Consider the following 57,671-nt stretch of genomic DNA (forward strand, 5'->3'; position numbering starts at 1 on the left):
TTATCGAACACCTTTGGAAGTATTTTTGAGTTACGTAAGTATTGATGATTTGTCTAACTTAATTTGACAATTAAGATGTATAAAAAAATTTGCGCATTTAAGTAAAAATTTTCGTTAATAAAGTAGAACGAATTTTGCAAGGAGGCAAGCATATGCAGAAACATCCCTTTACAATCTATCAGTTGTTTCATTTGAAACAAAAAACATTAGAAAAACGTATCGCTGCCTATTATCAGACGAGTAATGACGCAAAGACAGTCATCAAACTGATCCGCCTATTGCAGATTCGTGGCGAATTAGGCACGGAAGCAATCGATACACCGTGTTTCGAGCTGATTCGGACACTGTATATCCAGCAAACAAGCCGCCATCTGAAACGCTATTTTTTCTATTTTCGAACATATTTTTCACAGGCAGAATGGGAGACACTATTGCTGCGCTTTTTTCCAGAGATACCAGCCATTAAAGTATGGCGTGAATCATTGACCTTGACTTTATGCACTGTTGTATTCCATCAATTTACAGTGCCATGAGAGGAGTGAAAGCTTCTATTTTTTCTAATAATTTTTTGCATAAAAAAGGAAGCTAGACAGTGCTAACTTCCGTAAGTAAAAATAAGTACCTCGCTTTTAATTGTTAAAAAGTAGAGCAGTTTATTCCGCTATCTCATATTTAAACACACCGTTATTTTCGTAGTTCTCTAATTTGACTTCGGATAGACGGCGTTCAAAAAAGGAGCGTTTATGGCCTGTTTCGTCGTACTTATCTGGCAAAATCAGTGTTGGTCGACTATCTGGAATTTCTTGGGATAGTTGTTCTTTTAAGGAAACAATATGGCGATCGTAGACGTGGGCGTCATCGATGCACCAATGCATCGTGCCTAGTTCAAAGTCTAAGTGATCTGCGATCAAACGGTGCAAGATGGCGTATTGATAGACGTTGAATGGATTGCCTAGTGCCATGTCGGCAGAGCGTTGTTTGACATGGAGATCTAGAACATTGTTGTTGACTTTCCAATTAGTTGCCCAAACACAAGGTTCCAAGGTCATCTCATCCAGATCGTCGACATCCCACAAACTAGTCATGATACGGCGCGAGCCGGGATTATTTTGTAATTGGTGTAAGACGTATTCGACTTGGTTGAGTTTTTCTTTGCGATCAGGCAGTTTGCGGCATTTTTTGGCGAGTTGATAGCCGTATGCTTTGCCGATCGTGTTGTTCTCATCAGCCCATTCGTTCCAAACTTTGCATTTATGATCTTGCAGCCAAGTTACGTCGTTGGATAGTTCTTGCCAGATCCATTCTAATTCGATTAAGGGAGTCTTTTGGAAGACGCGTTTTGATTTTAGAATCGGGATACCGTCAGCTGGGGTGAGTTTAAAATGGACCCCTTGGATAAAGCGCGTGGGAGCGGGAGTGCCGTCTGCGTATTTAGCTCGTACCAATGTCGGGTCTTGATCGGTACCGTGTTCGATGATTTCCATGACGATATTGCGATAAATGTTGTCAAAGCCAGTATATTCAGTCACAAGAATTCTCCTCTTTTTTTCTTTTGTCTGAGTTTAACATATTCAACTAGAGTATTGAATTATATTTTCTTGTCAATTTGATGGTATTTTTTTAAAGGTAATCGAATCTGAAAAACCACACCCTTTGGCAGCCAATCATGTACAGTGAGCTTGCCTTTGTGCTGTGTAATAATCTGTTTAGCAATGGAAAGACCGAGTCCATACCCGCCAGTTTCTTTGGAGCGGGAATGATCTTCACGATAAAAGCGTTCAAAGATATATTTTTTGTCTTCATCACTGATGGAAGGACCGTTGTTTTTAACTTCGATTAGCCAATTGTCACTGGAAAGTTCTGATTGCAAAACAATCATTTCTCCGGCATTTGTATATTTTAAGGCATTATCTAATAAAATTACTAGGACTTGATGGATCCGTTTTTCATCAATCAGCATAGGTCGATCTGTAAAATTTTCCAAGACAAAGTGTTTAGCCTCCATTTCAGCGATTTCTTGAAAAGGTTGTGCTAATTGTTGGATGAAAATACTTGGATCGATCTGTTCTTTTTATAAGACAAGTTGATTGGAATCACTGCGTGCCAGAGTTAAAAGATCTTCGGTCAAACTTTTCATTCGGCGGGTTTCATTCAAGGCTTGGGCAATCGGTTCGGATTCTTCTAGAATCGTATGCTCAGGTTTGGTAAATAATCGTTGCAAGCTGTTTTGAATAATTGTTAAAGGCGTACGTAATTCATGAGAAGCGTTTTCCACGAATTCTTGTTGTTTATGCCAGGCATTCATGATTGGTTTCATATTCATCTTTGAGATATAAAAACTTATCCCAATCGAAATCAGCCAGAAGATTACCATACAGACAATCAATATCGTCTTAAATGTCTTCATAGAGTCTGCGATTTGGTTGGTATTGGCTAAAAATTGAATGTAAGCGACCTGACCATCTTGGTCATCTTCTTTGATTGTATAGGAATGAAATGACAATTTTTGTGTTACATACGAGGTATTTTTTAATGTTAAGGTTTGGATAGCATCTAAATGCTCGTTGTCCAATGACAAGCTGGCCAATTCAGTAAAACGACCACCTAAAACATTTTTATTCAAGATCTTACCGTCTTTTGACCACAGAATAATCTGACTATTGAAGCGATTATTGCCATCAGGTCCATGTTCAATCCGTTGATTATTGGGTTGTGCTAAGAAAGGATCATCTTGTTGGTAACGGTTAATTTCCATTTGGATTAGATGAGTATTTTTAGCCATTTGCGTCAAGGAAAGATCAGTTTGCCGATACGCCGAGCTTTGTAAAAGCTGCAAAGTGATGAAGCCAAGTAATAAAAAAATACTAGCAAAAGCGGCGACATTGATGAAGAAGAATTTTAATCGTTGATTTCTTGAAAGTTCTGTGTTCATAATATCAATCCTTTTGTAAGATGTAACCGACATTTCGCAGTGTTTTAAAACAGCGATCGACACCGGTCGGTTTGAGGTGTTTCCGTAAATGACTCATATAGACTTCAACGACTGTGATTGTAGTATCCGAGTCAAATCCCCAGATTCGATCAAAAATCTGTTCCTTCGTCAAAATCACGCCTTTATTTTGGATGAAATAAACTAATAGATCGAATTCCTTTCCTTGGATTGGCAGAGTCTCTTTCTTTACGGTAACTTCTTTTGTAGCAAGGTTACAGTTAATCGCTTGATAGGTTAATTGATTTTCGGAAAATAATCCTAATGAACGTTTTAATAAAGCTTTGACGCGTAAAATCAATTCTTCACGATAAAAGGGTTTGGTTAAATAATCATCGGCCCCTTTTTGAAAGCCGGTGATTTTATCTTCTAAGCCATCTTTGGCGGTTAGGATTAACACCGGTGTTTGGATATTCTTTTCCCGCAATTCTGCCAAAACTTCATACCCATTTTTCTCTGGCAACATCAAGTCTAGCAAAATCAGATCATATACTCCGCTTTCTGCCTCGAATAATCCTTCAGCACCATCATAGACTTGCTTGATTGTCCCTAGGTCCGCCAAAATTTCTTTTATATTATTTGACAGTGTTGCCTCGTCTTCTACTATCAATAAATTTATCACGGATTTTTCCTCCCATATATATAACAGTCCTAGTGTACCATGCTTTCCTAAATCAACCTTAAACTTTTTTTCACTTGCTTAAGCTTGAGTTAAGGCAACGTGACTATGCTACAAACAGTCACAGATGACGAAATTGAAGGAGGCATTACTATGAACTATATCAAACGAGCGCTTCAAAACCTTTGGGCGAAAAAGGGACGCAGTATTCTCATGATCGCCGTTTTTTCTGCCATATTGATTTTTGTTTTAGCAGGTTTAACAATCCGCAGCGGAGCTGAATTAGCGACGACTAACGCGAAAAAAAATGTTGGAGCGACCGTTACCTTGTCGCAAAATCGTGAGGCGATGTTTAAACAATCATCTGATTCAGAAAACAGCCGACCAGAGCCGGGGAGTTTTGAACAGACGCCGATCAATCTAAGTGATGCAGAAAAGATCGCTAAATTAGCAAATATCAAAACGTATTCATTTGAAGCTAGTACATCGGCGGATAAAAGCTCAGGAATTACCCCAATCTCAAGTGATAGTGAAGAAACCGCAGCTAGCGAAGCAGAAGGCAAAGGTGTACCAGCAGGAATGAGCCAAGGGGATTTCCAAATTAAAGGAGTGTCACAAAGCAGTGCCTACAGTGATTTTTCTGCAGGAACGGCTAGTATCGCAGAAGGTGAAGCAATTACAGCAGACGATGAAGGCACGAACAATGTGTTGATTGAACAGAGTTTAGCGGAATCCAACGATCTAAGTGTCGGTGACACGTTCAAAATTAAAGACACAGACGATAAAGACGTTGAAGTTACGATCAAAGGAATCTATAAAACAAGCAGTTCCGGCGATAGTATGAGCGCACGCTTCAATTTTATGAATCCAGCCAATACAATCTTTTCTTCTTATACACTAGTTAGTACATTGACGGGCTCAGAGGGTGAGACGATCGATTCGGCAGTCTATACATTAGATGATCCAAAAGAAATGGATAGTTTTGTTAAACAGGCCAATAAGTTGATTGATACAGACACGTTTAGTCTGGAAACCAACGATCAAATGTACCAGCAAATGCTGCAGCCTTTGAACAATGTCTCAAGTTTTGCGAAAAACATCGTAATCTTAGTGGCTACTGCTGGAGTAATCATTTTAACGTTGATCATCATGTTGTCGATTCGTGAACGTAAATATGAAGTGGGTGTACTGCTTTCATTAGGCGAATCACGACTCAAAGTCATTTCTCAATTTTTTGTTGAGATTTTTGTTTGTATGATTTTTGCTTTAGGAATCGCAGCAGCAAGTGGTAATGTGGTCGGTAATGCGGTCGGCAATCAATTGTTGAACCAACAAACAACTTCACAAAGCATTGATGGTAATACGAGAAATGCTGGACCTGGTCAAGCACCTAGCGGAAATGGTGGTTCGCGCAGCAGACAAATCGGCGGCAATCCATTTACTCAAATTGAAGAAGTAAAAGAGATGAATATTGCAGTAAAACCGACAGAAATACTCAATCTTGCAGGAATCGGACTTGGTATCAGTTTATTCTCAATCGTTTTATCATCTGCTGGTATTTTACGACTCAATCCGAAAAAAATCTTGATATCTTAATTAGGAGGAAAACAATATGACACTAGCAACGAAAGATTTAAGTTATTGGTATGAAAACAATGGACCATTATTTGAAAACGTGAATCTGATTTTTGAAAAAGGCAAAATGTACGCTATTTTAGGGACGAGCGGCTCAGGAAAGACCACTTTTTTATCTTTGATCGCCGGACTAGACACACCTAAAAGTGGGGAAATCCTTTATGAAGATAGTTCGCTGAAGAAAATTGGTTTACGAGAATATCGGCGCAAAGATGTCTCAATTGTTTTTCAAGCCTATAACTTATTACCATATTTATCAGCAGTCGATAATGTAGTGACGGCTATGGAAATCGCTCAAAGTCAGCAGACAGATAAACGAGCTTATGCGTTGGCTAATTTGGAAAAAGTCGGGATTACCAGCGACTTAGCTGAAAAAAAAGTGACTCATTTATCAGGCGGACAGCAACAACGAGTCGCGATAACACGTGCTTTGTGCTGTGAGCATGAGTTAATCGTTGCTGATGAACCGACTGGCAATTTAGACGAAGAAACTTCTGGAGAAATCGTGAAACTATTTCAGGAAATTGCACACGATAAACAAAAATGCATTATTTTAGTTACCCATGAGCAAGAAGTCGCTAAAGCTTGTGATGTGGTGTATGAGTTAAAAAATCAAAAATTCAGTCAAGTCTTTTGACGGAAAATAATCGGTTTTTAAAGATCTTCCATGCGAGAGAATTAAGGTAAGTATAAGGAGGAGCAAGTACGATCAGATTAAGGATACTGCCGTTTTTAATTGGTATGGTCGTTTGTTTAACTGGATGTGCAAGCAGTTCAAGTTCAAACGAAGTAAAAAGTGAAAAACTTTCGGTCACATTGATGGAAGTCACTCCAGAAGGTGAAACTGTCTTTGATGTAGATTTAACAGATTTTCCAACCAGTGCTTGGGCGTATCGTGCGGAACGTTTTTCATTATATAATGCCAACTGGCAGTATCAAGTACAAGAATAGATAAAAACGGGTGCGACTGTGTCGTACCCGTTTTAGTCGTTTTTGACTGAAGGCTGTGGGATAAAATCAGAGATTTTTCGGCTGACGAGACAGGTCAATAAAATGATTGGGAAAAATTGTAGTGGAAATAAAAACAATAACAATGTCGCTGCTACGATTGCTTGGTTTAAAATAACTGTTACGCTTGCTGCGGTCACGATTCCCACCACTAATCCAGGGGTGTAGGGAAACAGATTTGCTAAGGAAAATCCTAATGTCGTACTGGAAAAAATCGCTGGGAAAATTTTTCCGCCCCGCCAACCAAAGGCAAAACATAGATTTGTCAAAAAAGCTTTTCCTAAGGCTAACCAGAGTAAAAAACCGATTGTCAGATGCCGGTATTCGTTAGATAGAGGAAAAAGCTCATGCTCTCCGGAAAATAAAAAGTAAGGAGAAGCCATACCTAAGCCGCCAATACACAGCCCAGCTAAAAGAGCAAGGATGATGGGCTGCTTGATTTTTCCGGCGATTGTTTGACTGAATCGTTCGAATAACAAAAACAAATAGCCAAAAATAAGGCCTAAGATCAATGCAGGGATGATCAAAAAAAGGACTTGCTGGTTCCATTCGACCGTGGTGATTCGAATGTCAAAGACAGTTTCTTTAGGAAAAAGTCGTTGGACGAAAGTAAAGCCCACTATGCCAAAGAACGTCGATAGACCATAGAGAAATATTTTTTTCCACCGGAGTTTGATCGCACCTTTGGCAAGCTCTTCTTCTAGGGGTTCAGAAATCCCAACCAAGGGTGCGCGAAAGATCGACGCAAGCATCGCACCAATCCCTAGTTTTACAAATTGTTCCTTGTTTGCTAAGGTGAATTTTAAATGATCACCGACCCAACTGATAAGTCCGCCAAGAATGCTAGCTAATGCCGCTTCGGGGCCGAGACTTGCGCCGAAGGTCAGAACAAGCAGAGCCGATAAAAGATTTTTTCCCACTTGCTTTTTGTATCTCACCGTGTGAGTGGTCTTGAATTCATGCAATGTCTCGTGCATTGTTTGGGGATAGTCCCCGAAGCGAAACTGGAACAAACCTACAAGCAATCCGCCAACTAGTCCAAAAATGATGGGATAATAATTGGGCAAAGCCAATGTTGCGGAAGAATATCCCAAACAACATGAATCAAAAAATTAACGATGACTAGAAATAACGCTGCCAACACCCCAACAAAGAAGCCTAAAATGGATGAATAAACAACAAAGACCCGATTAAAATGCATTCTTTTCCCCCTTAGAATAGGATTTATAAATAGTTATTTAGTTAAAAGATCATACAGTACACTGGCATTGTTGTGTGTCTCGTTTTTTGCTCCATAAACGAGCGTAACGTTTTCTTCTTTTGCCAGAACTTCTTGTAACGTTTCCAGGGCTTTTTTAGCAGCGCCTGTTTGGAGTTCTTCCTGATACCTTCTTTGAAATTCAGGGTATTTAGTATCTTCATGATTAAACCATTTACGTAATTCAGGACTTGGGGCGATCTCTTTTAACCACAGATCAATTTTTTCCGTTTCTTTCGATTTTCCACGGGGCCACAAACGATCGACTAAGATCCGATAGCCATCGGAATCACTAGCTGGTAAGTACGCTCTTTTTAGTTGCAGCATGTTCGACACTTCCTTTATTCTTTCATTCTAACAAAGCTGCCCCAAAAAAGTTAATAAAAGCTATTCTGTCTGACTTTCTTTTCTAAAAAGCCCGTAATTTGGTACACTTACATAAAGTGATAGAACTGGCTGATGAAATGTTGAGTAGAATCAGTTGAACAAGAAAGGCGGTTGACGATGGTCGCATTTTTCGTGGTGTTTAGAAGTTTATGGCGTGTTTTACGGATTCTTTTTCGCCAACCAGAACAAAAGGCTGTGATGTTGGCGGTTTTGGTTGTTCTGATGATTGGGACATTTTTTTATCATAATATTGAAGGGATGACGTATTTAGACGGACTTTATTTTTCAGTAATGACATTAGCCACAGTGGGGTATGGAGACCTAGCACCTCAGACTGCAGTGGGCAAACTTTTTACTATCGGCTACGTGTTGATCGGGGTCGGTATCCTTACAGCAATGATCGCAAATTTCAATCGAGCCCTCGTTGAATACCATCAAAAAAAAAGAAATGAAAAAGAAAGTTAGCGATAGTCTGCATAAGTTTCTTAATCTTTGGCTAACGTGATTATAGGTGATAATAAGAGCAAGCTGATGATAGTGCCTTCACGCACCACCAACGTTAAATGGAAAGAAAAGGTCAGGACTAAAGCAATCAAAATACAGAACAAATCGATACTGTAGCGATAAAATTTAAAACTATGATGGGATTGATTGGCTAAAAAAAGACAGAATGTCTCGATTGGAAATTTCAGTAATTGATATTTTAAAACTTTGCCGGTGCCAAATCCTGCAATGATAGTCCCAAGGACAAAGAGCAGCCAGTTTAAAAGATAGGCATGCAAGGTGAACAGCGGAAAAATGAAATAAATGAACAGATTGATCGTTGAGCCAAAAAACAACAATGCGATCCCCATTGTGAAATAATTTCTCAATTTACGCTGAGGGTCTAATATTAAACAGCTTATTAAAAATAACAAATTCACGATAACTGTAATCGTGCCGATCTTAATTTGACTAAATTCAGACAAAGTCGCGTTCAATGAGTTGAAACTGCTGACACCGATACTTGCTTTGAGAGTCAAGCTGATACCAAAAGCACTGAGTAAATAGTATAAAAACGATAAGGTTAATTTTTTTTGTTTTGTCATAAAAGTTCCTCCGATAATTAATTGATAGGACCAGTATGTCGAAAACAAAGAAATTCAACTAGGAGATATCGCCTAATTAGGAGAAAAAATGGATAAAGAAAATTACAACAAGACACATGAATCGTTATTAAAGCAAGTACCGTACCCTTTTTTAACAGAACAACTGATGCGACAAAGTTTTTTGACCACGTATAGCCGAAATGAAAAAATCGTCAGCCAAGCAGGACAACTGACGTATTTATTCATCATTTTAGAAGGAAAAGCGCGGATTATCCAACAAGAGCCGAATGGGAAAAGTCTAATTTTACAATTTCTTGAAGTCGGTGATTTCATCGGTGAATTGACAGTGGTCCATGCAGAAAATACCCCAAAAGATGTGATCGCTATCGGTCCAGTCCGCTGTCTGGCAATTCCATTATCCATCGTAGAAAACTTGTTACAAGATGCTGATTTTTCTCTGTTTTTAGCACAATACATTGGAAAAAAACTATTGATGCGTATGGAACATTTTTCCCATGCTCAAACGTTTGAACTGAAATATCGCTTAGCAGCATTACTATTGGAAGTTTCTGTAAATGACCAATACACTGAAAATAATACGCAAATTGCAGATTATTTAGGAATCAGTTACCGTCATTTGACCTATACATTCAAATACTTGCGGGAAAATGGGTACATCAAAAAAAATCATGCCGGATATCTGATCAATCCGCAGAAACTTCGTCAACTAATCCAGCAAGGGTACCAATTATGATCGATAATTTAGTAAAATAGTTGGAAGGACTACTCAGGTATCAGCAATACGCGGTATTTTTTAAAAAAGTTAGTTGGAGGAAGACAGATGAAAGAGACCGAATTAAAAGAGCTCTTATGGCAGGAAAATGAAATTGAAAAAATTCAACGGACAAAAGGATATAATGTCAACGACCAAAACTTGCCTTTTGATGAAGTCGACGTTCCTAAAATGCCCAGCAGTAATTTTTTTAAAGAAGGCAATATCTTTATCAATAAACATCACCGATATTCTGCCATGCCGAATCACACCCATGAATTTGTCGAATTCAATTATATGCTGTCGGGAAGCTGCACCCAATATGTCAACGATAAAAAAGTCGTTCTGCAAGAGGGCGAAATCATTTTATTAGACAAAGACATCGTCCAGCGAATCGATCCGCTAGGTCAAAATGATCTGTTGATCAATATTTTATTGAAAGATGAATCGATTACAACAGAGATTATTATTAATATGGTGAAATCTAATGGCCTGGTCAATGAATTTTTAATGAATGCATCCAATAAGACTGGAAAACACGATGCATTTATCCACTTTCATTGCGGGGAAAATGAAGAGATTCAAGAAATAATCCAGAAATTAATCGCTGAGTATCTGCAAAAACAACGGTATTATATGCGAGCGGCGAATTTACTGTTGTCGCTTTTATTGATCGAGCTCACACGCGTGATTGAAGAGGAGAGTTTAGACAACTACCAGAAAAAAGATGAAGAGATTATTCATATCTTAAAGTATATCGATGTTCATTTTCGTCACCTCAGCTTGAAGGATCTGGCTAAGCGTTTTGGCTACAACGCAAATTACATCGGGAACAAGTTGAAAAAAGAGACCGGCAGAACATTTCAAGATCTGATCAACTCTGTGAAGTATCAAACGGCATTGGAACTGATGAAAGAAACGGATAAAAGTATTGAAGAAATCGCCTATGAAATCGGCTTTCATTCCTTGCCGTCACTGTACAAATTGTTTGCTAGATTTACCGATAAGACACCTAAACAATTGCGTAATCAAATAACTAAAAATTAATTAGAAAAAGACTTCCCTTTTTTGTAGGAAAGTCTTTTTTCTGTAGTTTGGATAAAAAACATATGGATTTAGGCCATGGTTGAAAATCAGTAATGCGCTTACACTTATCGCATAGTTGATCAGCTGGTAAAAAATGAAACGGAGTGTTTAATAGTGACTAAAAAAAATGATTCAAATAATTCGGTAGTCAAACGGTATTCACCGTTAGCAACTGCTGCTGGGATAGGTTCAATGTTAGGTTCAGGTTGTATCGTCGGCCTATCTGCTACTATTCCAGTTTGGCAAAAAGGATTGGAGATGACAACAGGTCAAGTCGGGATCCTTTCAGGTAGTTTGACATTTGCGATTGCGTTTGGTTCGATCTTTGCTGGAAATATCAGTAAAGGCTTTGGGCTGATTCGCTCATTCAACTGGCTAAATCTGTTTTATGCCATTGGTGCAGCAATCTGTCTTTTCTCGACAAATTTTTTGATGTTGTTGGCTGGTGTGGTCATCATGGGCTTTTCTTCTGGAGCAGATCTGCCGATTAGTTTAACCGTTGTCTCACATGATGCACCTGATGAAACGACTTCAGCAAGATTAGTTTCTTCGACTCAAATCTTTTGGCAAATCGGGGTATTTATTTCATATATTTGTTCGTTCTTACTTTCAGGTATTGAAGGCGTGTTAGGAGCACGTATCGTTTTTGCTATTTTATTTGGTTTTGCTGTAATTACTTGGTTATGGCGGACTCTTTCAAAGAAATTCAAAACATTTCATGAAGAAGGCAATGCCCGTCAAGCAGCCAAACGAATGATCACTGAACAAGGACAAGAAGTCTCTTTTAAAACAGTACTTTTTGGCGAGAATAAGAAAAAATTCCTTGGGTTCTTTTTAGCTATTATTACTTTTTATGTATGTTGGAACCTACTAGCCAATACTTGGGGACAATTCCAAACGTATGCTTTGACAAATGCTGGAGCAAGTCAGACACAAGCTACCGGTTTAGGAATCGTACTAAACGTAGTCTCATTAGTGACAACAATCATTTTTGCTTCCGTTTCAGGTGGTAAATATCGCAACAAAGCATTTTTCGTAGGTGCTTTAGTACAATTTGCTGCGATGTTAGGTATGGCCTTGATCGGCGGCGGCGCAGGATTTATCGCATTAGCGATCACGATTGCTTTTTATAATTTTGGAAATCCTTTAGCTGGCGAAGCAATTTACAAAGTTTGGACGCAAGAATCTTTCCCAGCTGAAACACGTGCCTCTCTTCAAGGATTCATCAATGGTTTCTCACGGTTGTGTTGTGGGCTGTTTGCCTTTGTCACACCGTACTTAGTTATGCCAGATCGTATCCAATCATCAATGATCGGATTTGCTGGAATCGTCTTAGTGGCAACGATTGCTGGGATTATAATGATGAGATTGCAAAAAAAATACGGCACATCGGAAAATCATGGCAAAAATACTCATGATGCCGATGCTACTGCATAGCAAATCAATAAACCGTACTGTTAGTGAGGAGAATGAACATGGCTTTTACGTTTCAAATTAATGACGATGTCGTTTGGGATTACGACGAAAATTTATTAGAAAAAGCAGATTCAAATATTCCCGAATTGATCGAGACGGAGATCCAACCGATTGGATTGGTTGAACGGGTCCCAGCCGATAAACGAACAACTGATTCTGAGTTGAAAGCAAGTACAAAAAATATTTTAACGTTAAGTGACTATGCTCTAGGCCGAGATGAATCATTGATTTTGGATCTAGGCGATCATTATGTTGGTCAATTTACGATTGATATTGATTCAGTAGGTTCACCGATGGATGCACCGTTGTATCTGCGCTTGAAATTTGCGGAAGTTCCATCAGAATTGTATGCCAAATCCGAAGATTATGATGGTTGGTTGTCTCGTTCGTGGATCCAAGAAGAATATGTCCACTTGGATGTGTTACCAGCGACATTGAAATTGCCTAGACGTTATAGTTGCCGATATGTTGAATTATCAGTGATCGATACGTCACCAAAGTGGAAAGCAAGCTTTAGCAAGCCAAGCTTCCGTGCAAAAAGTTCTGTTTCATTAGAACAGTTGCCTTCAGTAACGATTGAAGATGATGAATTAAAAGGAATCTACAACGTTTCAGTAAAAACATTGTTAGACTGTATGCAGACGGTCTTTGAAGACGGTCCAAAGCGTGATCGGAGATTATGGTTGGGGGATCTGCGCTTACAAGCGTTGGCTAATTATTACACGTTTGATGACTTATCTTTAGTTAAACGTTGTTTGTATCTTTTTGCCGGAATGAAGACGACGGAAGGAAAAATTCCCGCGAATGTTTTCACGGAACCCAAATTGACACCAGACGATACCTTTTTATTTGATTATAGTCTGTTTTTTGTAACTTCTTTATCTGACTATCTTGAACATACGGATGATCAGGATACGTTAGAACATTTGTATCCAGTAGCTAAAAAAGCGGTAGATCTAGCTCTTAAACAAGTAGAAGAGAACGGTCGCTTAGTTTTGACAGAAGAATGGCCGGTCTTTGTCGATTGGTCGAATGATTTCGATAAAACGACTGCCGGACAAGCAATTTTGATCTACTCACTAAAAAGATTTCTACTTTTAGCAGAAGCGGTCAATGAATCTGATGTCAATAAGTATCGACAAGTGTTAAATACAATGATTGAATTTTCGACTCACACGTTATTTGATGAAAATCAAAATCAATTCATCGTTGAAGCAACTAATGAAGTAAACGTAGCTAGCCAAGTTTGGATGGTCTTAGCAGAAGTCTTTGATACGCCAAAAAATAAGAAGATCATGGAAACGACGATAGCTAATCATTTTCCAATCAAAGGAATCGCGACACCTTATATGTATCACCACGTAGTTGAAGCATTATTTCTCTCAGACTGCCAAACAGAGGCAATCAAACTGATGAAAGAATATTGGGGAAAAATGATCGAACTAGGCGCCGATACTTTTTGGGAAGCATTCAAACCGGAAGATTTGGACTTCTCACCTTATGGCAGTCCTATTCTCAATAGTTATTGCCATGCTTGGAGTTGTACACCGGCTTATTTGATCGGCAAGTATTTATTGAAGAAATAAGAGGATCGTTTATAAAAAAGTGGTGGCAAATTTTTGTCACCGCTTCATTCATTGAAAACGTTTCTAATTAGCAAGCGGTTTATTTAAAGGAGTCTTTTTATGGAAACAATACAAATGAATAATCCTAAAAGAAAAGGGTTAATGAAGTGGCAACAACGGCTTGGTTACGGTGTATCAGACTTAGCTTGTAATCTTATCTGGCAGATGATCTCGTTATATCTTCTGTACTTTTATACGGATATTATGCATTTGAATGCAGCGGCGATTAGTCTGATGTTTGTTGTGACACGATTTGTCGACGGAATCACGGACTTATTAGTTGGCTATTTGATTGACCATACAAGTACACGTTGGGGGAAATCACGGCCGTACTTCCTTTTTGGTGCGATACCTTTTGCTCTTTTTGCTTTTCTTTGTTTCAATGTCCCTGACTTTTCTGCTTCTGGAAAGTTGGTATATGCCTATATTACTTATTTTGGTCTATCATTGGCCTATACTTTAGTCAATGTCCCAATGGCTTCAATTTTACCTAGTTTGACAAATGATACCGAGGAAAGAACTGCGCTATCTACTTCGCGAAAGTTTTTCGCATTTTTGGGCGCGACCATCGTCAGTTCAACAGCACTGGCATTAGTGGCGTTTTTCGGTAACGGCAGTGAAAAGTTAGGATTTAAAATGGTTATGGGTCTTTTTGGTATCGTCGGCAGTTTGTTATTCTTTGTGACGTTTTTTAGTGTGCGCGAACTGCCTGTCCACGGTTCAAAAAGTCCATCACTCAAAACCGTTTTCCACTCATTGAGAAAGAATCGACCATGGGTAATCTTTGCTATAAACATTTTGTTTATGTGGACGAGTTTCTTTATTCAATCTAGTGCATTGGTGTATTATTTTTCCGTAGTAGTTGGGAACAAATCGCTTTCAGTGACCGTTGCGACAATTATGTCTATCGTTCCGATGTTCGCCAATTTTTTGGTTCCATTTTTAGCTAGACGTTTGGGAAAACGAAACTTGTATATTTTGTCTTCGACGGTTCAACTTATTGGATTGATTGTAATCATGTTTGCAGACAAAGTCGTCTCTGGGATTTTAGTCGGTGCATTTATCTCAGCTATCGGTTATGGAATAAAAGAGAGTATCTACTTTTCAATGCAGGCAGATCCGGTTGATTATGGCGAATGGAAAACCGGTGTCAATGTTTCCGGCTCCCTTTCAGCAATCAATGGATTTCTAGGAAAAGTCGCCCAAGCAATTTCTGGTGGTCTAGCGGGGGCGCTACTTGCTTGGGGCATGTATCAGCCTGGCGAGACGTTGCAAAATGGCAAAGCTCTTTTAGCGATCAAAGCGATGTATTTGTATGTGCCGATGTTATTGATTATTTGCTCAATCATTACAATGTTATTTTATCATTTAGATAAAATCTATCCGCAAATAAAAAACGAATTAGTAACAAGAAAAGATAGGGAAGAAATGGAATGAGCACTAACCGTTTCCGACTATTTTTTAGGATAAACAAGCTAGGTGGAGCTCGCCTAGCTTGTTTTTGTGAGATTTTTTATTTGGCGCTCTCTGAGTAAATTCATCCTAAATAACTGATGAAAAATAGGACTTTTGGCCTATGACGAACAGAGGGAGAACTTGCATAATAAGAACATCAGATAAATGCTTACTGCAAGAGGAAAAGGGAGATAATAATGAATAAAAAAATAACGAAATCACAAAACAATCAAGTGTTGACCGGGACATTAGCTGGAATCGCAGAATATTTTGGAATCAATCCTACCACTGTTCGTGTGATTTATGTTTTTGCTAGTATTTTCTTGATCGGCGCACCGATTTTACTATACATCTTGTTGATGATTCTCGTTCCAACAGCAAAGAATAATCAACCAAAACAAGCAGAACCAATCAAAGGCAATACATGGAGCGATTTCTAAACGATTAAGCAAAAAGCGAAGGAGTTTTACTCCTTCGCTTTTTTTGATAAAAAAATAGGGGAATTTTTTGTGAATGTCAAAGAAAGCCTAAAGGACCTCGTAAGGAAGAAACGGCTATTCAGCTGATTTAATCAAAGGATAGATAATGTGATTATTTCAGATAATTTTTAGAAAATTCTTGACATTGTTTTTACTTGTAGGTATGATTACAAAAAATAAAATATTTTCCGTTGAATTGGAAAGTAGATTTTGCTCCCTTTCAGAGAGGCGTTGGCTGGTGAAAAGCGCTATGGTGAGAAAAATTGAAGATGGCCAATGAGGAACTTTTGGTGATAGGTAATCAAAAGCGGAATGTCCACCGATAAAAGGACCGCTGATCTTGCTTTTTTTAGAATGTCAGATAGAGGAGAATAGTGTTTCTCAAATAGAGGTGGTACCGCGTATTTGTCGCCCTCTTGTTAGTCTTGTAGGCTAGTAAGAGGGCTTTTTTGTTTTTAAAAAGTTGCTGATAGTTAGGAAGTGAACACAGGAGTATACAACAAGTGATCAAATGGCTTGGGTGAAAGGCTGAGAATTTGTCTGAAGATGAAAGATCAAATCAAAAAAAGCAGAGGTGAAAAAATGGATTTTGATATTATCAAACAAACCTTGCCCTTATATTGGGAAGCGGCGAAGGTGACGTTGACGTTAGGGATTGTGGGGATTTGTTTGTCAGTGTTGTTGGGTTTCTTTTTTGGATTGATTAGCTACTTTAAGATACCGATCCTTCAAAAAATCGTCGGAATATATATATCTTTGGCACGGAATACCCCACTATTGATTCAATTATATTTTTTATATTACGGATTCCCCAAAATCGGGTTACCGATAGGGAAAAACAGTGCAGCTATTTTAGGTCTTACTTTTCTTGGAGCGGCGTATATGGCGGAGGCTTTTCGCGGCAGTTTTGAAACCGTTCCGGCGGTTCAATTAGAATCGGGTCGATCGTTGGGTTTTACTAAATGGCAATTGGCCAAAGTAGTGATTTTCCCTCAAGGACTGCCACAGAGTATTCCGAGCTTAGGCGCAAACTGCATCTTTTTGTTAAAGGAGACATCTGTATTCAGCGCAATCTCTATTATGGATTTGACGAATACAGCGAAGGATCTGATTGGGATGTATTACATGACACGTGAGTTTTTGCTGTTGCTAGTAATCAGTTATGCACTGATTATTTTGCCAATGATTTTAGTGATCAACTTGATTGAAAGGAGGGTACGTCGTGCCAATTACGGGGTATAAAGTTTTATTAGAAGGGAACAATTTGGCACGCATTTTAGAAAGTGTCTTAGTAGTGATCAAGCTTTCACTCATTGCATTAGTTATTGGCTTGGTTTTAGGGGTATTTTTAGGTATCCAGCGGACCACTTCTTTCAAACCATTGCGTTGGCTCTTACAAGTTTATCTAGAAATTTTTCGTATCGTTCCACTGTTAGTGTTACTGTTTGTCTTTTATTATATCTTACCGGAAGCATTAGGTGCTGAAGTAGGAAATCAGACTGTTTCAATCCTAGTTTTTGTTTTATGGATTGCTGCTGAGATGAGTGATCTGGTACGCAAGGCATTAGAAAATGTTTCAAAATCTCAAATAGAAATTGGCCGATCGTTGGGTTTTAGTCGAAAACAGATTTATCGGGTGATCATTTTACCGCAAGGCTTACCAGCTATTATTCCAGATACATTGAACTTAGTGACTCGAGTCATCAAATCTTCCAGTTTGCTGATGATGATCGGTGTGCCGGAAATGATCCGTGTCGGGACTCAAGTCATTGAAAATTATGCTGTCTCTGTACCAACAGCTAGTTTTTGGGTCTATGGTGGATTGTTTTGTTTATATTTTGCTCTTTGCTATCCATTAGAACGCTTAGCTATCCACCTTAGTGCCAAATACGCGGCGCAATAACTAGAGAAAGGAACGTTTTTATGTCTGAGACAATTATCGCTACTAAAAAATTAAATAAATCTTATCAAGAGAAAGCTGTTTTGCATGATATCGACCTAGTTATCAAAAAAGGTGAGATCGTTTCTTTGATCGGTCCTTCTGGAAGTGGCAAAAGCTCGTTGTTGCGTTGTTTGAATGGACTGGAAGAAATCACTAGCGGTGAGATTCTCTTTCATGATCGATCATTAAGTTTGAAAGAAAAAGACTGGCAGGAAATTAGAAAGAAAGTGGGGATGGTTTTTCAAAGTTATGACTTGTTCCCAAATCGAACGGTATTAGAAAATCTTACGATTGGACCAGTGATGGTAAAAAAAACTGCGCCAAAAATCAGTGAGTCAACAGCTTTGACTTGGTTAAAAAGAGTCGGATTGCAAGAATATGCCCACCATTATTCTCGGGAACTTTCAGGTGGTCAAAAACAACGGGTAGCCATCGTTCGCAGTCTTTGCATGGAACCAGAACTGATTTTATTAGATGAGATTACTGCTTCTCTTGATCCTGAAATGGTACGAGAAGTCTTAGAAGTGATTTTAAATCTAGCCAAAACCGACACGACGATGTTTATTGTGACCCATGAAATGGCTTTTGCTCGACAAGTGAGTGACCGAATCATTTTTATGTCAGAAGGACGGATCGTTGAAGAAAATACTGCAGTTGAATTTTTTACCCAGCCACAGACAGAGCGAGCCCGGGCATTTATCCAAAGTCTGGATTTTGAAAATCTATCCGAAGAATAGGCAGATATAGTACTGACGTAAAGTTGGTTTATATAAACAAAAAAGGGAAAGAAGGAATGAAAAATGAAAAAATGGTTAGCGGTGATCAGCGGATTATTACTGATAGGGTTGGTATTGACTGGTTGCGGAAATTCAGCTGACAGTAAAGATAGCAAGAGTAAAGAAACCTCTGCTTTACAAGAAATCAAAGATCGTGGGAAATTGAAAGTGGCAGTTTTTGGAGATCTATCGCCATATGGTTATGTCGATGGGGAAGGAAAACATCAAGGATATGATATTTATTTGGCCAAACGTTTGGCTAAAGATCTGTTAGGCAGTGAAGATAAGATCGAATATGTCACTGTAAATGCTGAAGAACGAGTGGATGCGTTGAAATCAAATAAAGTAGATGTAGTCTTGGCTAACTTTACTAAAACACCGGATCGGGAAAAAGTAGTAGATTTTGCAGATCCTTACATGAAAGTAGCCATCGGTGTCGTCTCTCCGAAAAATACTGCGATCACTAAGGTAAAAGATTTAGATGGAAAAAGATTGATTGTAACGAAAGGGACGACGGCTGAAACGTATTTCACGAAAGAACATCCTGATGTAAACCTAGAAAAATACGAATCAAAATCTCAACAATTCCAAGCACTGACAGACGGTCGAGCAGAGGCTCTGGCAGATGATAATTCATACTTGTATGCATGGGTCAAAGAAAATCCTGATTTTGAAGTAGGAATCAAAGAAGTCGGAGAAGTTTCTACAATCAATCCAGCGGTCAAAAAAGGTAATAAAGAATTATTGAACTGGGTCAATGATGAGTTGAAGGCCTTATCTGCTGAAGGTTTCTTTGAAAAAGCTTATGAAGAAACACTGGCACCTTTCTTTGGGGCAGATATTGAAGCAAAAGATATTATCGTAACAAACGACTAAGAAAAGTATTATAAGATCAAGCAAATAGCCGTAGATCATGGGCAACTGCTGTAGATTCATCAAAATCTACTGGCAGCTGACAGATCGAACGGCTATTTTTTTAAAGTAGAGACCGCTTACAACCAGCGGAAGGCCTTGTAGGGTCGTCCGATTTTCGTATAGATAGTCTCTGCTTTTAATTGATTTGTTTGTTCCAAATAATTGATGTATTTACGAACGGAAACATGTGATAGCCCGCATTGATCTGCTAATTCTTGGATGGTGAAGGGGAGCTTTATTTTTTGAATTTCTTTGATGATGTAATCTAAGGTATCGACAGAAAGCCCCTTCTCTAACTCTTCAGAAAGTGCTGCTTTTTTTATCAAAAAATCAATCGTTTCTTGATTGATTTTAGCAGATTCTAAACGCTGCTGCTTAGCCTTGAATAATTCGATGCTTTGTTTGAAACGTTCGAAGGTGAAAGGTTTGATCAAATAGTCAATGACTCCTAAGTGAAGCCCTTCTTTGACACTTTGAGCCTCGTTGGCTGCGGTGATCAAAATAACTTCATGGGCTGTTTTATCCATCCGAAGTTTTGTTAAAATCTCCAGCCCATTCCCGTCTTTTAAATGAATATCTAAAAGAATCAAATCGACCGCTTTCGTGGACAATAAGGCGGTAGCATCTTGAACGGTCGCAGCAGAATAAATGATTTGAAATAGAGCCATTTTTTCTAAATAACTGCGGTGGATAAATTCAACCATCGGATCGTCTTCAATAATCAATACATTCATGTCAATTCTCCTTATAATCGGTCGCTAAATCGAGTGAAATCTGCTGTTGTTTAGTGGTCAACTGAAAATCGCCTAGGCAATCTGCCAACAATTGAATGAAATAATTTTCCGCAAAAACTAGTTCAAAATTTGTGATCTCCGACTCTTTTAATTGAAAATGATACTGTGTTTTAAGCCGTTGTTTGTTATATTCGATCGTCATCGTTACTTCTTCAGGCAAATAGCGCTGCAGCAAAGCATGGTGGATGTAACGATAAACATTGATCAGATTCGTTGTCTGTTTTTGATCGGTAGTGTTTGGGAGCTCAGGCGAAATCTCAATAATCAACTGAGTCTTTCGCTCGGCGAATTTTTCCCGCTCACCAATAAAAAAGCCTGCGATAACTGGATTTCTTACTAAGACAGACAAACGATGAGAAAATTCTTTTTCAGGTTGCAAGATGTCATGTAAATAGATCTTCAGTTCATCGTAATTTTCCAGATCTACTAAGCCGTAAATGATATGCAATTTATTCATAAATTCATGGGATTGGCTTTGCAGTGCCGAAGCATAAGCCGTGGTATTGACTAGCTGGTCTGTCACAAAGAGCGATTCAGTCGCATTACGTAAGAATAAGATAGAACCGATCTGTTTTTGATGAACGAAAATAGGGGCAGAAGAGAAAAGATAATCTTGACCATTTTGCCGATAAAGTTGTTGGACCGTTCGCTTAAAATCAACTTGTTTTTTATCTAAAAGCAGGTGATCGATTTTTTTCCCATTTAAAGAATCAAGGGTTCCACTCAATCGCTGATACATATCACTGGCGGCGATGTTGGCGAGAGTAATCGTTTCGTCAGAGTCAATGACCACTACGACGTCCTTTGTTTCATCTAACATGACATTTCGTTCGGTCAACAAACGGGAGATCTCTTTGGGTTCTAAGTTCAACAATTGTTTTTTCAAGTAATACGCTGCAATAGAAGCCACGAGCAGACCGATACCAACGCTTATAAGTAAAGCCAAGGTATACTGCTGACGAGAATTCTCAATGAGTCTGCTCAAAGAATTCAATTTGATTCCTAAAGCGATGACACCGATTTGTTTTTCATGGGCATAGACTGGGACAAAGCCGCGTAGCGATCGGCCCAATGTTCCGTCGCTGATGGAGATATGGACTCTTCCTTCCAGTGCACTTTTTTCGTCGCCGCCTTCAAAGTGTTTTCCAATCTTTGTTTTGTCTGGATGAGTGAGACGGATGCCGTCCATAGTCATCAGAACAATAAAGTCTAATTGATGGATTTGGATCACGTCTAAGGTATATTGTTCCGTTTTTTCTGAGTAGTTGTTTGTTTGCAAAGTTTGTTGGATAGCCGGTTCTAATGCTAATTGTTTCCCAAGCGATAGCAATAATTTTTCTTCTCTTTTTTGGACGGTGTTGGCATCTTGATACAAGATAACTCCATACAAAATCGTGTTAGTAATCAACAGTGTCGACACGAAAATAATGGATAGTAAAGCCCATAGGCGTAGTCCTTTTTTCATAGTGTGTTCCTCCGAAACCAGTATAGCATAGAGGTTTTATCAGCAGCACGATTAAATAAATTGAGTTACTTAAATAAGTTGAATAATCTAGCAAAAGACTAAAGATCCTCCTATGATGAAAGCGGAAACAAAATAGGAGGAGAATTATCATGGAGAAAAATATTCAGAAGACCAGTGTAAACTTGGCTGTACAAACTGATGAAAAGGAACGGCCTTTTCTCGAAAAATGGATGGCCGTAAAAGTAGGATCGGTACCGCTGCCGGTCTATGTCGTTCTTTCAGCAGTGATTTTTGTCACAGCTCTTGCGCAACAATTACCGATCAATATGTTAGGTGGTTTTGCCGTGATCTTGACTTTAGGCTCGTTATTAGGAACAATTGGCAGTCGAATTCCTTTTGTTAAACATTTTGGCGGACCAGCTATTTTATCTCTTTTAGTCCCATCGATCTTGGTATTTTTCAATTTAGTCAACCAAAATGTATTAGACTCCGCCAATATTTTGATGAAAGAAGCGAATTTCTTATACTTCTACATCGCCTGTCTAGTCTGCGGAAGTATTTTAGGAATGAATCGAAAAATTCTAGTTCAAGGATTGATGCGGATGATTGTTCCAATGCTGATAGGGATGATCTTTGCGATGGGAGTCGGAACATTAGTCGGAGTATTAGTTGGTTTTGATTGGCAACATACGTTATTCTATATTGTGACACCTGTTTTAGCTGGTGGGATCGGTGAGGGAATCTTACCATTATCCCTTGGCTATAGTGCGATTACAGGTGTGGGAAGTGAACAGCTAGTCGCACAATTAATCCCTGCTACGATTATTGGAAACTTCTTTGCAATTATGTGTTCTGCCTTTCTTTCACGCTTAGGAGAAAAACGTCCTGAATTTTCTGGACAGGGGCAATTGATTAAAGTTGGAAAGACAGATGACATGGCCGATGCGATCAAAGAAGACAATGCCCCGATTGACATTAAATTAATGGGGGCAGGCGTATTGACTGCTTGTACATTATTTATCGCGGGTGGATTGTTGCAACATTTTATGGGATTTCCAGGGCCGGTATTAATGATCATTTTAGCAGCACTATTGAAATATTTAAATGTCGTACCAAAAGAAACCCAGCGTGGTTCCAAACAATTGTATAAATTTATTTCTGGAAACTTCACTTTCCCATTGATGGCGGGGCTAGGCTTATTATACATCCCGCTAAAAGATGTTATTGGTACACTTAGTTGGCAATATTTCATCGTAGTAATCAGTGTTGTTTTCACAATCATTGTTACAGGATTCATCGTTTCCCGTTTTATGAATATGAATCCTGTAGAAGCTGCTATTATCTCAGCATGTCAAAGCGGTATGGGCGGCACAGGTGATGTGGCGATTCTCAGCACAGCCGATCGGATGAACTTAATGCCTTTTGCTCAAGTCGCTACTCGTTTAGGCGGTGCACTTACGGTTATTACGATGACGGGGATTTTACGTATGCTTTTTTAAAAATACAACGTTGATACAAGGACAATAGAAAAAGGAGAAGTGACAATGACTAAAGATGTAAAAGAATTGGCGCTAGAACAAGCAAAACGATATGGTGGGAAACTAGAAGTCGTATCAAAAGTCACAATCGATAATCGAGAAGATCTAAGTATTGCCTATACACCAGGTGTTGCTGCGGTATCTTCCGCAATTGCAGAAGATAAGGCGCTGGCTTATGAGCTTACTACGAAAAAAAATACAGTGGCAGTTATCAGTGATGGCTCTGCAGTCTTAGGTTTAGGAGATATTGGTCCAGAAGCAGCTATGCCGGTTATGGAAGGAAAAGCGGCATTATTTAAACGGTTCGCTGGTGTGGATTCTATTCCGTTGGTTTTAGCTACTCAAGATACCGAAGAAATCATTCAAATCGTAAAGGCATTGGCACCAACATTTGGTGGGATAAACTTGGAAGATATTAGTGCACCACGCTGTTTTGAAATTGAACAGCGCTTGATTGAAGAATGTGAGATTCCAGTTTTTCATGATGATCAACATGGAACGGCAATCGTTGTATTAGCGGCATTGTTCAATAGCTTAAAACTCATTGGAAAAACAATCGAAGATGTCAAAATCGTTGTAAATGGCGGCGGCTCTGCAGGATTGTCAGTTACGAAGAAATTTTTAGCAGCCGGTGCTAAAAATGTGACAGTTGTGGATAAAAGCGGCATTATCAATGCAGAAGATGCCGCTAAATTACCTGAGCATCATGCGGCGATTGCACAAGTAACTAATTTAACGCATCAATCGGGAACGCTGCAAGAGGCACTAATAGATGCAGATATATTTGTAGGGGTATCTGCTCCAGGTATTTTGAACCCAGAATGGATCAAAAAAATGGCAGAAAAGCCTGTGATTTTTGCTATGGCGAATCCTGTACCCGAGATTTTCCCGGATGAAGCGTTGGCAGCCGGTGCGTATATCGTTGGGACTGGTCGAAGTGATTTTCCTAATCAAATCAATAATGTGTTGGCATTTCCAGGAATCTTCCGCGGGGCATTAGATGCACGAGCTAAAAAGATTACTATCGAGATGCAGATTGCAGCGGCAAAAGGGATTGCCAGCTTGATCTCAGATGACGCTTTGCAAACGACAAATATCATTCCTGATGCTTTTCAAGAGGGCGTAGCAGAAGTTGTCGCAAAGGCAGTGAGTGACGCAGTCTATGCTGAAGGAACGAATAATTAAATAGCCAACAAGTAACCCCCCACTTTTAAAAGTGGGGGGTTTTTATAACCAGGTAAGTGCAATTTTTTGTAGCAGCAATTGTTTGTTTTTAGATTAATGAAGCAGTTCAGTGATCTTTATTTGTTCCTCGTCACTAAACTCTAATTGTTCGAGGGCTTTTAGATTATCATCGAGATGCTCAATACTAGTTGTTCCAATAATGACACTGGCAACAACTGGATCTCTCAACAACCAAGCAAGTGCCAGTTGGCTAAGAGTCTGACCTCGTTCAAGTGCCAGTTCATTTAAGGCTTTTAATTTTACTACTAAAGCAGCTTCTCCATCGGCCAAAAGTTCACGATTTGTATGATGGATTCTGAAATTATCAGGGATTCCTTCCAAGTAACGATTAGAAAGCAATCCTTCAGCAAGAGGACCATAGGCAATTAACGCGGCACCATTTTTTTGTAATAACTCAGTTAGTCCGCTGTCATCCACTTGTGTATTGAGCATATTCATACTCATCTGATCTAATACAAATGGCGTACCTAGATCTTTGAAGAGCTGGATGGCTTCTTTTGCTTGCACTGTTTCATAATTTGAGATTCCTACATACAAAGCCTTGCCTTGACGAACAATATCATCTAAAGCACGAACCGTTTCTTCGATTGGTGTTGCCGCATCAAAGCGATGAGCATAATAAATATCAACGTAATCAAGCTGAAGTCGTTTCAGGGAATCATTGATCCCTTGAAATAATGATTTGCGAGAAGTTCCGATTCCATAAGGCCCATCATGGATTTCATAGCCTGCTTTTGTTGAGATGACGAGCTCGTTACGATAAGCTTTTAATTCTTGGCTCAGAATTTGACCAAACAGATTCTCAGTACTACCAAATTCAGAACCATCGTTGCCATAATTATTTGCGACATCAAAATGAAAGATTCCTTTATCAAACGCATGAAGAATCACTTCTCGGCGGTCGTTCAAAGGAGCATTGCTCCCATATTGACGCCATAAACCAAGTGAAATAGCTGGGAGCATCAGTCCGCTGTTACCTGCATGGCGGATTGTTGCTTGTTCGTATCGATTTTCTAACGCTTTGTACATATGAATGACTCCTTTCAAATTTCCTGTATTTAATAGTGTTGATGAAAAGTTTTTAGTACCTCTAGTGTAAGTCAAAATAAACTGAAAAGATAGCTTGGCGGTGATCAAAAGAAACTATTTAACGGTTGATTGCTGAAAAAAAGCCGTAGCAGACGCTACGGCTGAATTTTTATGGTATTGAAGATTAGTGTAAAAATTAAATGTACTTTCCTTGATAAGAAGAGGGGGGCAATTTAGTAAAATCATAGGACTGAAGATCGCTGACCTGTCTAGTAAAGGCATGGAGTGATTCTGTCAGCATGATATTTACGGTATCTCCTTTAGTCAACAGACCAATGACTGGTATTTTCAGCATCGTTGCTATCCCAATCTCATAAGCCGTTCCTGGATCTGTGATTTCATGTTCATAATCTAAAAGAGCAACGATACAATCTGCTGTTTCAATATGGTGCATGTCTTTCAAATAGGTCGCTCTAGCCCATTCAGGAGTAAATTCTTCATACTCGCCTGTTTGATCAAGGCGTGGAGAATGAAATTCGGTAACAGTAGGGTTTGCTTGCAGAGCATGTTCAACTGATTGGATCAATGTGATTTGTTCTTCTGAAAAAAATGGTCCAGCTAAATAAATTTTCATTAAACGCCAACCTCCGTTTCAGTGGTATTTGTTTCTATATATATTTATAACTTGAGCCGCAAAAAACAGCTAATTTCATGTTATTCCCACCAATCTTTTTCTTTGAGTATTTATCATAGCGTAAAAAAATAGTAAATAAAAGACTAGATATTGTATTTATTTTATGTTATTAGATATAAGCATACAATATATAGTGTTTTCATGCTTGGTTATCAGTTGGGATATAACGCAATCAATTCAAAAAAATACCGTCACCTGAATAGGTGACGGTAAAACAGATCAAAATTATTCCTTGAGCTTGGGGAAGCGGGAGACGCTTAATGTTTAGAAGCGCTCGATACGGCATCTGCCGCCGGTTTTGCAGGAGCAGCAGGCTTTTTAGCAGGAGCTGCTGGTTTTGGGTCAGCTTCTTTTTTAGAAGCTCCACTAACTGCATCGGCAGACTCGCCACTACCTGCAACTAATTCTTGACCAGTTTGTTGTAAATACCAGTCAACAAGTGGTTGATAGTCTAAGATATATTCATTGATTCCAACATAATTGCCTTCATCATCATGCATTGCTTGGTAAGTGTGTACGACAAATTTATCTGGACCATGTGTCGGTACGCGGACCCGAACAGCATCTTGTGCACCTGAACGCAATTGTGCGATTACCCAAGCAACATTATCATGGACTTGTTCTGGATGACAATAGGCTAGGGCATTACCAACTTGTCTTGGCCAACGTTTTGCGAACATATCCTCAGCTTCAGCATTCCGATTGTAATACAAGAATTGGTTATTGCTATCTGCGAAAGTTAGTTCTAACGGCATAGATTTCAAGAAGTAATTGATTTGATCTACGGTTAAGATTCCGCGGTCTAATTCTACATAAGTATCGCCTTTAACAGCATTCACTTTTTCAGAAGCTTGTTCAACCCAATCTTCTGCCACCATTTCAACACCTTCGATCGTAGTAGGAATGCTTCCTTTTGCATACAGATCTTCTGGCATCGTTTTTGGACCAGCACCATCAAGTTGAGAAATAACTTCGATGAATTGAACAAACTTGTTCAAAACAGAGCCCAAGAAGCCGATAGTTCCTTCATCTTTTAGATTACCATCTTCATCAAAAGCTTCTTTCACGTTACCCAGTAAAAATTCATTTCCAGGCATGACAAGAGCATTAACACCAGGAGCGTCTAAAATCTGGCGTAAGTGCAGTTGTGCTCGGGAAGAACCTTGACTGAAATAAGAAGCACCAACAATCATCACAGGTTTGTTTTCTAAAGGATGGATACTAAATGACAACCATTCTAAAACACTTTTTAAGCCAGCAGGGATAGTATGGTTATGTTCAGGTGTAGCGATGATTACACCATCAGCACCCATGATTTTGCGCGCCATGTTTTGAATAGCAACGCTATTGGTTTGATCTTTGCTTTGATTAAACATAGGAATGTTCGCAATTTCTAAGATCTCCAAGTCAAACAAGGTATAGTATTCTTTTGCAATAAATTGTAGCAATTGACGGTTATATGATTTGTCGGCCGTTGAACCAACAATTCCGATTAATTTCATCAAAAGTTCCCCTTTCTTCTATAGAAGGTGCACCTTAATTGGCTTCCCAAGAAAAATTCGCAGCTTCTTTTTTGTTTTCTTCATGTGCAGCATTCATTTGGTTCGATAATTCGACAAAAATCAAGAAATCTTTGAACAAGCCATCCAAACGTTTGATGTCGTCAACATTTTTCAGGTTTCCTTCTTCATCAAAGGCTTGTAAAGAGTGAGCCAATAAGTATTCAGAGCTTGGCATGACCCGAGCTTTTAATTCAGGAGCATCCAAAATTTGACGCAAATGAGCTTGTGCTCTTGAAGATCCTAATGTTCCGTATGAGGCACCCAAAACCATGACCGGTTTATCTACAAAAGGAAAGATGTGATAAGACAACCAGTTCAAAGCATTGATCAACGAAGCAGGGACCGCATGATCATATTCTGGGGTACTGATGATTACACCATCACTAGCCTCAACTTTTTCTGCTAGAGTCAAGACCTCCGGTGGAAGTGTCGTGTCTTCTGGTTTATTGAACATTGGCAAGTCGACGATCTCAACAAGCTCAATGGCCGCTTTGTCAGCGAAATGGTTTTTCATATATTTAAGTAAGTCTCGGTTGGTAGACTCCGTAGAGTTTGTTCCGACAATAGCTAGTAAATTCTTCATATAGATCCTTCTTTCTATAAATATTTTTTCATCCCAATCGATAGGAATTCAGTTCCATCTTTCAACAAAATCAGGGCTTCAATCTCAGGTGTGGCATTTACTTGGCGTAAAATTTCTGCGGGTGGATACCCGAAAAGGCGGGTCGTCCAGATCTCTCCAGTCACTGATTCGTCAGAAACGATCGTCAAACTGGCAACATCTGTTTCTGCAGGATAACCAGTCAGCGGATCAAAAATATGGTGATAACGCTGATTGTCTACTTTTAATGTTCGCTCATAGATACCAGAAGTGACAACTGACTTTGCGCCAACTTTTAAAAGTTGTTTCCAATCGGATGCTGCCCCGCTAGGATCACGAATACCGATTCGCCATAAACCGTCAGAATGACTGCTTAGCCCAAAGGTCAAAATATTTCCTCCAAGGTTCAATAATCCTGAGTAAACACCGTGCTGCTGCAATTCAGCGACAATTAAATCTGCGATGTAACCTTTCGCCAATGAGCCTAGATCTAGCTTCATCCCAGCCTTAGTTAGAAAAACGGTTTGCTGATCGTCATCTAAGAGAATCTGTTTAGGATTAGCCAAGGCTAATTGTTGTTGGATTTCTGTCTTACTGGGCACTTTTGCATCACTAAAACCGATTCGCCACGTCTGAACTAAGGGGCCAATGGCGATATTTAACCGACTATGATCACTCAAACTGTGAGAAAGTCCCAGTTTAATCAAGTGAAATAACTCTGGACGAACTGTAACCGGTTTTATTTCAGCATTTGAATTGACGGCCATTAATTCAGAGGAAGCATCATTTGCACTAAAAACATACTCATATTCGCGCAACCTGGTTTCTACCAATGTCATCAATTCTTCTGATGTTTCATCAGGAAGCGATATATCGATGACGGTTCCCATTGCCCGAACTTGGCGACTTTTCACCATGGTGTTCACGTCTTTCATTAAAATATCTCAAGTAAGTGAATGTGACTTTTTTCACACTTGTACGGACACAGTTTAACCTGTCATTACAATTTAGTCAATAGATAATATATATTTTTTTATATAAAAATCCTCAAAAAAATAATCTCATAAAGAGATTAGAAAACGCCTCTTAAAAACAGAGGCGTTTAATTTGTTTCGTCTAAGGTTATTTGTAAATTTGCAATCTTATTTAATAAAATCCGATTTCGATTGATTTTTGCATAGGCTTTTGCATCGGCTAATAGCTCACTGACTTCATTTTTAGGACGAGCTTCAGCTAGGGCATTCACAGCTAGTTGATAGGCAGCGCGAGCTAAATAATAGGTTACGTGATTATCGGAACAAATCGTAAGAGCATAGTCCAATAAGGCATTGCTGGTGGCTAATTCTGCACGCTCACCATAAAATTCTCCACAGTGAAAAACAATGTTTAATACTCGCCAAGTATCTTCAGTTGTTTTGATTGGATAAGTATAAATTTCTTCAAATACTTGTTCAAAATAAAACTCAGCCTTTTCATCGTCTCCTTCACGAGAGTAAGCCATGCCGCTGCCGGTCAAAGCGAGCAGGCGGAAAATGGGATTACTGTGTTGTTTTTCCATCAATAAGAGTTTATCAAAGGTAAACAAAATATCTGTGATCGAGGCTTTTTGAAAAATCATGACAAATCCTTGCAAATAGTAATAGCGAAACAATGAGGCTTGATCTTCAATCGTGTCGACTGGAATACTGGCTAAAATTTCTGCTAGTTGTTCATGTTCACTTGTTATCAAATAAAACTCAGCCTGATCCATTTTTGCTGAAAGTTCTGGTTGTTTGACGCCAACTTTTGGAAATAATTCCCCAATAGGAAGACTCAAACGATTACAAAGTTGAATTAAAATTTTTAGCGAAGGAACCTGACCATTGTTTTCAAACCGGCTTAACGTAGTCTGGGTACAAATTCCTTCTGCTAATTCGGATTGGGACAATCCTGCCTGTTTTCTTGCATTGATAAAATGTTGAATATTCATTCTTTCCTCCAAATGAAGCATCTATTCATAGTATACGTTAAATGTAAAAAAAAGGATTCATTTTTTATTTAGTGAAAAGAGGACCTTACTTGCTGTTTATGCAAATAAAGTCCTCCACAAAAATTTTCAGCTAGTTAGTGATCGTATGCCAAAAACGCTCAAGGGTTTCTAATTGTGCCATTTGCCGATTGCATTGATTGCTATCTGTGCAAATATAATTTCCTTTTTTAGTGTATGTCCCATCACCAGCTGATTTAGTAGTGGCTAAGAAAAAGGCAACAGTACTGATTTGATTGCAGATCGCACAATGCCCTTTTTGTACATCGGAGCTGAAACTGCCATAAGCCCCCGTAAAGCGGCCATCTATTTTACGAATTAAGTATTTACGATTGGTCCCACTATCATTCCAACCTAAATAACTCAATTCTCGAAAATCAAGCATCGATAGTTCAGGGGATTGCATTTTTTTGACTTTGCGAAAACATTTAGCGATTTGTTTTGCAGAAGGAACATCCATAGGAAGAACAAAAGCCTTCAACTCTTCAAACAGCTTTTCAAACTTCTCTCTCGTAAGCCCGGTATCAAGGAATTGTTCCCAATAAGTTTCCAATAAAGGATCGCGACCAAAAAGATCTTCAGTCTTGCCTTTTATCAGTGCCTGTAAAGTCGTGATGACTTGTTTGTCATTAACGGAATGGTATGCGCTGATTAATTCACTAATCTGCTGTTTGCAATACCAATATTCATAAGGTTCTAAAACTAAATTATTTGTATTCATTTATTTTCCTCACTTTTTATCTTTGAGGAAAATTTATTTTCCGTCAAAGAACTAATTATTTATTAAGTAGTTCCCCGACCGTACGATACAAGATGAGTGTATCATCATGATCTCCTCCTAATGCTGCAGAATGCAAAATTAGAATAAACGATTCCCGCTATTTTTACAAGTTTTTCTTTCGGAAGAGCTGTACTTAATAATTGATAAAGGAAAAGTCGGGATAAGAAGGGGACTGTCATTTAGACGTTTCAATTCCTCTTAATGATCAACGTTACATATGGCTAGTGAAGAGCAATCTGATGAAAAAGTTTGAGAATTCGTAGTATGATTAGATGAAGAGAATGATCAATAATTAAGCCATACCGCTAATTAAAAAATAGGATGCAAAGTTGTACGTATTGAACTGAAAAGTTAAAGGAGCTGTCTAAATGTCAAAAATCGAGATTATCCCATTTGAAGAAAAATATACACAAGAAATTGTTGAGCTGATTCTGTCTATTCAAAGAGATGAATTCCATATCGATCTGACGGTTGATGATCAACCAGATCTGTTAAAAATAAAGAAAGAATACATCGAGTCAGGCGGGAACTTCTGGATTGCACTTTTTGATGATCACGTCATTGGAACGATTGCTTTAGTGAAGCTGAAAAATCAAAAAGGCGCGATCAAAAAAATGTTTGTGTCAAAAAACTTTCGTGGTGAGAAGCAAATAGGGAAAAAATTACTGGAGACGTTGATCGCTTATTGCCAAAACCACAGCTATAATCAGATATATCTTGGGACTGTCGAAGTTTTAAAAGCTGCTCAAAAATTTTATAAGAAAAATGGATTTAAGCAAATAGAAAAAGAAGAGATGCCCAAAGATTATCACTTGATGGCGGTTGATACGGTGTTCTTTATGAAAATAATCTAAAAATAGATCCATCTTCCTTACCAAATGAATCAAGCGTAAGGGAGATGGATCTTTTGCAAAATAAAAGCCGAATTAAAGCTGCGTTTCAAGCGAGTTTATTCTTGATGATCAACCAAAAAATCAATCAGTCGAAGTCTGGTACAAATCCGTGAGCAATTTTTTGATCGTGTCATAAATAGCCGTCATTTCTGGAATAGGACTTTGAACATTTTGGATGATAAACAAATCACGATATTTGAATTCAGGATCTAATGGTTTCCAATCAAGGTTAGGAGTCAATGCTAATTTAGAGATGATTGATTTTCCGATATTGTTTTCTAGCAACGCTAAGATGACTTCACTATTGTTTACCTTAATGATTTGAGGATTTAAATGATTGGAGTACAAATAGGTCTCGTTGATATAGTACATTCCAGAATCATTTTCTCTAAGAATCCAAAAACCTGAGTCGATATTTCCAGCCAGTACAAGTTCATCACGATAAACAAATTTCTTTTTGATCAATGGAGACACAATCGATTTTTCAATCAATCCGATATGGGCTTTATTTTGTTCTACGGCATCAATGACTTCTTGTGAGTTCATAATTTTTATTTCAAAAGCAAACAAAGGGAAGGCTGCAAGTAGCTCTTGCATAATTTTAGGCAGCAAGTAAACGGCAGTAGTATTAGAACAAGCAATCACACAGTCTGTTTTGAAGTTTGTTGAATTTTTGGCTTGTGAGAATACAGTCGAAAGTGAATTTAAGGTAGCAACGACTTTAGGATACAAAAATTCTGCCTGCTTAGTAGGTAGAATAATTTGTTTTCCCTTTCTTTCAAAGAGTTTGAAGCCTAATTCATTTTCTAGCTTTTGGATTTGGACGGAAATGGTCGGTTGTGTTTTAAACATTTGTTTTCCAGCAAGACTAAAGTTTCTCGTTTCATAAACAATAATGAAGGTTCTTAACAACTCTAACAAGTTCATTGCATCCCTTTCCATTAATAAAATTTATAAATAGTATATAAAATCACTATTTTACAAATAGTTAGTCAGTGCTTATTATAGGGATGTAAATAATATATTTCAAGTACTATAGTAGTTTTTCTATAGATTAGAAAGGAAGTTTTTTATGAATTTCTCTATAAAAGAATTTTTAAAAGCAGTGCCAATCCCAATGTGCGGATTAATATTAGGAACAGTTTCATTAGGCAATCTATTATTTTCTGAAGGTTTTGAGAAAGTCGGCAACGCCTTTTGCTCAATCGGCTTTCTAATCATGATGTTGATCATGTTGAAAATTATCTTCACATTCAAACATACGTTAGCCGATTTGAAAAATCCAATTGTGGCTTCAGTTTCACCGACATTTACAATGGCTTGGATGGTCATTTGTGCATTTTTGAATCGACTATTGCCTGGTTCAGCTATCGTAAGCGGAATCTGGTTAGCCGCAGTTATTTTACATTTAGTATTGATGCTGTATTTCATTGTAGCCCATATTTTCCCAGTGAAAGTGACGCTTAAATCAATTTATCCTAGCTGGTTCATCACCTTTGTCGGAATCGGTGTTATCCCGAATACCTCAGGTGCATTTGTCGAAGAACTAGGTGAATTCTTTGTGTGGGCCGCACTTATTCTATACTTCATTTTACTACCTGTAATAATAAAAAAAGTAATAGATTCAGAAAAAATGGCGGACTCAGCAATCCCGTTGACGACTATTTTAACTGCACCAGGATCTCTTTGTTTAGCCGGTTATTTATCAGTCTTTAAAGAAGCTTCATTGCCATTTGTAGTAGGATTATTGATTTTATCTCAACTAATTTATTTTAGTATTTTACTTTATTTCAGAAAAATGTTGAAAGTCGGTTTCTATCCTAGTTATGCGGCCTTTACCTTCCCATTAGTAATTTCTGCAACAGCAGTTTTCAAAGTTTCTAAATTCTTTGAAGGTACACCAGTCGCGACTGTTACAACATGGTTGAGCATTTTTGAGACCCTTGCAGCTATTTTAGTGGTATGTTATGTATTGACTAAATATTTCATTTATTTCCGCGCTCAAGCTAAAGCTTTGCGATTAAAGCATGAGTATGAATAAAGTACAAGGAAGCAGATCTTCCTTTAAAGGTGATAAACCGTTGATCTTGCTCACCGGCGGACGAGGACAATTAGGGACAGAACTTCGTTATCTATTAGATGAAAAAGAGGTGGACTATTTAGCACCTAATTCCCAACAACTTGATATTACTGATAAAGAAGGCACCTATAACTTTATTACCGAACTAAGACCAGATTTTATTTTTCATTGCGCTGCTTATACAGCTGTTGATCAAGCAGAAGAAACGCGTGAATTAGACGAGAAAATCAATGTCGCAGGTACATACAATGTAGCTGAAGCTGCAAAAATGATAAAGGCAACATTATTGTATATCAGTACAGACTATGTCTTTGATGGCCGTAAAAAAGATGAGTACAAAGTCGATGACTTCACTAATCCGTTAAATGAATATGGACGAACAAAACTTTTAGGAGAACAGGCAGTCCAAGAGATTATGGATGAATATTATATTATTCGAACTTCTTGGGTATTTGGTTCCTATGGTACCAACTTTGTAGCGACAATGAAGAAGTTGGCTTGCAAACAGAAACGTTTAACGGTCGTCGCTGATCAATTCAGCCGGCCTACTTGGACACGGACATTAGCAGAATTTATGTTGTTTGTAATTGAGAATAATACAGCATATGGTGTCTATCACTTAGCGAATGAAAATAGTTGTTCCTGGTATGAATTCGCTAAAGAGATTTTGAAAGACTCTGAGGTGGAAATAGTGCCAGTAACTTCAGAAAAATACCCGCAAAAAGCTGTGCGCCCAAAATATTCAGTCATGGACTTGAGTAAAACCAAAGCGTTAGGTTTTGAGATTCCCACTTGGCAAGTGGCCTTGGAAAAATCTATTTGATGGCTTTGGCTATTGGCCTAAGTCTTTAACCTAAAAGAAAAAATTCAAATAGGAAGTGGATTGTCATGAGAAACATTAGTAGAAAAGTAGCTGTAGTTGGAACAGGATTTGTAGGAACAAGTATCGCCTACTCAATGATTAATCAAGGAATCACTAATGAATTAGTTTTAATAGATGTCAACCAAGAAAAAGCCGAAGGTGAAGCATTAGATTTATTAGATGGAATGTCTTGGGCTCAAGAAAACGTTAAAGTATGGGCAGGGGACTACCAAGATTGTTCGGATGCGAATATTGTGGTCATTACAGCGGGAGTCAATCAAAAACCTGGTCAAACTCGACTAGAATTAATTGATATAAATGCAGGGATCATTACAGATGTAGTAAACAAAATTATGCAGTCTGGTTTCGATGGTATTTTAGTTGTTGCTTCAAATCCTGTTGATGTATTGACCTACAGTGCTTGGCAAGCTTCTGGACTACCAAGTAATCGAGTAGTAGGAACAGGTACGACACTTGATACGACCAGATTTAGAAAAGAAATCGCAGCAAAACTCCAAATCGATCCAAGAAGCATTCATGGGTATATTATTGGCGAACATGGAGATTCTGAAGTAGCAGTTTGGTCACATACTACTGTAGGCGGAAAACCATTATTGGAATTCATCGTTCAAAACAACCGTTTGACAGTTGATGACTTAACCGAACTAGCAGAGAGTGTAAAAAATACAGCTTATGAAATTATTGATAGAAAGCAAGCCACATTTTACGGTATCGGCATGAGTGTAGCACGTATTGTCAAAGCTATCTTAAACAATGAACAAGCCGTATTGCCAGTATCCGCTTATTTAAATGGTGAATATGGTGAAAAAGATCTATTTACAGGTGTCCCATCTGTTGTAGACCAAAATGGTGTTCGCGAGATTATTGAACTAAACATCGATCCAAGTGAACGTAAGAAATTTGCCATATCAAGCCAACAATTAAGAGAAGTCATCGAATCACTAGACCTAAGTAAAAAATAATAGTTACTAAATAACCCATAACATTAGCAGAAAGTCTAATGTTATGGGTTATTTTTACTGTCATCATTAGAAATTAAAATAAATAAAAGAGGCGAAAAAGAAACTCTAACCTCAGAAGAATGAAGTACTTTTTTAGTTTGAAATTTACTTTAAGTTTCTTAGGATTTGGATGGGATTCATAATAAGATAATATAATCATACTTTTATTATAATGAAAGAATCTATTAAGTCATTCTTCATTGTTAACTATCTTATCTCTAAAAAAGTCAGGTGTTTGTCCTGTTTTTTTTTTGAATAATTTGAATAGTGATGGAACACTTTTATATCCTACTTTCATAGCAATTGTGCTTAAATTGTCATCTGTCTCATTCATTAATCTTTTTGCTTCAGATAAACGCTTTTGATCAATTAATTCTTGAAAACTACTTCCGGTTTTATCTTTAAGTAAATTACTAAGGTAATTTTTATTGTAGCCAAATATTTTTCCTAATGTATTTAAACTTATATCTGTGTAGTTATCATTGATGTATTTAAGAATTTGAAAAAGGGAATCTGTTGTTGCTATTTTTTTATTATTATTGATAACTAGAGAGCGAGTAAGTTCGTCCATTAGTCCACAATATAATAAATTAATTACTCGATTTTTTTCTGAACTTTCACGATTAAATTCTACTAATAAGAGCATTTCTATAAATTTTTTTACTAAATCATTTCCAGCTACATCTAAGATAATATAGTTATTATGATCTTGCTGAATATTTGCGGCATGAAAGAAAAAATTTGTTATCAAATTGTTAGAGGAAGATAAGTTAGGCAGTATATCATTTTTGATAGATTTTTCATCCAATAGGATATTAATAATGATGTCTTCGGCATTGACATAATCTATTTGTTGAATGACTTCTTGATCTAAAATAACTAACTGATCTTTTTTTAACTTAAACTTTGTACCATTTAGTCGCTGGGTACTTATACCATTTAATACATAATTTATCTCAATAAAACTATGTGTATGTGCTGGGGTATAAGAGAATCTAGAATGTTTATTTATAGAGATGTTTCCAAATTTAAAAAAATTTTCTTTAGGAATTTCAGGAACAATCGAGCTATTGTAATCTAGGTTCATAGTATTAATATTTTTTCCAGTTTCCTTTTGTAATTTTTCTAAAGTAGTAAATTCGTAGAGTTGCTTCAGTAAATCTTCCATACTTTCCTCTTTCTTTTATAATTACTCTCAAACTATTAAATTCAATTAATATTAAAATAGCATACTATCTGTATTTTGGATATAAACCTTCTTGGATTTTGAAATTGAACAGACTATATGAAAGCGGTTAACATATGGAGTGTAAGACGAAAGGAGATTTATAAATAATGGTAAGAGATATTCAAAAGAGATCTTTAGTCAAGAAATATAGTCCGTTAGCAACAGCTGCTGGTATTGGATCAATGTTAGGTTCTGGATGTATTGTGGGATTATCCGCTACAATCCCTGTTTGGCAAAAAGGATTAGAATTGACTACTGCGCAGGTTGGTCTTGTTTCAGGGGGCTTAACATTTGCTATTGCTTTTGGATCATTATTTGCTGGAAAGATTACTAGCTACTTTGGTTTATTTAAATCATTTAACTGGATTAATTTGTTTTATGCTATTGGTTCAGCAGTATGTGTTTTTTCAGGGAGTTTTATAACACTATTAATAGGAGTTTTGATAATGGGAGTTGCCTCAGGTGCCGATTTACCAATTAGCTTGACTGTTGTTTCACACGATGCTCCTGATGAGAAAACATCTGCTGAGCTAGTATCATCGACACAAATATTTTGGCAAGTAGGTATTTTTATTTCATATATTTGTTCTTTTTTATTATCAGGAATTAACGGTATTTTAGGAGCTCGAATTGTATTTGTTATTCTGTTCACCTTTTCTTTATACACATGGATTTGGCGGACATTATCTAAAAAATTTAAGAAGTTTCATGAAGAAGGAATCAGGAGACAACAATTAATTAAAACAGAGTTAGTTAAAAACAAGAATTTTCTATAAAAACAGTATTATTTGGGAAAAATAAGAATAAGTACTTAGGCTACTTTCTAGCTATTTTAATTTTTTATGTATGTTGGAATTTACTGGCAAATACATGGGGACAATTTCAAACCTATGCTCTTACAAATGCTGGAGCATCTCAGTCTCAAGCAACTGGATTGGGGATTGTTTTAAATATTGTCTCTCTTATAACAACTATTTTATTTGCTTCAGTTTCAGGTAGTAAATATAGAAATAAAGCATTCTTTGTAGGTGCTTTTGTTCAATTCATGGCAATGTTGGGGATGGCAATTGTCGGTGGAGGTACTGGTTTCATTATGCTAGCAATTACCATTGGCTTTTACAATTTTGGTAATCCAATGGCAGGTGAGGCAATTTATAAAGTTTGGACACAGGAATCATTTCCAACAGAAGTTCGAGCATCCATTCAAGGTTTTATTAACGGATTCTCACGAGTATGTTGTGGATTATTCGCATTTGTTACTCCGTTTTTAGTTGCACCGGGAAAAATTCAAACTTCTATGTATGGTTTTGCAGGAATAGTTCTACTTGCTACTATTGCTGGAGTTGTAATGATGCGGTTCCAGAATAAAAATAAAGAAATTGAACTTAATTCTATTGAGGGTAGAACATTAAATACTGATAAAGGTTAGGTGGATAAATTATGGTAAAAGATGATAAAGCAAGATGGCTTTGGTATTCAGGAGATTTTGAAATAAGGCAAGGACTATTACAAAATTTTTCAAGAGAAGAACGGAGCTATGATTGGCCAGCTTATTGGAATATAGATGATTGTCATAAAAATGTTAAATTTAAACGTTATTACAATTTAGAAAGTGAAACTAGTTTTAGAGTTTTTGCTACTGGCATTGGTTATGCAGAAGTAAATGGAGAAAAATATTCTTTTGAAAATAAAATCGTATGTAATTCTGGGGAAAATAAAATTCGAATATTTGTTGGAAATTCCGAGAGTTTACCTGCAATTTATATCGCAGGCGATGTTATAAAAAGTGATGTTGGTTGGTTAGCAAGTAATTTTGTAAATGAAATGCCAGCTGGTTGGAGTAACCTATATCTAGAGAAAAAAAAAGATCCAAACAAAATATATTTTGATAAAGAAATTGTTCGAGCTATATCAATTTCAGAATGTGAAAAAGGTGTACTAATTGATTATGGACGAGCAATTTTTGGTACGATTGATATAAAAAAATTAGAAAGTACTACACCTATCACAATTTGTTATGGAGAATCAGAAGCAGAAGCATTGGATGTTGAGATGTGTTATTACAAAGAGGAGCAAGTTGTAATAGATTCCATTCCAAGAAAGCGAGCCTTTCGCTATTTATTTATACCAAACATCAACCATACACAAATAGATATTGACGCAGTCCATGAATTTATTCCACTAAAAAATCAGTCATCATTTCATTCTGATAACGAATTGATGAATAAAATTTGGGACATATCGGTTGAGACATTTACATTGTGTAGCGGTCTATTTTTTCTTGATGGAATTAAGAGAGATCGTTGGATCTGGTCGGGGGATGCCTATCAAAGTTACTTTATTAATCAATATTTATTTTTTGACGAGGACATAAATACTAGAACGATGCTGGCTCTTAGAGGACAGAATGAGATTAAGCAACATATGAATACGATTGTTGATTATTCTATACTATGGATTATCGCAGTAGAAAACCATTATATGATGTCGGGAGATATAGAATTTTTAAAACAAATCTATCCTAAAATGGAATCAATGATGAGTTATTTGGTAGCCCAAACCAATCAACTAGGATTTATTTATGGACGTGAAAAAGATTGGATTTTCATCGATTGGTCTGAAATGGATAAAGAAGGTACTTTAGCAGCTGAACAAATTCTATTACTTAAAGCTTACAATGCAATGATTGTATGTGGTTCTACACTAGGAGAAAATACAGAAGATTATTTTAAAAAATATACTCTATTGAAAAAAAATTTAGTGGAATATTTCTGGGATGAAGAAAAGGGAGCATTCATCGATTCTTATGAATCTGGGAAAAAACATGTAACTAGACATGCCAATATTTTTGCAATTCTTTTTGATTTTGTAGACGAAGTGAAAGCAAAACAAATTTTAAATAATGTTCTTCTAAATGATGGAATTACTCAAATTACAACACCATACTTTAAATTTTTTGAGCAAGATGCATTGTGTAAAATGGGTCAAAATGACCGTGTATATAAAATTATCTGTGATTATTGGGGGGGTATGGTTAGAAAAAATGCTGTCACATTTTGGGAAGAATATATTCCAGAAGAGACAGGAAATGATATTTATGAAATGTATGGTGACCCTTTTGGAAAGAGTTTGTGCCATGCTTGGGGAGCAAGTCCGATTTATCTATTAGGTAGATATTTTGCAGGTATCAAACCAACTTCACCTGGATACACTACTTTTTTAATTGAACCGCAATTGGACTGTTTTACTGCTATTGAATGTACATTTCCAGTTAAAGATGGTTCAGTAACTATAATCAAAAAAAATAATTGTTTAACTATTACTACTACTAAAGAGGGAGGGACTTTGAAGCTAAGTAGTCAAGAAATTAATCTTGAAGTAAATAATCAGTATCGTTTTGAATTAGATAACGTTCTAGTTAGAAATTAGATTTGATATAAAAATACAAGGAGGGTGGAAAAATGCAAGTCATAAAAATTAGGGGAATTGAAAAATTTGGCTTTGCGTTAACAAATCTAGGTAACATTCCCATAATGACGTTATTGAATACTTATCTTTTGATTTTTTATACAGACGTTATTGGAATAAGCCCGGCAGTAGTTGGAATACTATTTTTGTGTTCAAGATTATTAGATGGTGTTAGTGATCCAGTGCTGGGTTTTCTAATTGACCGATTTCCAAATACGAAGTTTGGTAAATATAAACCGATTCTAATTTTAGGAACAATTATCTGTTGTCTCAACTATTTACTGGTTTGGTTTTCACCACTACTTTTTTTAGATCAAAAGATTGTAGCTATTAGCGTCTCCTATATTTTGTTAGGTATAACTTTTGATTTAATGGATATACCATTAAATAGTTTAATCCCTGTATTGACCAATCGTGAGTCTGAGAGAAATGTATTGTCATCCATAAAAGGCATCTCCTATACAGTGGGACCGACAATATTAAATATCATTGCACCTTTAATACTAGCGAGACATAACAGTAAAATTAATGGGTATATATTCTTAATCGTAGGAACAGTCTTCGTGGTTGCTTTTTTTACGATTATTGGAACTCTCACTCTTAGGGAACGCGTAACAACTCAAGTCGATTGTTCAAAAGAGATTAAAAAGAGATACTCAATTAAAGATGTACTGAAGATATTGAAAATTAGAGAAGTTGTAACGCTTTTTATCAGTATGCTTTTTATCACTGCTGCCACAAATATTTTTAACGGTTCACTTCTTTATTACTTAAATTACATTATAAAAGATACTCGTTTGCTGAGCTTAGCTAGTTTCTTAGGTTTATTTGGTGCATTAGGTGCAGGTATACTTGTACCGAGTCTTTCGAAAAAATTTGGAAAAACGAGGCTGTATACATTTGCATTATTAATAATTAGCCTAGCTATGATATTCTTAATATTTTTAGAAAACTCTAGAGATATCTTTTTAATTTGTTACGTAATGATACAGTTTGGTCTAGGTTTTACTAATACATTACAATATAGTATATCTGCAAATAATGTTGATATAGTCAGAATAAAGTTAGGATTTGAATCGGCGGGACTAATTGCATCATTAAATTCGTTAATCATGAAATTTGGAATGGCTATGGGTGGTGCTATCCCTGGATTTATCTTGTCCTACACAGGTTATGTGGCTAACAAGGAACAAGTTGATAGTGCATCAATCGGTATAATTATAGCAACATTCGTGATTCCTTTGATTTTGTATGTTTTGACAATAGCGATTTTCAATTATGGATACGAAATCTTTTCTAGCAAGTCATTCTCAAAAGAAAATAGTAGTACATCTATTTAAATTATAAATAAAAAAATCACTTTTTCTCAAAACACGTACTAGTTAGTACGTGTTTTTTATGCGTGTGATACAAATAGAACTAATTTATTCTTTTATAATTATTTTATTTTTCGTTATTTTTAACAAGGGTTTCACAAAACACTTTGAAACAGTGCTTTTTTAAATGTTTTTCTTTTAAAAGCAAGTGCCTCTTTTTTTATCATTTTTATCAATTATTTTTTGTTAAACTATCGTTTTTAAGCAAATTATTGTAAAAATAGAAAAAAGTAAGTTATGCTAATAAATGAAAGAGAATAAAAAAGCAGCTGAAAAATTTTTCTGAAATTTTATATTTAGTTATTTTATTTTGGAGCTGTTTTTAAGGAGGGATGAGAAGGTAGGAATAATGCCAATGTTTCAAGCAAAAAATTGTTTGAATAAGTGGTGTCTGAAAAAGTAGTGTATTGAAACAAAAAATAAGAAAATACACTCATTAAATTGGGTGTAGACAACTCGTAAAGAGCGAGTTGATAACAGGAGGAATTTATTATGGGGTTATTATGGTCATTAATCGTAGGAGCTGTGATTGGAGTCATTGCAGGTGCTATCACAGGTAAAGGAAACAGCATGGGATGGATTGCAAATATTATCGCAGGATTAGTCGGATCAGCTTTAGGTCAAGCATTATTAGGTTCTTGGGGACCGTCATTAGCTGGTATGGCATTGATTCCATCGATAATCGGAGCAATCATCTTAGTTTTAATTGTTTCTTTCTTCCTTGGAAGAAAAAAATAGAAAAACGTGCGATTCATTTTTATGATAAAGAGAAAGTCGTTCTTTTCGAATGAGAAATACACAAAAACTCTAACCTTATTAAAAGGTTAGATTTTTTTTAATCGTTAAGCCAAAAAATAAGGACAAACTCGACAAATGAACTGAGGGTCTCATTCTTTATTAAGCAAATAAAAAAATAATGGCGAGAAGGATTGAAGAAGAACTCAATCAATATGACGAGCAGAAAAATATGGTCAATTTTCCGCAATACATGGTTAACTCTCTGGGCTATCCATAGTTTTAACTAACTGATTCAGTTTTTTATCGATGTAATCTTTTTGCTCGTTGATTTCTATCATTTCTTTTGCTAGCTTTTGGTTTAAGTGCTTTAAAAATTGAATGCGATTCTGTAACGTCTCGATTGTGGGCTTTTTTTCATCAGACAAGAAGATCCGTATCTCACTAATAGACGCACCTACTTTTCTTAAGTGGACGATTTTATTAATCTCATCTAGATTATCATCAGTATAAAATCGAATACCTTTTGAATCACGTCCGATTAAATCTAGTAATCCTATACGTTCATAATAACGCAGTGTATTTTTTGAGATATCAATTTTTTCGGCAACTTCAGCTATGGAATACATCATATAACATCATTTTTTGTTTTTAACAGTGTACCATTGGTAGTAATATCTTTCAAAAAAGAAATAAGGTCTTGCGTTCGCCTAACACTAACGTGATATGCTCTGGATGTTCAAAAGTTAAACTTAAACACACTCAGGAGGAAAAGTATAATGAATCAGACAAAGAAAGTAACCTTAATTACTGGTGCAAATAAAGGAATCGGCTTTGAAATTGCTAAACAAGTTGGAGAACACGGTCATCATGTTTTAGTAGGCTCGAGAGATGAAAAAAGAGGGGCAGAAGCTGTAAAACAGCTGCTTGATCTTGGAATTGAAGCTGATTTTATACAAATAGATGTTACAAATAAAGAGTCGATTAATAAAGCTGCAGAACTCATTGAAGAAAAATACGGGTATCTCACCGCTTTAATTAACAATGCAGGGATATCTTTAGATAAATTTATCGTATCATCAAAACTGGATACAGAAATTATTCGTCAGAATTTTGATGTTAATTTTTTTGGTCTAGTAGACACGACACAAGCTATGTTGCCGTTGTTAAAGAAAAGCACGAAGGTTAAAATTATCAATATGTCGAGTATGATGGGCTCTCTAAATATAGCTGCTACGCCAGAATCTGAAGTTTATCATGCGAGTGTAGTAGGTTATCAGGCATCCAAGGTAGCTGTAAACATAAATTAGCCAAAGAATTGGAAGATTTAAAAGAAACCACAATTACAGTTAATGCAGTTGATCCTGGTATGGTCGCAACCGAATTTGGCGGTGTCGATCCGGAATTTTCTCGATCACATGGCGGCAAACCGGTTGAAGAAGGTGCAAAACGTGCCGTAGAACTTGCCGTAAATGATGACGATACTAGCAATGCAACATTTAGTAATGCAGAAGGCGTAGTAGCTTGGTGATATTATACATCTGAGATAAATTAAATTGTAGAGAAAATCAAAAGCGACTCCAAAAATTAGACCAGAAGTCTAACTTTTGGGGTCGCTATTTTTATAGCAAAGTATAGAAAACTAAGAAACACTGAGAAATAAGCATATTTATTTTAAGTTCTTATTGATTTTCCTCCTTAAGGACGGGAGCCCAGTGTCTTATAATAATCCAAACAAGGCCCCTATAAATCAATCCTGTAGCTAGAAGGTTTGTAGGGAAGTTAAATCTATCAGTCATTTTGAGGGGGTCAATCGGAATACGTTAAATAAATGGCCGATGAAAATGAGACGCAATGAAGATTTTTCAGACTGTGTCATTAACCCAACGCATAAACTAGTATGAATCAACATAGAAATTTTTTTAAATTATGACGTTTGAAATGATATGCGCAGGGAGTACTACATTTTGTACGTGAAAGTAGTTAAAATAGCTGTTTCGCCAATCTTTGTGGAAATACCATCAATTTGTAATTTTAAAATAGTCCTGACTGTGGTAAATTTATTTTAAATAGCTAAAGTAAAATTATCACTCTCATTTGAGAGGAGATACGTAAAATGTAAGATACTATTTTAAAAAATTTTGGAACCAAAATATCAAAAACAAGAGTGAAAACATCTTACTATTACTCTAAAAGAGAACTATCCAACCTGAACCAAGCATATTACTTAGGTATATATATCCCTATTTAAGCTGAGAAATCAACTATCAGAACAATTTACTTAATGCTCTATAAGGCGCTAATTTTAATGAATTAGTGTTATCTGATGAGAAGAAGGTCGTCTAAGCATTTATATACTTTTCCCGGTTTTTGTATCCAAACTTAAAATGGTAAAGAAAAAGTTGTCAAAGATGAAGAAGCACTATTACAAATCGAATTATTGGAAAAAGGGATCCAACAAGTGTCAAGATAACTAATAAAGGAGAAAACAAATGAAATTAGCGATAATTGGTTCTGGTAAGATTGTGCAGGAGTTTTTACCACTCATCAAGGATTTGCCTGACATTCAAGTAAAAGCAATACTAGGAACAAAAAGAAGTCAGGAAAGAACGGAAAAAATTCAAGCGCAGTATGGAATCGAAGCATCTTATACGGATATAGACGAGTGTTTGCAAAGCGCAGCGTTTACCACAGTGTATATAGCAGTTCCTAACCATCTGCATTATGCTTTTGCAAAAAAGGCATTGGAAGCTGGTAAAGACGTAATCTGTGAAAAACCTTTTACACTAAAGCATGCAGAATTGTTAGATTTGGAACGGCTAGCAGCAGAAAAAAATCTAGTATTGATTGAAGCAATCACCAATCAGTATTTGATAAATTATCAAAAAATCAAAAAAGCCAGCGAAAATATTGGAAAATTGAAGATTATTGAATGCAATTACTCACAATATTCTTCTCGTTACGAGGCTTTTAAAGCTGGAACCATTTTGCCAGCTTTTGATCCTAAAAAAGGTGGGGGCGCTCTGATGGATATCAATATCTACAATATTCATCTAGTTGTAGGCTTATTGGGGAAACCTCGGCATGTTCGATACTTTGCAAATATTGAAAAAAACATCGATACTTCTGGGGTGTTGATTTTAGATTATGAGGAGATAAAAGTGGTTTGCATCGGAGCCAAAGATTCAGAAGCACCGATTCGTTCAACTATTCAAGGGACAGAAGGTTCTGTCGTCATCAATGGTCCGACAAATACGCTAGATAGTTATAGTATCATTTTTGATGATGTTGAAAATTTTGATCATAAAGACCATCCCCATCGAATGTATGATGAGTTTAAACGATTTAGCCAAGTAATCAACGACCGAGATATGGATTTTGTTAAAAAACAGCTTGAACACAGTAAGATCGTGATGGAAATCGTTGAAACAGCACTAGCTGATGCTGGAATTATTTTAGGCTAAAAAATGAACTAATCACTTATCTATGCTGATCCATTAGACAAGTGATCAAGTATAGCCTTAGTCACCCATACGAAAAAACCTAAAAAACACGCTTAATTTTAAGCGTGTTTTTTAGTGAATAGTGCAGTTAATTTTTTGTGTCTCTAATATCTCTTTAAAATAGGCTAGCTCTTCGGTATGTAACTGAGGGATATTGTGTAGTTGATACGTCCGATCAAGTGCGGCATATTTTTTTTCGCCAAATTGATGAAAAGGCAGTAATTCAACTTCTGAAATATTCAGTTGATTAAATAATCGTGCAAATGCAAAAGCATTTTCTGTGCCATCATTGTAGCGAGGAATTATAGGAATGCGTACGATAAGCTGAGATTGTTGTTTTGTCGCCAGTGCAAGATTTTTTAGAATGGGTTTTAAAGAAACGCCAGTACCGATTTTATGCTGTATCTCATCATGATGCTTGACATCAAAATAAAGCAAATCAACTTGCTCGATAAACTTGCAGAAAGTTTCAGTTTTGGCATAGCCGGTAGTTTCACTAGCTGTGTGGATATTTCGGGCTTTTAATTGTCGTAACAATTCAGTCGCAACTTCTGCTTGGTATAAAACTTCCCCGCCTGATAAGGTCACACCACCAGAGGATTCTTCATAGAAAGCTTCATCTTTCATAACTTCAGTTATAATCTCATCTATAGATTTGTATTCTCCCACCATAGTCGCAGCTTTTTTTTGGTCGTCCCACATTTTTTCGGGCTGACCATTTTGGGATTCAGGATTTGAGCACCAATAACAATGTAAAGGGCATCCTTTGAAAAACACGACTGTTCGTATCCCGGGTCCATCATGGATGCTGAATTTTTGGATATTAAAAATACAAGCTTGATCATTCATCAAAAAATCCTCCTTTTGATGATAGTCTAGCACGATATATTATGAACGTAAATATAAACAGTTTCTTTCGAATGTATAAATATGGAGAAAAGTTGTTTGTCTTTTAAAAATATGATAGGCTGATACAAAGAGCAAACATAGGTGGAGAAGAGAATATGTCCAGAGAAGAAGAGATTCTTGCAATCGTTAGTAAGAAGAAAAAAATCGAAGTAAATGAACTTTCAGAATTGTTGAATGTTTCGAAAGTAACGATTCGCAAAGATTTAGATAGATTAGAAGCGCGAGGATTATTGCATCGCCAACATGGATATGCGTTGTTGAACAATTTGGATGATATCAATTATCGTTTGGCCCAAAATTATGAGTTGAAACATAAGATTGCTCTAGAGGCGAGCCAGATTGTTAATGACGGTGAAACAATCATGATTGAATCGGGCTCGACCTGCGCATTACTTGCTGAAGAGTTGGCCTTCAACCGAAGGGACATCACAATTATCACAAATTCATGTTTCATTGCTTCTTACGTGCGTAAAGCAGAATCAGTAAAAGTAATCTTGATAGGCGGGGAGTATCAAAAAGAATCACAAGTCAATGTAGGTCCTTTAGTCAAACAAGTCGTCAATGAATTTTACGTCGATAAATTATTTATCGGGATTGATGGTTTCGATAGGCGAAGAGGGTTTACCGGTAGCGATATTACTCGCTGTGATACGACAAGAATGTTGGCAACCGCAGCAAATCAAACGATTATTTTGACCGATTCCAGTAAATTTTCACAAAATGGGGTCGTTTCTGAATTTGCCTTTAATGAGATCAGTCAAGTGTTTACCGATAAGAGAATTGATTCTACTATCTTAGACTTTCTCAAAAAAGAAGCAATCGATGTGTTTACTGTATAAACAATTACTAGATAAAATAATTGAGAAAAGATATTGCACATTTGTGCGATATCTTTTTTTAGGTTTAAAAGCTGCCAGAGATATTGACCGAGATTCTAACAGCATGCTATATTATTTACGAAAGAATTTGTTTTTAGTTTCGTATGAAATCGGAGGCGTGAGTATGTATAATCAAATCGAAGAACCGCAGACACCCTATTTCGGTCAATTAACCAAACGGATGAATCATTTCCGTGAAGCTGTATTAACAAAGAAACCCTACATTGACGCAGAAAGAGCCTTGTTAGTGACTGAAGCTTACAAAAAAAACCAAAATCAACCCACTACTGTCAAACGTGCATTGATGTTAGAAAATATACTCCAAAAAATGACGATTTTTATCGAAGACGATACGCTGATTGTCGGCAATCAAGCCTCTTCAAATCGTGATGCGCCGATTTTTCCGGAATATACATTGGATTTTGTTATCAACGAGCTTGATTCATTTGAAAAACGCGATGGAGATATTTTTTATATTACAGACAAAACGAAAGAAGAATTACGTTCGATTGCACCATTTTGGGAAAATAATAACTTGCGTGCAAAAGGCTGGGCATTGTTGCCAGAAGAAGTCAGTGTCTTTATGGAAACAGGTTTTTTTGGGATGGAAGGGAAATTAAATTCAGGAGATGCTCATTTGGCAGTGGATTACGGTCAGATGTTAAAAATTGGTTTGAAAGGCTATAAAGAACGAACCATGAAAGAAAAAGCAGCACTTGATTTAACGAAACCAGAAAGCATTGATAAGTATCAGTTTTACCAAGCTGTTTTGATTGTAATCAATGCTGTGAAAACATTTGCGGAACGTTTTTCAGTTTTGGCCAAAGAAAAAGCTGAAACTGCTGACCCGCAACGACGGGCAGAGTTGTTAGAAATCAGCCGAATTTGTCAAAAAGTTCCTTATGAACCAGCCGAAACTTTCCAAGAAGCACTTCAAGCAACTTGGTTCATTCAATTGATTTTACAGATCGAATCTAACGGACATTCCTTGTCCTATGGGCGTTTTGATCAATATATGTATCCATATTTAAAAGCAGACTTAGAAAGAAAATCTCTGACTGAAGAAAAAGCAGTCGAACTTTTGACCAATTTGTGGATCAAGACATTGACTGTCAACAAAGTCCGCAGTCAAGCACATACTTTCAGCAGTGCTGGCAGTCCGCTGTATCAAAATGTTACGATCGGTGGACAAACACGGGATAAAAAAGATGCGGTCAATGAATTGTCCTATTTAGTCTTACGTAGTGTTGCTCAAACAAAATTGCCGCAACCTAATTTAACGGTTCGCTATCATGCCGGCCTAGATAATCATTTTATGAATGAATGTCTCGAAGTGATGAAGCTCGGTTTTGGTATGCCTGCTTTCAATAATGATGAAATCATTATTCCGTCTTTTATAAAAGTTGGTGTAACTGAAGAAGATGCCTATGATTATAGTGCGATTGGTTGTGTTGAAACAGCGGTTCCAGGTAAGTGGGGTTATCGTTGCACGGGGATGAGTTATATGAATTTCCCTAAAATTTTATTGATTGCGATGAACGATGGGATTGATCCAGTATCTGGCAAACGCTTTGTCAAAGGTTATGGGCATTTTAAACAGATGAAAACTTATGCTGACTTACAAAAAGCATGGGATAAAACGGTACGAGAATTGACACGTATGAGTGTTATCGTAGAAAACGCCATCGATCTTGGATTGGAACGAGAGGTACCTGATATTTTATGTTCAGCGTTGACCCAAGATTGTATCGGCCGTGGGAAAACTTTGAAAGAAGGTGGTGCAATCTATGATTTCATTTCTGGCTTGCAAGTAGGTATCGCCAATCTGGCAGACTCATTAGCAGCAATCAAACAGTTGGTCTTTGAAGAAAAGAAAGTAACACCAGATGAACTGTGGGAAGCTTTACTGACTGATTACACCAGTGAACGGAGTCAAGAGATCCAACAAATGATCTTAAACGACGTTCCTAAGTACGGAAATGATGACGATTCAGTTGATGGATTGCTGATTGATGCTTACGATAGTTACATCGATGAGATCGAAAAGTACCCCAATACACGGTATGGTCGCGGACCAATCGGCGGGATTCGTTATTCAGGAACCTCTTCGATCTCAGCTAATGTAGGGCAAGGTCGTGCAACGATGGCTACACCTGATGGGCGCAACGCGTGGCTGCCCCTAGCTGAAGGCTGTTCGCCAGCACATAATATGGATAAAAACGGACCGACAGCTGTATTGAAATCTGTTTCTAAGTTGCGAACAGACAAAATTTTAGGTGGCGTATTGTTAAATCAGAAAGTCAATCCTCAGACTTTGGCAAAAGAAGAAGACAAACAAAAACTGATTTTATTGTTACGTGCTTTTTTCAATAAGTTGCAGGGATATCATATCCAGTACAATGTCGTATCACGGGAAACACTGATCGATGCACAAAAACATCCCGAAAAACATCGAGATTTGATTGTTCGTGTAGCGGGTTACTCAGCATTCTTTAATGTATTATCTAAAGCCACACAAGATGATATTATCGAACGAACAGAACATATAATTTAACATACCATGAAACTATCTTAAGTAAATTAAGATAGTTTTTTGATGTTTTCCATCTTTAAAGTAGTTTTTATAAAAGCATCTTTTCAAACGAGTTGGTAATTATATAAAAAAATTAATAAACAATCGACAAAAATGTCATAATATTGCTGTTTTTAATCCGAATTTAGGCTATAATGCGGTAAAATGAAAAATGAGGGATAGTTAAATGATAAAAAAATATATCTATATTGTTTTGGGGACGCTAACTTTCGTTATTGGGACTGCTGGAATCTTTCTTCCAGTTTTACCGACGACGGGCTTTTATTTATTGACAGGATTCTTTTGGATGCGTAGTTCTAAAAAACTTTATGATCGATTGACGCAATTAAAGGCCTATCAAAATTATGTGACACCATTTATAGAAAAAAGAATGACTAAAAAAGAAAAGAAGCGGATGTTCATTATGATGGGATTAGTATTTTTACTATCAGGGATTTTAGTATCTTCAACATTGGTTCGGCTGATTTTAGCGCTTGTTTATATCAGCTTGATTTTTGGTTTAAGCTATTATTTGAAAGATCGTAAAACGATTCAAGTAAATCCAGAAAAAAAGAGTTTATAAATGAACGGTTTTTCTTTTGTAAAATATAAAAAAAGGAGCAGAAAAAATCTGCTCCTTTTTTGTCTATTTTTTTGTTGCTAACTTTTCTTGTAACGCTTTATCGTAGTTTCGTGTAGCTGGAATCAAGAAAGTAATGACTCCACAGATCAAGGTTCCAACACCAGCAATAATAAAGATTTTTTCTACACCGATTTTGTCTGCTAATGGGCCAGCAAAAATCAATCCAACAGGTCCTGTAATACTCATCAAAGAATTCAATACGCCAAGGATCCGACCTAGATATTTTGGTTCATAACTTTGCTGAATCATAGCCATCAATAAAGTATTGAAAAAAGGTGTCGCAAAACCAGCGATGGCATTCAGACCAACAAAGAGTATAAAACCGCGGCTATTTCCGGGTAAGTAACCACTGAGCCCAATTGTAATACCGATCAATCCATACGCTGCTAAAATAGGTTTCATCCGATCTTTCCATTTACCAAAGATTCCAATAATCGCACCGCCGCCAAGCATCCCGACTGAATAGATTACTTCGATCAATCCGGCTTGACCAACTGTTCCATTAAAGTAATCCATCGTCATCAATGGATACAAACTAGCAGCCGGCATAAAAATCAGCGTGAATACGGCACCGATAATAGTGATATACCATAAACCTTTGTTTTCAAGGAGTTTTTGTAACCCAAATTTTGAGTCTGTTAAAAGATGAACCTTTTCTCCTTCAGAAACAACTTGAGGAATCGTCACTAATAAAAGCATTCCCACACCTAAAAATGCTCCTAAAACATCAAATAAAATCAGAAGGTTCATTGGGATGATTGAAAATAAAAATGCTCCTAGTGCCGGGGCAATAATAAAATTAGCCGATTGGACCGTACCCAATTGTCCATTGACACGTGTAATCTCTGACTCAGGCACCATCGTGGGTAAAATCGATTGGATGGTGGGCATTTGAAAGGTTTGAGCAACAGATCGTATGAATAATGAAACAAATACTAGCCAAAGTGGGAAATCAGCAGAGATTGTTCCAGCGATGGATAAAAAGACAGCAAAAATAGCAACAATAATATCAGTAATAATCAATAATGTCTTTTTGTTCCAACGATCAATCAAAGGACCGACAAAGGGACTCAGGACTACCATCGGAATCATCCCAAGTAATGTCGCAAAACTGAGGATTGTCGCGGATCCAGTTGCTTTGGTCAAATACCAAATGATCGAGTATTGAACGAGCATACTGGTAATTCCAGACAAAAATTGCCCACTTAAAAATAGATAAAAATTTTTCCGCCAATTTTTTAATTCAAAGCTCGGGGGATTTTCCATGTAAACACTCCTACTTTTCAATTGTGAACGTATTTAGTACGCTGTTGAAAAAACAGCTAGTGGCTGGATAAATTAGTCACTAAGACATCCATTATACTAAAATTTTGACAAAGTGTCTCTAGTGAGAAAAGCATTTTTAAATCTCAAAACCAAACGCACGTTCGAATAAATTTAACCATGACTCTTGCAGTAAGTCAATGAATTTCATTTCAAAAATTCTCAAGTAAGATGAATAATGTGAAAAATAGTCGATTACTAAAAACAAATAGCTAAGGAAGGTTTTTCGTAGTTAGGAGTATTTTTTAGCTGGTTTATATAAGTAAAGAAACCCTAGACAGATAGGTTGATCATTCCTTAAAGCATTATCGTTGACATAAAGATAAAAGATTGATACATAAAAATATTCCAATTATATCCTTTGTCCGTTATAATCAATTTATTATATACGGAAGAATTTTTCACAAGAACATAACTAATGTTATTGCAGCGGTAAAATAGTCCGCCGAAATTTTAACGATAAAATGAAAGTGTACAATAAATGGGCAATTCATTATAAGTTCGAATCAACATTGAAAAACGGGAGAGACTCCCTTGGGTATGGAGCAATTCTGAGTCAAAAAGGATCAGAATGAATCTATCGGGTTCTTTAGGTTTTACAAAGGAGTTTTTGGTTCTTTGAAAGGAGCGGGCAACATGTAATCCGGAAGATGGGCCAAAAAGATAAGGTGGTGCTGGGCATTTGAAAATAACTGACTTTTTAGATAACGGAGAACAACGGCAAGTGTTGATTATCCAATATTTGATGACTGAATTTGGTGGAATAAAGATTACAGAATTAGCTAGTAGGCTGGGCAGCAATCGCAATACGACAAAGGAGGATTTGGATAAATTAACAAATAATTTGATAGCGCTTAATAACCCGGTTGAATTGATTATCGATGGGAATGTAGTGAATTTAATCGTGCATGAACGTATTTCTTTTACGAAAATCGTCTACTTTTTTTTGAAAGATTCACTGAAGTATAAACTGTTACTGCATATGTTGACATCAAAACAAGTAGGGTATCAAACCTTGGCAGAAATGCTGAATATCAGCCTCTCTACACTGACCAGAAAGATTCGTGATCTTAATCAAACAATTGGATAAATACCACTTAAAGATCCATAAAGGGAGAATCATCGGTCCTGAGATTGCGATTCGCTATTTTTATTTCCAAATGTTTTGGTTCGGCAATCCTTATCAAGTCAATATGGAAAAATTCCTTAATCCATCAGTGATGGACCTTTTGACCTTTTTGGAAAAAAACTTAGATTACCCTTTTACGGCAGAAGGAAGAGTCAAGCTGTGTATTTGGCTCTATATTACAAAATGTCGTTTCCGTAATACAAAAGTCAATCATGAGCTGCCTTTATCTGAGGAGCTTTATCTAGCATTTAATCAATCTGCTTTTGTCGGCTTGCAAGAAGTTTTTATCCGTTTTTTCAGTCGTTATGCCTTTCAATGGAACCAAAGCGAGAGCCAATATCTGTATTTGTTTATGATTGCTAATTATACCCTTGAGATAGAAAATGAACACGTTCAAATGTTAAGTGAAATTGCTCAAAATAATCAGACTATAGCAAGTGTAAATAAGGCTTTTTTTTCTGAATTGTATCGCCATTTCTCACCGGAATTGTTGACAGAAAAAGTAAAAAAAATAATCACCTTTTCGGTGTTGCAAATCCACTATAAGATTCTTTACTTTCCGTCCTTTTTTTCAATTTGGGGCAATATCAATCGGCAAAGCCAGTTGATCTCAAGGCCCAATCCTGAACTGAATCGTTTGGCAGAACAATTGATGCAGATCACATTCAAACACGTTCGTCTGGAAATAAATCGAGAGAAAACATATAATGAAGAAAGCGTGAAAAAAGAGATTTTCAATCGTTACTTGGTAATCCTATACATCATCTATCGTCAATTAGATATCTATCTGAATGTCGGGTGTGATTTCCCGTTTGAAGATTCAATGAATGCGCTTCTTATTGAGGAGATTGAAGATCAGATCAATCCAAAAATCAAAGCGAGATTTACAGAATTTAATAAACAGAATTCTTATGATGTTGTGATTACGTATAAAGATGAAAATCCTGAATTGCCTAACTCCACGCCAGTTTATATATTATTGAGTATTGAGCACAATATTGATTTTCCAGTTTTGGAAGAATTTCTTGATAAATATTATCAAAATAAAATACATTCGAAGGTGAACTTGCTATGAAAACGATAATCATTGGTGCCTCCCATAGCGGAATTGCCGCAGCAATCGATCTTAAGCGACTAGACGCTGAACACGAAGTTGTTTTAATCGACCAACGAACAGAAAACGAATTAGGATTCATATCAAATGGTATCAATCTTGTTTTCAACGATGTTATCGATAATCTGTCACAAGCAGCGACTAAAGCCAGTGATATTACTGATTTAGGAATCGAATTATTGACGGAGATCAAAGTAATCAAAATAAATAATCGAAAAAAACAACTCAAGATGCAGCCAATCAAAGATAAAGAAAGTTTGGTTCAGATGACTTATGATAAGCTGATTGTAGCGACAGGCACTTCGCCTCTAATCGTGACAAGAGATTATCCGGGCGTGGATAATATTCTTTCTTACAAATCCATCAAGGAATCACAGCGAGCCTTAGAAGCAATTGAAAAAGCACAAAACATTGCAATTGTTGGTACAGGTTATATCGGACTGGAATTGGCAGATTCTTTGAAAAAAATGGACAAAAATATCTATTTGTTAGAAGGATCGCAAGAGCTGTTGTTTCGTTACTTCGACCATGAAATGGTCCAAGAACTACGAAAACACGTGATGGACTCGACAATTGAGCTGGTTCCTTGGGAATTTGGACGAGATTATAAGATCAGTAATCAACATATTCAGGCGGTAGTGCTAGCTGAGCGTGAGATCCTAGTTGATTTGGTTATTTTTCCAGATTCTATTTATACAAATGTTGAACTATTAGAAAATATCGTGGATCTTAATATTGATAATACGGTGGCTGATGATATGTTTTATCGAACCAGTGATCCGAATATTTTTGCGATTGGTGACATTGTACCAATCTATTATCCGCATCATGGTACACAAATTTTTATGCCGTTGGTTAATCGTGCAGTACGAATGGGTCGAGCTGTTGCGATGAATATTTGTGGAGAAACAGTCGAAAGCGATTTGGTACATAAAACCAGTGGTACGTTTGTGTTTGGTCAATTTTTAGGCAGTACGGGATTAACGGCTGGAGAAGCACCATTATTTGGTTTTTCTACCGGTAGTGCACAAGGAACATTCCCGCTACAGACAAAATTCAGCAAACAACAAACCTATGTCCATGCAAAACTTACTTTTGATGAAGAGACCTTAAAAGTATTAGGATTTCAATTAGTTAGTGAAGAATTTCTAATCGATGACTTGAATGTTGCGACTGCCCTGTTGTCAGAAGGTGTTGATCTCCGACGCTTAGCTATCCACAATTTCACATTTATCCCTCAGTATACTCAGCCGTTTCATTATTTAAACGAACTAGCTTTTCAAGCGTTGTTGGAACGAAAAAAACAAAAAAATTAAAGAAAACCGTGTTGATTTTGATTTTTTATGTCAAAATCAACACGGTTTTTATTTTAAAATGAAAATAAAATGGCAAAAATGAAAAACCTGTCATTTTTTAATTGTAAGCGGTAAAAAGATGACGTGTTGCTCTAAAAAAAACCGGCTATAATTTATATGAAAGATGGAGTTCTGCTAGACGCTAGGGAATCTTCGCTTTTAACATTGGAGTAGAAATGGTATTTTCATAAAAATAATAAACAGATTATTAGTTACAAAAATTTCTACTCAAAAATAAGAAGGGGGAGGGATGACCATTTGTGACAGAAAGTACAAGTAAAAAAAAGCGGAAACGCAGAATGATCTATACCTTGTTTAGTAGTGTTATCCTTCTGGGTATTTTGTTGTTATTAGCACCGATGATCTATGACATGGTGAATCTTGCCCATCGTAAGGATATGGTCACAAAGTATGAAAAGCAGCTTCCGTATGATGATGCCCAGTTTTCATTGATCAAAAAATACAATCAAATGATTTATCATCAGCAAAAAGAAGAGCCAACAGAAAAAATCGATATCACAGAAATTCAACGAGATTTAAAGACACCGATTGGTTATATCAATATTCCTAGTATTAAATTGAAGAATATGCTGATCTATTTTGGAGATTCTGATTGGGTCTTGGATCGAGGAATCGGGACAATTCCATGGACAACACTTCCAGTTGGAGGGAAAGATACACTCAGCGGAATCACTGGACACTCAGGCATGGCAAATCAGATTTTGTTCGATAATATTCGTTATCTAAAAAATGGGGATGTTTTTTATGTAAACGCTTTTGGCAAACGAATTGCTTATCAAGTGTATAAACAAAAAATCGTTGATCCTGATGATAGAAATGCGGCCAAAGCTTTTTATATCCAAAAGGATAAAGATATCGCAGCGTTAATGACTTGTACACCGTTGTTTGTCAACAGTCATCGCTTGATTGTTTATGGTAAACGGATTCCAATCAAAGCGGCGAAAGAAGTCAAAACAGCGCATCGAACAGTTTGGTCGTTAGATACTATCTGGATTGCAGTCATGTTGCTGTTCTTACTAATCTTATTATTATGGTTGATTTATCGTTATTTCCGAGACAAACGAAAAGAAAAAGAAAATCAAACAGAAGACGTGATCGATCATGAGTAAACGAGTTTTAGTATATTTTTTTTTACCAGTTGTAGCGATTCTTCTGACAACTTTTTGGATCTATGATGGATACAATCAATTGTTAAAACTACCAGATACTTCGGTCACTCTTGCAAAAGGCAAACAACAAGCCAGAAAAAATCAACTAAAGTCTTCCCCGAAAACAGAGGATGCTCGAGCAAAAATCAAAGATGCTGACATGCAGT

55 protein-coding genes, 2 pseudogenes and 1 other annotated feature (1 of these 58 running past the window's edge) are annotated in these 57,671 nt (G+C 36.8%); of the genes and pseudogenes, 36 read left to right on the plus strand and 21 right to left on the minus strand.

Annotated elements, in window-relative coordinates:
- Nucleotides 1-152 precede the first annotated feature (152 nt).
- Nucleotides 153-533, plus strand: a complete 381-nt coding sequence (locus P7D84_RS09790) for a hypothetical protein (protein ID WP_311806278.1) — start codon at nucleotides 153-155, stop codon at nucleotides 531-533.
- Between the two features lie 120 nt (nucleotides 534-653).
- Here the strand turns inward: P7D84_RS09790 and thyA are convergent, their stop codons facing one another.
- The 3 genes and pseudogenes from thyA to P7D84_RS09805 form a co-directional block, all read right to left on the minus strand.
- The gene (gene thyA / locus P7D84_RS09795) at nucleotides 654-1,529 is read right to left on the minus strand and encodes a thymidylate synthase (RefSeq protein WP_311806279.1); all 876 of its coding nucleotides are present in this window, start codon (nucleotides 1,527-1,529) and stop codon (nucleotides 654-656) included.
- A gap of 59 nt (nucleotides 1,530-1,588) precedes the next feature.
- A pseudogene (locus P7D84_RS09800) lies at nucleotides 1,589-2,932 on the minus strand (sensor histidine kinase).
- Between the two features lie 4 nt (nucleotides 2,933-2,936).
- Nucleotides 2,937-3,611 (minus strand): response regulator transcription factor, encoded by a 675-nt coding sequence (locus P7D84_RS09805; RefSeq protein WP_311806280.1) that lies wholly within the window; start codon nucleotides 3,609-3,611, stop codon nucleotides 2,937-2,939.
- A gap of 150 nt (nucleotides 3,612-3,761) precedes the next feature.
- On the opposite strand from P7D84_RS09805, the gene P7D84_RS09810 reads away from it, so the two are divergent.
- The 3 genes from P7D84_RS09810 to P7D84_RS09820 all read left to right on the plus strand — a co-directional run bounded on the left by P7D84_RS09810 (nucleotide 3,762) and on the right by P7D84_RS09820 (nucleotide 6,194).
- Complete coding sequence (locus P7D84_RS09810) at nucleotides 3,762-5,204, plus strand: ABC transporter permease (RefSeq protein ID WP_311806281.1); 1,443 nt, start codon at nucleotides 3,762-3,764, stop codon at nucleotides 5,202-5,204.
- 16 nt (nucleotides 5,205-5,220) lie between these two features.
- Complete coding sequence (locus tag P7D84_RS09815; protein WP_311806282.1) at nucleotides 5,221-5,880, plus strand: ABC transporter ATP-binding protein; 660 nt, start codon at nucleotides 5,221-5,223, stop codon at nucleotides 5,878-5,880.
- Between the two features lie 104 nt (nucleotides 5,881-5,984).
- Nucleotides 5,985-6,194, plus strand: a complete 210-nt coding sequence (locus tag P7D84_RS09820) for a hypothetical protein (protein ID WP_311806283.1) — start codon at nucleotides 5,985-5,987, stop codon at nucleotides 6,192-6,194.
- A 32-nt stretch (nucleotides 6,195-6,226) separates the two neighbouring features.
- Here P7D84_RS09820 and P7D84_RS09825 read toward each other — a convergent pair whose 3' ends face one another.
- The 3 genes from P7D84_RS09825 to P7D84_RS09835 are packed head-to-tail and all read right to left on the minus strand — an operon-like array spanning nucleotide 6,227 to nucleotide 7,836.
- Entirely contained in the window at nucleotides 6,227-7,228 is a 1,002-nt protein-coding gene (locus P7D84_RS09825) for a chloride channel protein (protein ID WP_311806284.1), read from the minus strand.
- Nucleotides 7,229-7,284: 56 nt separating this feature from the next.
- Nucleotides 7,285-7,452 carry a hypothetical protein gene (locus P7D84_RS09830; RefSeq protein ID WP_311806285.1) on the minus strand — a complete coding sequence of 56 codons (168 nt, stop codon included), beginning with the start codon at nucleotides 7,450-7,452 and terminating at the stop codon, nucleotides 7,285-7,287.
- 33 nt (nucleotides 7,453-7,485) lie between these two features.
- On the minus strand, nucleotides 7,486-7,836 hold the full coding sequence (locus P7D84_RS09835) for a DUF488 domain-containing protein (RefSeq protein ID WP_311800808.1): 351 nt from the start codon (nucleotides 7,834-7,836) through the stop codon (nucleotides 7,486-7,488).
- A gap of 177 nt (nucleotides 7,837-8,013) precedes the next feature.
- Here P7D84_RS09835 and P7D84_RS09840 point away from each other — a divergent pair, with 177 nt between their 5' ends.
- Nucleotides 8,014-8,361, plus strand: a complete 348-nt coding sequence (locus tag P7D84_RS09840; protein ID WP_311806286.1) for a potassium channel family protein — start codon at nucleotides 8,014-8,016, stop codon at nucleotides 8,359-8,361.
- Nucleotides 8,362-8,381: 20 nt separating this feature from the next.
- On the opposite strand, the gene P7D84_RS09845 is transcribed toward P7D84_RS09840, so the two are convergent.
- On the minus strand, nucleotides 8,382-8,984 hold the full coding sequence (locus P7D84_RS09845) for a YczE/YyaS/YitT family protein (protein WP_311806287.1): 603 nt from the start codon (nucleotides 8,982-8,984) through the stop codon (nucleotides 8,382-8,384).
- A gap of 88 nt (nucleotides 8,985-9,072) precedes the next feature.
- Between P7D84_RS09845 and P7D84_RS09850 the strand changes: the two genes are divergently transcribed.
- The 10 genes from P7D84_RS09850 (at nucleotide 9,073) to P7D84_RS09895 (ending at nucleotide 19,471) form a co-directional block, all read left to right on the plus strand.
- On the plus strand, nucleotides 9,073-9,738 hold the full coding sequence (locus P7D84_RS09850) for a cyclic nucleotide-binding domain-containing protein (RefSeq protein ID WP_311806288.1): 666 nt from the start codon (nucleotides 9,073-9,075) through the stop codon (nucleotides 9,736-9,738).
- Between the two features lie 87 nt (nucleotides 9,739-9,825).
- On the plus strand, nucleotides 9,826-10,803 hold the full coding sequence (locus P7D84_RS09855) for an AraC family transcriptional regulator (protein WP_311800804.1): 978 nt from the start codon (nucleotides 9,826-9,828) through the stop codon (nucleotides 10,801-10,803).
- Between the two features lie 153 nt (nucleotides 10,804-10,956).
- On the plus strand, nucleotides 10,957-12,279 hold the full coding sequence (locus P7D84_RS09860) for an MFS transporter (protein WP_311800803.1): 1,323 nt from the start codon (nucleotides 10,957-10,959) through the stop codon (nucleotides 12,277-12,279).
- 38 nt (nucleotides 12,280-12,317) lie between these two features.
- A complete protein-coding gene (locus P7D84_RS09865; RefSeq protein WP_311806289.1) occupies nucleotides 12,318-13,904 on the plus strand; it encodes an alpha-L-rhamnosidase-related protein in 1,587 nt (528 codons plus the stop codon).
- Nucleotides 13,905-14,003: 99 nt separating this feature from the next.
- Nucleotides 14,004-15,380: an MFS transporter gene (locus tag P7D84_RS09870; protein ID WP_311806290.1), complete on the plus strand. Its 1,377-nt coding sequence runs from the start codon at nucleotides 14,004-14,006 to the stop codon at nucleotides 15,378-15,380.
- 215 nt (nucleotides 15,381-15,595) lie between these two features.
- A complete protein-coding gene (locus P7D84_RS09875) occupies nucleotides 15,596-15,838 on the plus strand; it encodes a PspC domain-containing protein (protein ID WP_311800800.1) in 243 nt (80 codons plus the stop codon).
- Nucleotides 15,839-16,059: 221 nt separating this feature from the next.
- Nucleotides 16,060-16,296: a binding site (T-box leader), on the plus strand.
- Between the two features lie 163 nt (nucleotides 16,297-16,459).
- Complete coding sequence (locus tag P7D84_RS09880) at nucleotides 16,460-17,119, plus strand: amino acid ABC transporter permease (protein ID WP_311800799.1); 660 nt, start codon at nucleotides 16,460-16,462, stop codon at nucleotides 17,117-17,119.
- Nucleotides 17,100-17,780 (plus strand): amino acid ABC transporter permease, encoded by a 681-nt coding sequence (locus tag P7D84_RS09885; protein WP_311806291.1) that lies wholly within the window; start codon nucleotides 17,100-17,102, stop codon nucleotides 17,778-17,780. The genes P7D84_RS09880 and P7D84_RS09885 overlap by 20 nt, the downstream gene beginning before the upstream one ends.
- A 20-nt stretch (nucleotides 17,781-17,800) precedes the next feature.
- A complete protein-coding gene (locus P7D84_RS09890) occupies nucleotides 17,801-18,556 on the plus strand; it encodes an amino acid ABC transporter ATP-binding protein (protein ID WP_311806292.1) in 756 nt (251 codons plus the stop codon).
- 63 nt (nucleotides 18,557-18,619) lie between these two features.
- Nucleotides 18,620-19,471: a cysteine ABC transporter substrate-binding protein gene (locus tag P7D84_RS09895; RefSeq protein WP_311806293.1), complete on the plus strand. Its 852-nt coding sequence runs from the start codon at nucleotides 18,620-18,622 to the stop codon at nucleotides 19,469-19,471.
- Between the two features lie 116 nt (nucleotides 19,472-19,587).
- On the opposite strand, the gene P7D84_RS09900 is transcribed toward P7D84_RS09895, so the two are convergent.
- Nucleotides 19,588-20,244 carry a response regulator gene (locus tag P7D84_RS09900; protein WP_311806294.1) on the minus strand — a complete coding sequence of 219 codons (657 nt, stop codon included), beginning with the start codon at nucleotides 20,242-20,244 and terminating at the stop codon, nucleotides 19,588-19,590.
- Nucleotide 20,245: 1 nt separating this feature from the next.
- On the minus strand, nucleotides 20,246-21,769 hold the full coding sequence (locus tag P7D84_RS09905; protein WP_311806295.1) for a Spo0B domain-containing protein: 1,524 nt from the start codon (nucleotides 21,767-21,769) through the stop codon (nucleotides 20,246-20,248).
- 149 nt (nucleotides 21,770-21,918) lie between these two features.
- Between P7D84_RS09905 and P7D84_RS09910 the strand changes: the two genes are divergently transcribed.
- Both P7D84_RS09910 and P7D84_RS09915 read left to right on the plus strand, forming a co-directional pair.
- Nucleotides 21,919-23,268 (plus strand): 2-hydroxycarboxylate transporter family protein, encoded by a 1,350-nt coding sequence (locus tag P7D84_RS09910; RefSeq protein ID WP_311806296.1) that lies wholly within the window; start codon nucleotides 21,919-21,921, stop codon nucleotides 23,266-23,268.
- A 45-nt stretch (nucleotides 23,269-23,313) separates the two neighbouring features.
- A complete protein-coding gene (locus P7D84_RS09915) occupies nucleotides 23,314-24,492 on the plus strand; it encodes an NAD(P)-dependent malic enzyme (protein ID WP_311806297.1) in 1,179 nt (392 codons plus the stop codon).
- A 93-nt stretch (nucleotides 24,493-24,585) separates the two neighbouring features.
- Here the strand turns inward: P7D84_RS09915 and P7D84_RS09920 are convergent, their stop codons facing one another.
- The 7 genes from P7D84_RS09920 to P7D84_RS09950 form a co-directional block, all read right to left on the minus strand.
- Nucleotides 24,586-25,581 carry an aldo/keto reductase gene (locus P7D84_RS09920; RefSeq protein ID WP_311806298.1) on the minus strand — a complete coding sequence of 332 codons (996 nt, stop codon included), beginning with the start codon at nucleotides 25,579-25,581 and terminating at the stop codon, nucleotides 24,586-24,588.
- Nucleotides 25,582-25,777: 196 nt separating this feature from the next.
- Nucleotides 25,778-26,215: a nucleoside 2-deoxyribosyltransferase gene (locus P7D84_RS09925; protein WP_311800789.1), complete on the minus strand. Its 438-nt coding sequence runs from the start codon at nucleotides 26,213-26,215 to the stop codon at nucleotides 25,778-25,780.
- A gap of 317 nt (nucleotides 26,216-26,532) precedes the next feature.
- Complete coding sequence (locus P7D84_RS09930; RefSeq protein WP_311806299.1) at nucleotides 26,533-27,777, minus strand: NAD(P)H-dependent oxidoreductase; 1,245 nt, start codon at nucleotides 27,775-27,777, stop codon at nucleotides 26,533-26,535.
- 34 nt (nucleotides 27,778-27,811) lie between these two features.
- A complete protein-coding gene (locus tag P7D84_RS09935; protein WP_311800787.1) occupies nucleotides 27,812-28,420 on the minus strand; it encodes an NADPH-dependent FMN reductase in 609 nt (202 codons plus the stop codon).
- A gap of 14 nt (nucleotides 28,421-28,434) precedes the next feature.
- Entirely contained in the window at nucleotides 28,435-29,355 is a 921-nt protein-coding gene (locus P7D84_RS09940; RefSeq protein ID WP_311806337.1) for an FAD:protein FMN transferase, read from the minus strand.
- A gap of 185 nt (nucleotides 29,356-29,540) precedes the next feature.
- Entirely contained in the window at nucleotides 29,541-30,407 is an 867-nt protein-coding gene (locus P7D84_RS09945) for a helix-turn-helix domain-containing protein (protein ID WP_311800786.1), read from the minus strand.
- A gap of 130 nt (nucleotides 30,408-30,537) precedes the next feature.
- Complete coding sequence (locus tag P7D84_RS09950; protein WP_311806300.1) at nucleotides 30,538-31,185, minus strand: FusB/FusC family EF-G-binding protein; 648 nt, start codon at nucleotides 31,183-31,185, stop codon at nucleotides 30,538-30,540.
- A gap of 428 nt (nucleotides 31,186-31,613) precedes the next feature.
- On the opposite strand from P7D84_RS09950, the gene P7D84_RS09955 reads away from it, so the two are divergent.
- Nucleotides 31,614-32,099: a GNAT family N-acetyltransferase gene (locus tag P7D84_RS09955; protein ID WP_311806301.1), complete on the plus strand. Its 486-nt coding sequence runs from the start codon at nucleotides 31,614-31,616 to the stop codon at nucleotides 32,097-32,099.
- Nucleotides 32,100-32,219: 120 nt separating this feature from the next.
- Here the strand turns inward: P7D84_RS09955 and P7D84_RS09960 are convergent, their stop codons facing one another.
- Nucleotides 32,220-33,059: a LysR family transcriptional regulator gene (locus tag P7D84_RS09960; protein WP_311800812.1), complete on the minus strand. Its 840-nt coding sequence runs from the start codon at nucleotides 33,057-33,059 to the stop codon at nucleotides 32,220-32,222.
- Nucleotides 33,060-33,210: 151 nt separating this feature from the next.
- On the opposite strand from P7D84_RS09960, the gene P7D84_RS09965 reads away from it, so the two are divergent.
- From P7D84_RS09965 to P7D84_RS09975, 3 genes are all read left to right on the plus strand, one after another.
- A complete protein-coding gene (locus P7D84_RS09965; protein ID WP_311806302.1) occupies nucleotides 33,211-34,179 on the plus strand; it encodes a TDT family transporter in 969 nt (322 codons plus the stop codon).
- A gap of 40 nt (nucleotides 34,180-34,219) precedes the next feature.
- The gene (gene rfbD / locus P7D84_RS09970) at nucleotides 34,220-35,041 is read left to right on the plus strand and encodes a dTDP-4-dehydrorhamnose reductase (protein WP_311806338.1); all 822 of its coding nucleotides are present in this window, start codon (nucleotides 34,220-34,222) and stop codon (nucleotides 35,039-35,041) included.
- Nucleotides 35,042-35,106: 65 nt separating this feature from the next.
- A complete protein-coding gene (locus P7D84_RS09975; RefSeq protein ID WP_311806303.1) occupies nucleotides 35,107-36,063 on the plus strand; it encodes an L-lactate dehydrogenase in 957 nt (318 codons plus the stop codon).
- Between the two features lie 229 nt (nucleotides 36,064-36,292).
- Here P7D84_RS09975 and P7D84_RS09980 read toward each other — a convergent pair whose 3' ends face one another.
- Nucleotides 36,293-37,270 (minus strand): AraC family transcriptional regulator, encoded by a 978-nt coding sequence (locus tag P7D84_RS09980; RefSeq protein WP_311806304.1) that lies wholly within the window; start codon nucleotides 37,268-37,270, stop codon nucleotides 36,293-36,295.
- A 167-nt stretch (nucleotides 37,271-37,437) separates the two neighbouring features.
- Here P7D84_RS09980 and P7D84_RS09985 point away from each other — a divergent pair.
- The 4 genes and pseudogenes from P7D84_RS09985 (at nucleotide 37,438) to P7D84_RS10000 (ending at nucleotide 42,912) form a co-directional block, all read left to right on the plus strand.
- Nucleotides 37,438-38,759, plus strand: a pseudogene (locus P7D84_RS09985) (MFS transporter).
- An 11-nt stretch (nucleotides 38,760-38,770) separates the two neighbouring features.
- Nucleotides 38,771-40,759, plus strand: a complete 1,989-nt coding sequence (locus tag P7D84_RS09990) for an alpha-L-rhamnosidase-related protein (RefSeq protein ID WP_311806305.1) — start codon at nucleotides 38,771-38,773, stop codon at nucleotides 40,757-40,759.
- A gap of 32 nt (nucleotides 40,760-40,791) precedes the next feature.
- Nucleotides 40,792-42,138, plus strand: a complete 1,347-nt coding sequence (locus P7D84_RS09995) for a glycoside-pentoside-hexuronide (GPH):cation symporter (RefSeq protein ID WP_311806306.1) — start codon at nucleotides 40,792-40,794, stop codon at nucleotides 42,136-42,138.
- Between the two features lie 528 nt (nucleotides 42,139-42,666).
- Nucleotides 42,667-42,912: a GlsB/YeaQ/YmgE family stress response membrane protein gene (locus tag P7D84_RS10000; protein WP_137604518.1), complete on the plus strand. Its 246-nt coding sequence runs from the start codon at nucleotides 42,667-42,669 to the stop codon at nucleotides 42,910-42,912.
- A 254-nt stretch (nucleotides 42,913-43,166) separates the two neighbouring features.
- Here P7D84_RS10000 and P7D84_RS10005 read toward each other — a convergent pair whose 3' ends face one another.
- Nucleotides 43,167-43,541, minus strand: coding sequence for a MerR family transcriptional regulator (locus P7D84_RS10005; protein WP_311806307.1), 375 nt, complete (start codon nucleotides 43,539-43,541; stop codon nucleotides 43,167-43,169).
- Nucleotides 43,542-43,688: 147 nt separating this feature from the next.
- Between P7D84_RS10005 and P7D84_RS10010 the strand changes: the two genes are divergently transcribed.
- The 3 genes from P7D84_RS10010 (at nucleotide 43,689) to P7D84_RS10015 (ending at nucleotide 46,373) form a co-directional block, all read left to right on the plus strand.
- Nucleotides 43,689-44,219, plus strand: a complete 531-nt coding sequence (locus P7D84_RS10010; RefSeq protein ID WP_376716923.1) for an SDR family NAD(P)-dependent oxidoreductase — start codon at nucleotides 43,689-43,691, stop codon at nucleotides 44,217-44,219.
- Between the two features lie 8 nt (nucleotides 44,220-44,227).
- A complete protein-coding gene (locus tag P7D84_RS13835; RefSeq protein WP_376716924.1) occupies nucleotides 44,228-44,440 on the plus strand; it encodes a Rossmann-fold NAD(P)-binding domain-containing protein in 213 nt (70 codons plus the stop codon).
- Between the two features lie 961 nt (nucleotides 44,441-45,401).
- The gene (locus tag P7D84_RS10015) at nucleotides 45,402-46,373 is read left to right on the plus strand and encodes a Gfo/Idh/MocA family protein (RefSeq protein ID WP_311800466.1); all 972 of its coding nucleotides are present in this window, start codon (nucleotides 45,402-45,404) and stop codon (nucleotides 46,371-46,373) included.
- A 111-nt stretch (nucleotides 46,374-46,484) separates the two neighbouring features.
- On the opposite strand, the gene P7D84_RS10020 is transcribed toward P7D84_RS10015, so the two are convergent.
- Nucleotides 46,485-47,261, minus strand: a complete 777-nt coding sequence (locus P7D84_RS10020) for a glycyl-radical enzyme activating protein (protein WP_311800465.1) — start codon at nucleotides 47,259-47,261, stop codon at nucleotides 46,485-46,487.
- A 155-nt stretch (nucleotides 47,262-47,416) separates the two neighbouring features.
- Between P7D84_RS10020 and P7D84_RS10025 the strand changes: the two genes are divergently transcribed.
- The 3 genes from P7D84_RS10025 to P7D84_RS10035 all read left to right on the plus strand — a co-directional run bounded on the left by P7D84_RS10025 (nucleotide 47,417) and on the right by P7D84_RS10035 (nucleotide 51,354).
- Entirely contained in the window at nucleotides 47,417-48,160 is a 744-nt protein-coding gene (locus tag P7D84_RS10025; protein WP_311800464.1) for a DeoR/GlpR family DNA-binding transcription regulator, read from the plus strand.
- 163 nt (nucleotides 48,161-48,323) lie between these two features.
- A complete protein-coding gene (locus P7D84_RS10030) occupies nucleotides 48,324-50,753 on the plus strand; it encodes a glycyl radical protein (RefSeq protein ID WP_376715949.1) in 2,430 nt (809 codons plus the stop codon).
- A 205-nt stretch (nucleotides 50,754-50,958) separates the two neighbouring features.
- Nucleotides 50,959-51,354, plus strand: coding sequence for a YbaN family protein (locus P7D84_RS10035; RefSeq protein ID WP_311800463.1), 396 nt, complete (start codon nucleotides 50,959-50,961; stop codon nucleotides 51,352-51,354).
- 63 nt (nucleotides 51,355-51,417) lie between these two features.
- Here the strand turns inward: P7D84_RS10035 and P7D84_RS10040 are convergent, their stop codons facing one another.
- Complete coding sequence (locus tag P7D84_RS10040) at nucleotides 51,418-52,680, minus strand: MFS transporter (RefSeq protein WP_311800462.1); 1,263 nt, start codon at nucleotides 52,678-52,680, stop codon at nucleotides 51,418-51,420.
- Nucleotides 52,681-53,419: 739 nt separating this feature from the next.
- On the opposite strand from P7D84_RS10040, the gene P7D84_RS10045 reads away from it, so the two are divergent.
- From P7D84_RS10045 to P7D84_RS10065, 5 genes are all read left to right on the plus strand, one after another.
- Nucleotides 53,420-53,827 (plus strand): helix-turn-helix domain-containing protein, encoded by a 408-nt coding sequence (locus P7D84_RS10045; protein WP_311806308.1) that lies wholly within the window; start codon nucleotides 53,420-53,422, stop codon nucleotides 53,825-53,827.
- Nucleotides 53,802-54,941, plus strand: coding sequence for a helix-turn-helix domain-containing protein (locus P7D84_RS10050; protein ID WP_311806309.1), 1,140 nt, complete (start codon nucleotides 53,802-53,804; stop codon nucleotides 54,939-54,941). Before P7D84_RS10045 ends, P7D84_RS10050 begins: the two co-directional genes overlap by 26 nt.
- Nucleotides 54,938-56,296, plus strand: a complete 1,359-nt coding sequence (locus P7D84_RS10055) for an NAD(P)/FAD-dependent oxidoreductase (protein WP_311806310.1) — start codon at nucleotides 54,938-54,940, stop codon at nucleotides 56,294-56,296. The genes P7D84_RS10050 and P7D84_RS10055 overlap by 4 nt, the downstream gene beginning before the upstream one ends.
- A gap of 299 nt (nucleotides 56,297-56,595) precedes the next feature.
- Nucleotides 56,596-57,465 (plus strand): class C sortase, encoded by an 870-nt coding sequence (locus P7D84_RS10060; protein ID WP_311806311.1) that lies wholly within the window; start codon nucleotides 56,596-56,598, stop codon nucleotides 57,463-57,465.
- Nucleotides 57,458-57,671 carry the 5' portion of a class A sortase gene (locus P7D84_RS10065; RefSeq protein WP_311806312.1) on the plus strand. The gene runs 650 nt beyond the window's last position, so 214 of the gene's 864 nt are visible here — the first part of the coding sequence; its start codon is at nucleotides 57,458-57,460; its stop codon lies beyond the right edge, outside the window. The genes P7D84_RS10060 and P7D84_RS10065 overlap by 8 nt, the downstream gene beginning before the upstream one ends.

Origin of the sequence: Enterococcus dongliensis, assembly GCF_031927985.1 — a bacterium.
Taxonomy (GTDB): Bacteria; Bacillota; Bacilli; order Lactobacillales; family Enterococcaceae; genus Enterococcus_A; species Enterococcus_A dongliensis.

Excerpts from the sequence above, each read along its gene's own strand:
- P7D84_RS09890 (WP_311806292.1), top strand. The coding sequence starts at position 17,801 with ATGTCTGAGACAATTATCGCTACTAAAAAATTAAATAAATCTTATCAA.
- P7D84_RS09855 (WP_311800804.1), top strand. The coding sequence starts at position 9,826 with ATGAAAGAGACCGAATTAAAAGAGCTCTTATGGCAGGAAAATGAAATT.
- P7D84_RS09850 (WP_311806288.1), top strand. The coding sequence starts at position 9,073 with ATGGATAAAGAAAATTACAACAAGACACATGAATCGTTATTAAAGCAA.
- P7D84_RS10020 (WP_311800465.1), bottom strand. The coding sequence starts at position 47,261 with ATGAATGATCAAGCTTGTATTTTTAATATCCAAAAATTCAGCATCCAT.
- P7D84_RS10015 (WP_311800466.1), top strand. The coding sequence starts at position 45,402 with ATGAAATTAGCGATAATTGGTTCTGGTAAGATTGTGCAGGAGTTTTTA.
- P7D84_RS09950 (WP_311806300.1), bottom strand. The coding sequence starts at position 31,185 with ATGAATACAAATAATTTAGTTTTAGAACCTTATGAATATTGGTATTGC.
- P7D84_RS09955 (WP_311806301.1), top strand. The coding sequence starts at position 31,614 with ATGTCAAAAATCGAGATTATCCCATTTGAAGAAAAATATACACAAGAA.
- P7D84_RS09900 (WP_311806294.1), bottom strand. The coding sequence starts at position 20,244 with ATGAATGTATTGATTATTGAAGACGATCCGATGGTTGAATTTATCCAC.
- P7D84_RS09995 (WP_311806306.1), top strand. The coding sequence starts at position 40,792 with ATGCAAGTCATAAAAATTAGGGGAATTGAAAAATTTGGCTTTGCGTTA.
- P7D84_RS10010 (WP_376716923.1), top strand. The coding sequence starts at position 43,689 with ATGAATCAGACAAAGAAAGTAACCTTAATTACTGGTGCAAATAAAGGA.
- P7D84_RS09930 (WP_311806299.1), bottom strand. The coding sequence starts at position 27,777 with ATGAAATTAATCGGAATTGTTGGTTCAACGGCCGACAAATCATATAAC.
- P7D84_RS09830 (WP_311806285.1), bottom strand. The coding sequence starts at position 7,452 with ATGCATTTTAATCGGGTCTTTGTTGTTTATTCATCCATTTTAGGCTTC.
- P7D84_RS09810 (WP_311806281.1), top strand. The coding sequence starts at position 3,762 with ATGAACTATATCAAACGAGCGCTTCAAAACCTTTGGGCGAAAAAGGGA.
- P7D84_RS09815 (WP_311806282.1), top strand. The coding sequence starts at position 5,221 with ATGACACTAGCAACGAAAGATTTAAGTTATTGGTATGAAAACAATGGA.
- P7D84_RS09975 (WP_311806303.1), top strand. The coding sequence starts at position 35,107 with ATGAGAAACATTAGTAGAAAAGTAGCTGTAGTTGGAACAGGATTTGTA.
- P7D84_RS09920 (WP_311806298.1), bottom strand. The coding sequence starts at position 25,581 with ATGTACAAAGCGTTAGAAAATCGATACGAACAAGCAACAATCCGCCAT.
- P7D84_RS09895 (WP_311806293.1), top strand. The coding sequence starts at position 18,620 with ATGAAAAAATGGTTAGCGGTGATCAGCGGATTATTACTGATAGGGTTG.
- P7D84_RS09865 (WP_311806289.1), top strand. The coding sequence starts at position 12,318 with ATGGCTTTTACGTTTCAAATTAATGACGATGTCGTTTGGGATTACGAC.
- P7D84_RS10035 (WP_311800463.1), top strand. The coding sequence starts at position 50,959 with ATGATAAAAAAATATATCTATATTGTTTTGGGGACGCTAACTTTCGTT.
- P7D84_RS10005 (WP_311806307.1), bottom strand. The coding sequence starts at position 43,541 with ATGATGTATTCCATAGCTGAAGTTGCCGAAAAAATTGATATCTCAAAA.
- P7D84_RS09980 (WP_311806304.1), bottom strand. The coding sequence starts at position 37,270 with ATGGAAGATTTACTGAAGCAACTCTACGAATTTACTACTTTAGAAAAA.
- P7D84_RS09835 (WP_311800808.1), bottom strand. The coding sequence starts at position 7,836 with ATGCTGCAACTAAAAAGAGCGTACTTACCAGCTAGTGATTCCGATGGC.
- P7D84_RS09940 (WP_311806337.1), bottom strand. The coding sequence starts at position 29,355 with ATGGTGAAAAGTCGCCAAGTTCGGGCAATGGGAACCGTCATCGATATA.
- P7D84_RS09880 (WP_311800799.1), top strand. The coding sequence starts at position 16,460 with ATGGATTTTGATATTATCAAACAAACCTTGCCCTTATATTGGGAAGCG.
- P7D84_RS10040 (WP_311800462.1), bottom strand. The coding sequence starts at position 52,680 with ATGGAAAATCCCCCGAGCTTTGAATTAAAAAATTGGCGGAAAAATTTT.
- P7D84_RS09990 (WP_311806305.1), top strand. The coding sequence starts at position 38,771 with ATGGTAAAAGATGATAAAGCAAGATGGCTTTGGTATTCAGGAGATTTT.
- P7D84_RS09965 (WP_311806302.1), top strand. The coding sequence starts at position 33,211 with ATGAATTTCTCTATAAAAGAATTTTTAAAAGCAGTGCCAATCCCAATG.
- P7D84_RS09825 (WP_311806284.1), bottom strand. The coding sequence starts at position 7,228 with ATGCACGAGACATTGCATGAATTCAAGACCACTCACACGGTGAGATAC.
- P7D84_RS09935 (WP_311800787.1), bottom strand. The coding sequence starts at position 28,420 with ATGAAGAATTTACTAGCTATTGTCGGAACAAACTCTACGGAGTCTACC.
- P7D84_RS10000 (WP_137604518.1), top strand. The coding sequence starts at position 42,667 with ATGGGGTTATTATGGTCATTAATCGTAGGAGCTGTGATTGGAGTCATT.
- P7D84_RS09845 (WP_311806287.1), bottom strand. The coding sequence starts at position 8,984 with ATGACAAAACAAAAAAAATTAACCTTATCGTTTTTATACTATTTACTC.
- P7D84_RS09820 (WP_311806283.1), top strand. The coding sequence starts at position 5,985 with ATGGTCGTTTGTTTAACTGGATGTGCAAGCAGTTCAAGTTCAAACGAA.
- P7D84_RS09925 (WP_311800789.1), bottom strand. The coding sequence starts at position 26,215 with ATGAAAATTTATTTAGCTGGACCATTTTTTTCAGAAGAACAAATCACA.
- P7D84_RS09790 (WP_311806278.1), top strand. The coding sequence starts at position 153 with ATGCAGAAACATCCCTTTACAATCTATCAGTTGTTTCATTTGAAACAA.
- P7D84_RS09915 (WP_311806297.1), top strand. The coding sequence starts at position 23,314 with ATGACTAAAGATGTAAAAGAATTGGCGCTAGAACAAGCAAAACGATAT.
- P7D84_RS10030 (WP_376715949.1), top strand. The coding sequence starts at position 48,324 with ATGTATAATCAAATCGAAGAACCGCAGACACCCTATTTCGGTCAATTA.
- P7D84_RS09945 (WP_311800786.1), bottom strand. The coding sequence starts at position 30,407 with ATGAATATTCAACATTTTATCAATGCAAGAAAACAGGCAGGATTGTCC.
- P7D84_RS10025 (WP_311800464.1), top strand. The coding sequence starts at position 47,417 with ATGTCCAGAGAAGAAGAGATTCTTGCAATCGTTAGTAAGAAGAAAAAA.
- P7D84_RS10055 (WP_311806310.1), top strand. The coding sequence starts at position 54,938 with ATGAAAACGATAATCATTGGTGCCTCCCATAGCGGAATTGCCGCAGCA.
- P7D84_RS09905 (WP_311806295.1), bottom strand. The coding sequence starts at position 21,769 with ATGAAAAAAGGACTACGCCTATGGGCTTTACTATCCATTATTTTCGTG.
- P7D84_RS09840 (WP_311806286.1), top strand. The coding sequence starts at position 8,014 with ATGGTCGCATTTTTCGTGGTGTTTAGAAGTTTATGGCGTGTTTTACGG.
- P7D84_RS09910 (WP_311806296.1), top strand. The coding sequence starts at position 21,919 with ATGGAGAAAAATATTCAGAAGACCAGTGTAAACTTGGCTGTACAAACT.
- P7D84_RS09875 (WP_311800800.1), top strand. The coding sequence starts at position 15,596 with ATGAATAAAAAAATAACGAAATCACAAAACAATCAAGTGTTGACCGGG.
- P7D84_RS09870 (WP_311806290.1), top strand. The coding sequence starts at position 14,004 with ATGGAAACAATACAAATGAATAATCCTAAAAGAAAAGGGTTAATGAAG.